Genomic DNA, 56,649 nt, shown 5'->3' on the forward strand with positions numbered 1-56,649 from the left:
CCCTTGCCTGCATTGATGGTTCGCGAGGCCAACGGCGGCATCGAGGTGTTCGCACCGGCGCGCCCCGAGCGGCCGGCCTGAGCGGTGTAACCCGCCGCCATATCTCTGGGCATGGATATCCCCATGCTTCGAAGATGTTTGGCGATCGTGCCGGCCGCGGGTGTGTTGGCATTGGCCGGTTGCTCCCAGTCCCGGCCGGTGGCGAACACCGCGGCGCCCACGGCCGAGGTGTCGATCACCGCGCCGGCGGCTCCCGTGCGCGGCAATGAGGTCACCATCGACGGCTTCGCGTTCCAACCCGCCTCTTTGACCGTCACCGCCGGGACCACCGTCACGTGGACCAACCGCGACGAAGAGCCTCATACGGTGGCCGCAAGCGACGGCTCGTTTCACTCACCCGGCATGGGCACCGGCGCGACCTTCACCCACACCTTCGCCGCCGCAGGGACTTTCGACTACGTCTGCTCGATCCATCCGATGATGCGTGGCACCGTGGTGGTGACGGGATGACCAGCACCGGGGAGAACGGCATGACCCGCCGCCAGCTCATCCGGCACACGGCGTGGTTCGGGGCGGCGGTCGGGTTCGCGGTGGCCGGCGGTGAGGTCATCTCCCATGCCGCCGGCGACGCCAAGGCTGCGCACGCGGCGGGACGGCCCACCCTGCGATTCGCCCAGATCAGCGACAGCCACCTCGGTTTCACCGGAGCACCCAACCCGGATGTCACCTCGACGTTCGGCCACGCGATCGATCAGGTCAACAACCTCGGATACACACCGGATTTCGTCATCCACACCGGCGACCTCACCCACCTGTCCAGCCCGGAACAGTTCGACCAGGTGAAGCAGATGATGAGCGGCCTCAAGACGCCGCACGTGCTGACCGTGCCCGGGGAGCACGACTCGATCGACGACGCGGGGCAGAAGTACCGAAACGCGTTCGGCGCCGGCTCGATCGGCGACGGGTGGTACAGCCTCGACATCGCCGGCGTGCACCTGATCGCGCTGGTCAATACCCTGAACCTGCACAAGCTCGGCCACCTGGGCGCCGATCAGCTGGAGTTCGTCAAGAAGGACGTCGCCCGCCTGTCCAGCGATACCCCCATCATCGTGTTCAGCCACATCCCGCTGTTCGCCATGTACCCGCAATGGGGCTGGGGCACCGACGACGCGACCCAGGCGCTGAGCTACCTGCGCCGCTTCGCGTCCGTCACCTGCCTCAACGGCCATGTCCACCAACTGTTTTCCAAGACCGAAGACAACGTGACCTTCTACAGCGCAACCACCACCGCGTACCCACTGCCGCGACCGGGTGACGGGCCGGCGCCCAAGCCGGTCACGCTGCCCGCCGGCAAGCTGCGCGACGCGCTGGGCATCCGCGAGGTCAGCTACACCAGGGGAGAGACCGCCTTGGCCTTGAAGGAGCGGACGCTGCAATGAGTTTGGCGAACATCCTGGTGCGGCTCGGCCTCGCCGTGTCGCTGGCCGTCGCCGCCGCCAGCCACGCCTATCTCTATGTCCATGGCTACCACCACATTCCGATGATCGGCGCGGCATTCCTGGCGCAGGCCAGCGTGTCGTTCGCGCTCGCGCTGCTGATCCTGATCGGCGGGCCGGCCTGGCTGCGCTGGGCGGGCGCCGCGGTGGCGGGCGGCTCGCTGGTCGCGTTCGTTATGTCGCGCACCGTCGGGCTCTCCGGCTTCTTTGAGCGCGGCTGGGACCCGGCGCCGTACGCGGCCGTCAGCGTGACGGCCGAGGTGATCACGCTGGTGCTGTGGGGGTTTGGCGGCCGCCTTTGGCTTCGAGCGCGCCAGACCACCTCCGTTTGAGGCGGCGTTTGAGGGACAGCGAGCAGACTAGGCGGCGCCCGGGGCCTCCGGGGCCGGCTGGTCGGCCAGGGCGTCGGCCCTGCTGACCGGCCCTGGCTCGTCGGAGCTGGACGTCACCGGGGCCGACCACTTGATCCGGAGCCGGCGCTTGAGGGACATCGAGGGTTTCTCGATGAGGAACCAGCTCGCCGCGGCCAGTGGCAGAGTGGCCGGCACCGCGGCAAGGAAGAACAGCACCGGGTGCAGGCGCGTCGCGAGCCCGGTGACGGCCAGCAATTGCTGGGCCGGGAATGCGTAGATATAGACGCCGTAGGACAGGTCGGTGCGCAGCCTCAACCGTTCGCTCTTGAGCAGGGAGCCGGTGACGACGACGGCGTAGGCCAGCGGAAGCGCGCCGACCACCCGGTAATCGGGCAGGAAGCCGGCCGCGATGACGATGACGACGCACACCGCGACCAGCGACCAGCGGGCGGGGATGACGTCTCGCCACTGATACAGCAGGGCACCGGCGGAGAACATGATGGCCGCGCGCACCGCGAGCTGCGGAATGGTCCACACGCCGGGAAAGGTCAGGGGCGGGACCACCAGCGCCGCCAGTGTCGCCACCACCAGAACAGCGGGGGATATCCACCGGCGATTGGCCAGCCCCGCCACGCCGATGGCGGCAACGAACACGTAGCACAGCAGTTCCCAGATCAGCGACCACATCGAACCGTTCCACGCGGGTCCACCCGGCACGCCGTGCAGCGTTCCGTCGATGGTCGGCTGCAGGTAAGCGATCGCGCTGTTCTTCAGGACGTACTGGAGCGGGGCGGTGGAACCGAGCAGCTTCGCGGCCGAGCCGCCCTGGATCACCATGCTGAGCGGGGCGAAGACGAACGCGGTCACGACCAGGCACACGTAGAAGCCGGGCAGGATCCGCAACGCGCGGGCCGTGAGATAGTCACGCAGTCGGGGGTCGGTCAGCCAACTGCGGGTGATGAGAAAGCCGGAGATCGCGAAAAATCCGTCAACGCCCACCGAGAAGAAAAGCTGCAGCGTTGCCTTCGGGGGCATATGGCCGGTGCATGGCCAGGAGTGGAAGAGCATCACCTCGGCCGCCAACACCAACCGAAGTGCGTTGAGCGCGTTTCTTCGCGGATCGAAAACCTGCCCTAGCTTCATCCAGCCCTCCACCCCCACACACCACTCGCCGTCGGCGCCATCGTACGGGCCGCGGACACTTTGACGCTGACGCTCGCGCTGGCCTCGATCAGGTCGTGGCCCCGCGATTCTTTGCCCGCGGCGCGGCGTCTCGCGTCCTTGAATTGCAACGACGATGGCTAAACGGCACCGGGTACCTCCGGCGGCATCGCCAGGGCCGCTTGCTCGCGGGAGCCGACGGATCTCCGTTTGAGCCGGGCCTTCAGCGACCTCGCCGGCTTTTCGACCAGGAACCAGCTCGCAGCGGCCAGCGGCAGGGTGGCCACGGCCACGGTCAGGCAGAACACGATCGGATTGAGGCTGAGCAACCCGAGGACCGCCAGCAGCTGCTGGGTCGGGTACGCATAGATGTACATGCCGTAGGACAGGTCCGTGCGCAATCGCAATCGCCGGTTGTGCAGCAGGGACCCGGAGACGATGACGGCGTAGGCCAGCGGAACGGCGGCGACCACCCGGTAATCCGGCAGCTGGCCGGCCACCAGCACGATCACCACGCTCACCGCGACCAGCCACCAGCGCGCCGGGATCACGTCCCGCCACTGATAGAGCAGCGCCCCCGCGGCGAACATGATCGCGGCCCGGCACGCCATGAAGACCAGGACGATGCCCACGTTGCCCGTCGGCCGATTGAACACCTCGGGGAAGGTGACGGGCGGCATCATCGACGCCCCGATCGCCGCCACCACCAATATCACCGGCGAAACCCACCTGCGGTTGGCCAGTCCGGCCACGCCGATGGCGGCGACGACCAGATAGCACATGATCTCCCAGAACAGGGACCACAGCGACGCGTTCCAGATGCCCGCACTGGGAATGTCGAGCGGGGTGCCACCGACGTCGGGCTTGAGCCATAAGACCGCGGCGTTTTTCAGCACGTATTCGAACGGCGCGAATGAGAACAGCAGCTTGGCCGGCGAACCGCCCTGGATCGCCACGCTGAGCGGGGCGAACACGAAGGCGGTCACGATCATGCAGACGTAGAAGCCCGGCAGGATGCGCAGGGCCCGGGCGGCGAGGTAGGCGCGCAGCTTGGGGTTGCTCAGCCAGCTCGCGGTGATGAGGAATCCCGAAATCGCGAAGAACCCGTCCACCCCTACGGACAGCAGTAGCTGCAGAACGGCCCGCAGTGACGGCAGATGACCCCGAACCGGGTAGGTGTGCCAAAAGATGACCTCGGCCGCGAGCGCCAACCGCCATGCGTTGAGCGCGTTGCTTCGCGGATCGAAGACCTGCCCGAGCTTCATCGGCGTCGCCCGCCATCCGCGCTGGGCATCATCGGAATCATCGGCGCAATCTTAGCCTCACCCGCCAGCGATGAGGGCCGGTTGACGGTACTCGCCCGATTCGGTGACCGCAACCGCAGCGCTATTAAATATGTGTCCAACAGGCCGGTGACCAGGGCGGCGCCGTTTTGCGCCCGATGAGCGCCAAGAGCGTTGGGGCTCAAGCCCACGGCTGCGCGCGGTCAGCCGCGCAGGCCGTCGACGAACGCCTTCGTCTCTTCCCAGGTGGGCAGCAGCCCCGAGGCGCGCGCCTCTGCGAAGCTGGGCGCCGCGGCGTCACGATCGGACAGGTTGGGCGCCGCCCCGTCCACCAGCGGCCAGTCGATGGCCAACGCCGGATCGGTCGCGCAAATGGTGTGTTCGCGCTGCGGGTTGTATTCCGCCGAGCACAGATACATCACCGTCGAATCGTCTTGCAGGGCCAGGAACCCGTGGCCCAGGCCCTCGGACAGGTAGATCGTCCGGTGATCGGAGTCGTCGAGCAGCACCGAGTCCCACTGCCCGAAGGTCGGCGAGCCCTCCCGGATGTCGACGACCACGTCGAACACCGAACCGCGAACGCAGGTCACATACTTGGCCTGGCTCGGTGGCACCTGGGCGTAGTGCAATCCGCGCAACACACCCGCCGCGGAGACCGAGCAGTTGGCCTGCCGGACGTCCAGCCGATGACCGGCGAAGGAGCTGAATCCCTTGTCGGCGAACCATTCGAAGAAGTGCCCGCGCGAATCGCCGTGCACGGTAGGGGTGATCTCCCAGGCGCCGGGGATCTTCAGTTCGCGAACTTCCACGCTACTGCCCACGCTCTTCGTAGCGGGCTTCCGAAGCGTCTTTCAACGGACGCCACCACGATTCGTTCGCGCGATACCAGTCAATGGTGGCACGCAGACCCTCCTCGAAGTCGGTATGCTTTGGCGCCCAACATAATTCGTCGTACAGCGTCGACGGGTCGATGGCGTAACGCAGATCGTGGCCGACGCGATCGGTGACGTGGTCGAAGTCGTCGGGCTCGCGGCCCATCATCTGCAGCAGCGTGCGCAGCACGGTCAGGTTGTCGCGCTCGCCTTCGGAGCTGATCAGGTAGGTGCGCCCGATCTCGCCGGAGTCCAGGATGCGGCGGACCGCGCTGTTGTGGTCGTCGACGTGGATCCAGTCGCGGACGTTGGCCCCGGTGCCGTACAGCTTGGGCCGCCGGCCGGTGAGGACGTTGGTGATCTGGCGCGGGATGAACTTCTCCACGTGCTGATACGGCCCGTAGTTGTTGGAGCAGTTGGAGATCGTCGCGCGCACGCCGTAGGAGCGCACCCACGCCCGCACCAGCATGTCGGCGGCGGCCTTGGTCGCCGAATACGGGCTGGACGGGTTGTAGGGCGTCGCCTCGGTGAATCGCTGGGGGTCGTCGAGCTCCAGGTCGCCGTAGACCTCGTCGGTCGAGATGTGGTGCAGCCGCACGCCGTAACGCCGCACGGCCTCGAGAATGGTGAAGGTGCCGACGACGTTCGTGTGCAAGAACGGCTCGGGGCCCTCCAGCGCGTTGTCGACGTGGCTCTCCGCGGCGAAGTGCACCACCGCGTCGGATTCGGCGACCAACCGCGACACCAGCTCGGCATCGGTGATGTCGCCGACAACCAGCTCGATGGAGTCCTCGACGTCGGCCAGCGACTCACGCCGACCCGCATAGGTCAGGGCGTCGAGCACCGTGACGGAATCCTCGGGGTGTTCGCGGACCGTGCTGTGCACGAAGTTGGCGCCGATGAATCCAGCGCCGCCGGTGACCAGTAACCGCATGCCCAAACCCTAACCGAGCCGATCGGTCAGTTTGCGCCAGTCAGCCCCAGAGCTCCGGCCAATTCGCTCAGCGCAGGTAGCAGCGCTTCCTCATCGTGGGCGCCGAGCACCTGGATCGCCACGTGGTCGGCGCCGGCCTGCAGGTGTTCGCCCAGCCGCGCCGCGATGTCGTCGGGCGTGCCGTAGGCGACCACCGCGTCGATCAGCCTGTCGCTGCCGGGTTTGCGCACGTCGGCCTCGGTGAACCCCAGCCGCAGCCAGTTGTTCACGTAGTTGCTCAGGCCCAGGTAGAACTCGACCGTCTGGCGCCCGATCGCGCGCGCCCGCTCCGCGTCGGTGGTGAGCACCACCTTGTGTTCGGGCGCCAAATACACTGCCCCGCCGAGCAAGTCGCGCGCCTTCGCCGTGTGTTCGGGCGTCGTCAGGTAGGGATGGGCACCGGCGCTGCGCTGCGCCGCGAGCCGCAGCACCCGCGGGCCCAGCGCGGCGAGCACCCGCCGGCTGGTCGGCACCAGGGCGGCATCGAGTTCGTCGAGGTAGGAGACCAGGGCGTCGTACGGCTTGACGTATTCCTCGGTGTGTTCGGGGTGGCCCACCCCGACGCCCAGCAAAAACCTTCCCGGGTGCGCGCTTTCGATCCGCCGGAAGGACTCCGCGACGGCCCCGGCGGGCGCCGTCCAGATGTTGACGATCCCGGTGGCCAGTTGCAGCGACGTCGTCGCCGCCAGGGCCGGCTCGGCCCAGGACAGCTCGGCGTCCGGTGAGCCACCGATCCAGGCGGCGCCGTACCCCAGCGATTCGATGCCCGCCGCCAAATCCGCGGAGATGGATCGGGTGGGCAGCCACACGCCGAACCGGCCGAGTTCGGGCTTGAGTGAAACTCCCTCGGTCATCTGGGCTCCCCCTACGGTCTCAGGACTGCTTCAACCCCAGTGGCCCCGCCAGTTCGGCCAGCGCCGAGACCAGGTTTTCATCCTTTGTCAGGACCTGCACGGGGACGTGATCGGCGCCGGCGTCGAGGTGCTCGTTCAGCCGCGCCGCGATCTGGTCCACGGTGCCATACGCCACCACCGCGTCCACCAGGCGGTCGCTGCCGGGCCGGGTGACCTCGTCCTCGGTGAAACCCAGCCGCTTCCAGTTGTTTCGGTAGTTGGCGAGGTTGAAATAGATGTCGAGCGCCTTGCGGCCGACGGCCCGCGCCTTCTCGGCGTCGGTGGTCAGCACCACCTTGTGCTCGGGCGCCAGGAAGGCCGACGGCCCGATCAGCTCGCGGGCCCGCGCGGTGTGTTCGGGGGTGGTCAGGTAGGGGTGCGCGCCGGCCGAGCGCTCCGCGGACAGCTTGAGCACGCGTGGGCCCAGCGCCGCCACCACCCGGCGGTGGGCGGGCACGCCGTAGTCGTCGAGCTGCTTGAGGTAGTCGGACAGCGCGTCGTAGGGCTTGCGGTACTCGGTGTGCGCCTCGGGATGCCCGACGCCGATGCCCAGCAGGAACCGGCCGGGGTAGGCGGCCTCGATGCGGTGGAAGGATTCGGCCACGGGCCCCGCGGCCGCGGTCCAGATGTTGACGATGCCGGTGCCCACCTGCAACGTCGTGGTCGCTTCCAGGAGGGGTTCGACCCAGGCCAGCTCGGCGGGGGGTGAACCGCCGACCCACACGGCGCCGTAGCCCAGCGCCTCGATGTCCCTGGCCTGCTCGGGGGTGACGCCGCGTCCGAACGATCCGAACCGGCCGAGATTGGGTTTGCTCGCAGCATCGGTCATGGTTGTTCCCAACCCGCGCCCCGCGAAAGCTATTCCGAAACGGCCAGATCCTCGTCGGCATCGTCGAGATCGGTGGCCGCGACGTCGGCGGCGGGCGCCGTGAGCGGGAGCAGCACGATGAACCGGGTGTCGCCGGGCACCGACTCCACCCGCAGGTCGCCGCGATGCTTCTTCACCACGATGTTGAACGCCAGGTCCAGGCCCAGCCCGGTGCCCTCGCCGAAGGGTTTGGTGGTGAAGAACGGCTCGAAGATGTGTTCGCGGATGTCCTCGGGTATGCCCGGGCCGGTGTCGCAGATTTCGATGCGGGCCAGGTTGTCGCCTTCGGCGCAGGTGCGGATGGTCAGGGTGCCACCGGTGTCGCGCATGGCGGCGATCGCGTTGTCGATGATGTTGGTCCACACCTGATTGAGATCGCCTGGGTAGCAAGGGATTTCGGGAAGGGTCTGGTCGAAGTCCTTGACGACGGTGATCGCCTTCGCGCCCTTGCCGCCGTCCTTGGTCAACCGGTCGGCGAACATCACCAGGGTGCTGCGCAGCAGGTCGTGCACGTTGGTCACCTGGAACGGGGCGCGATCCATCTGCGAATACTGCTTGGCGTCGGCGACCAGCGCCGAAATCCGTTTGCTGGCTTCCAGAATCTGATTCATCAGCAGCTCGCTCTCGATGGTGTAGTTGATCCAACGGATCGCCTGCTCCAGCGATGTCGATGCGAGTTCCTCGGTGACCGCGGAGATCCGCTCCAGCCAATCGGTGTCGATGCCGCCCTCGACGAACGTCGGGGCGATGTCCCAACCGCCGTCGATGCCGTGCTCTTCCAGCCAGTCGCCGACGGCGTCCTCCCGGTCGGAGGTCTCGAGCGCGGTCAAATGCTGCCCCGATCCTGGAGCAGCGGACTTGGCGACCTGCTCGGCGACCCGCTCCTGCAGCCGCACCAGGGCGCTGAGCGCCTCGGGGGTGATGGTCCCGTCGGCCAGCATCGCCAGCTTGTGGCGCATGTTGGCCACCCGTTCGCGCAGATCCGCCGCGGACCTCGAGATCGCCGCCGCGGGGTTGTTCAGCTGGTGCGTCAGCCCGGCCGACAACCGGCCCAGCGCCAGCAGCTTCTCTCGGTTGTCGATGATCCGGCGGGTCCGGTCGGTGCCGACGGCGATGCCGTCGAGCAGATGCACCGCCATCGGGAACTGGTCCCGCATGAACTGGGCGAACACCGGCGCGTCCATCACGAAGAAGCGCGACGGCTTAATCACGTGTACCGAGGCGTCGTAGCTCTTCTGCTTGCCGCCGGTGAACGCCCGCCACGCCCCGCAATACACGCCGCGCTGCGAGGTGCGGTTGGTCTCGATGTCCTGGCCACCGGAGAGCTTGCTCATGGTGAGCTCCCCGTCGATCAAGACGTAGAAGCAGGTCGCCGGCTCGCCCTCGACGCAGATCGGACCGGGTTCGTAGTGCTGAATGTGGCCGTTGGCGCACAGCACCGCGAGCTGCTCGTCGGTGAGCGCCTCGAACAGGAACAGGCTGCGCAGCTCGTCGGGCTGACAGGGCACCTTGGTCGATTCGGAGCCGGTCATACCCCTCCTAGCTCTCGGCCAGGTAGCGGTGGACCAGCATGACGGCCATCGACCCTTCACCGACCGCGGCGGCGACCCGTTTGGCCGAGGTCGAGCGGACGTCGCCGGTGGCGAACACGCCGGGCACGCTGGTTTCCAGGTGATGCGGCGGGCGTTCCAACGTCCAGCCGCACACGTTGCGCAGGTCCGGTCCGGTCAGGATGAAACCGTGGTCGTCGCGGGCCAGCACCCCGTCGAGCCAGTCGGTGCGCGGGGCGGCGCCGATGAAGATGAACATCCGCGCGCAGGTGACGTCCTCGATCTCCCCGGTGCGGTTGTTCACCAGCCTCAGCTGCTCGAGGTGGCCGTCGCCGGTGGCGCGCTGCACCTCGGTGCAGGTCAGCACGTTGATCTTGGGGTTCGCCTCGATCTGCTGGATGAGGTAGTAGGACATCGACGCCTCCAGCGACGGGGCGCGCACCACGATGTTGACGGACTTGGCCGTCCGGGACAGGTACATCGCGGCCTGGCCGGCCGAATTCGCCCCGCCGATCACGTAGACCTCTTCGTCTTCGCACTCCGGGGCGACCGAGATGGCCGCGCCGTAGTACACGCCGCAGCCGGTCAGCTCGGTGCAGCCCTCCGCCTGCAGCTGGCGGTAGGACACCCCGGTGGCCAGGATGACGGCGTGCGCGTCGATCGAGCCGCCGTCGGCGAACCGCACGGTGCGCTTGGATCCGTTCACCTCGAGGGCGACGGCCTTACGCGCGGTGATCAGCTCGGCGCCGAATTTTTCCGCCTGCCGCCGCGCCCGGTCGGCCAGCTGCCCGCCCGAGACCCCGTCGGGGAAGCCCAAATAGTTCTCGATGCGCGAGCTCTGCCCGGCCTGGCCGCCGGTGGCGATGTGCTCGATGAGCACGGTGCGCAGCCCCTCGGAGGCGCCGTACACGGCGGCGGCCAGGCCGGCGGGCCCACCGCCGACCACGATCAGGTCGTAGAACTCCTGCGACGGCGTGGTGGTCAGGCCCAGCGTCTCGGCCAGCTGCGCATCGGTGGGCTCGACCAGGGTGTCGCCGCGCTGGGTGATGACCACCGGCAGTCGCCTGCCGTCCTCGCCGGCCGCGCTGAGCAGTCGCTCGCCGGCGGGCTCGTCGGCCATGAACCAGGTGTAGTAGAGGCCGTTGCGGGCCAGGAAGTCGCGGACCTGCCACGACCGCGCCGACCAGCGGTGGCCGATCACCTTGGTGTGCGGGATGGGGTGCTCGGGCGCGGCGCGCCAGGCGTCCAGCAGCCCGTCGATGACCGGGTAGAACTTCTCCTCCGGGGGATCCCACGGCTTGAGCAGGTAGTGGTCCAGGTCGACGACGTTGATCGCGTCGATGGCGGCGTGGGTGTCGGCGTAGGCGGTCAGCAGCACCCGGCGGGCCGCGGGATACAGGTCCATCGCCTGCTCGAGGAACTCGATGCCGCTCATCTGCGGCATCCGGTAGTCGGCGATGAGCAGCGCGACGGTCTCGCCGCGCAGTTTGAGCTCCTTTAGCGTGCCCAGGGCGTCGGGCCCGGATTCCGCGCGCACGATCCGGTGCTGCTCGCCGTAGTGGCGGCGCAGGTCGCGGGCGACCGCCCGGGACACCGAGGGATCGTCGTCGACGGTCAGCATGACGGGCTTGCGCGGTTGCGCTGCGGCCTCTGGCGGGCCCGAGGGGGCCGAGGGGTTAGTCATCGGCGTTAAGTATGCGCTCGTCAGCGGCCGTGCGGGAGGTCGAGCTGGCGGGCCGCGTTCCGCCGGCAGCGATTTTGGTGGAGGGCAATAACCAGGTATCGTGGAACAACGGTGCGGCATCCGCGCCGACTTTTTGTGTGCCAAGTCCCTAGGAATTTCCTGTCACCGGCTCACGTTCCAAGTCGGTGCACTGTCGCGTCGACTAGGCGCAGACGAGAACGAAACTATACGACGAGGATTCTTAACTAGTTATGGCCAAGAAGGACGGCGCCATCGAGGTGGAAGGCCGGGTGGTCGAGCCGCTGCCCAATGCGATGTTCCGCATTGAGCTGGAGAACGGCCACAAGGTGCTTGCCCACATCAGCGGCAAGATGCGGCAGCACTACATCCGCATCCTGCCGGAGGACCGGGTGGTGGTGGAGTTGTCTCCCTACGACCTGTCCCGCGGCCGCATCGTGTACCGGTACAAGTAACCGCGCCTGAGCTCCAACAACCTACGAATAGACAGAACAGGATCGAACTGCCGTGAAGGTGAACCCGAGCGTCAAGCCAATCTGTGACAAGTGCAGGGTGATCCGTCGGCATGGGCGGGTCATGGTGATCTGCTCCGATCCGCGCCACAAGCAGCGCCAGGGCTGACCTGCCCCAGCACCGTCCGGCGACGATGCAGTCCGTGAACGGACTGAGGAGGAGTCGGACGATCCAACCGAACACAACTGAATGCAGACCTCCCAGCACCACTGAGCTGCCTGGCGCGCCAAGCGCCAAAAAAGACGAATCAGCGTCGCTCATCCACGTCCGGTCGGAGGCCGGGCCCCGGTAACACCCAGGTGGGACCGGGAACGGGCTGGGAACAGACCTCCGCCTAGAAAAAAGAGGAAACGCCCCCCATGGCTCGACTAGTAGGCGTCGACCTTCCGCGCGACAAGCGGATGGAGATCGCCCTGACCTACATTTTCGGCGTCGGCCGCACCCGGTCGAACGAGATCCTGGCAGCCACCGGCATCGACCGGAACCTGCGCACCCGGGACCTGACCGACGACCAGCTGACCCACCTGCGTGACTACATCGAAGCGAACCTGAAGGTCGAGGGTGACCTGCGCCGCGAGGTTCAGGCCGACATCCGGCGCAAGATCGAAATCGGCTGCTACCAGGGCCTGCGGCACCGCCGCGGCCTGCCGGTGCGCGGCCAGCGGACCAAGACCAACGCGCGCACCCGCAAGGGCCCCAAGCGCACCATCGCCGGCAAGAAGAAGGCCAGGTAACCCCCCATGCCACCAGCCAAGAAGGCAGCCTCCGCTCCCAAGAAGGGGCAGAAGACCCGTCGCCGGGAAAAGAAGAACGTCCCGCACGGCGCCGCCCACATCAAGAGCACGTTCAACAACACGATCGTGACCATCACCGATCCGCAGGGCAACGTCATCGCCTGGGCGTCGTCGGGTCACGTCGGGTTCAAGGGCTCGCGGAAGTCGACGCCGTTCGCCGCGCAGCTGGCCGCCGAGAACGCGGCCCGCAAGGCGCAGGAGCACGGCGTGAAGAAGGTCGACGTGTTCGTGAAGGGCCCGGGCTCGGGCCGGGAGACGGCGATCCGGTCGCTGCAGGCCGCCGGTCTGGAGGTCGGCGCGATCTCCGACGTCACCCCCCAGCCGCACAACGGCGTTCGCCCCCCGAAGCGACGCAGGGTCTAGGAGGAAAAGAACCCAATGGCTCGTTACACCGGACCCGTCACCCGCAAGTCGCGCCGGTTGCGCACCGACCTCGTCGGCGGCGACCAGGCGTTCGAGAAGCGCCCCTACCCGCCCGGCCAGCACGGCCGCGCGCGGATCAAGGAAAGCGAATACCTGCTGCAGCTGCAGGAGAAGCAGAAGGCCCGCTTCACCTACGGCGTGATGGAAAAGCAGTTCCGTCGCTACTACGAAGAGGCCGTGCGCCAGCCCGGCAAGACCGGCGAAGAGCTGCTGCGCATCCTGGAAAGCCGGCTGGACAATGTCGTGTACCGCGCCGGCCTGGCTCGCACCCGCCGGATGGCGCGTCAGCTGGTCAGCCACGGACACTTCAGCGTCAATGGCGTGCACGTCAACGTCCCGAGCTACCGGGTGTCGCAGTACGACATCATCGACGTGCGGGACGGCTCGCTGAACAACGTGCCGTTCCAGATCGCGCGGGAGACCGCGGGCGACCGCCCGATCCCGAGCTGGTTGCAGGTGGTGGGGGAGCGTCAGCGCATCCTCGTCCACCAGCTGCCCGAGCGGGCGCAGATCGACGTGCCGCTCGCCGAGCAGCTCATCGTCGAGTTCTACTCGAAGTAAAGACCCCCTGCGCTGAACCGGCGCAGGTCTGCGACGATCGCAAGCGCGGCGAAGCCGGGCGCAGCGGGTCGGAGCGGGCAACACAGCGGCATCAAATAGCGGGTGCCGAGAAGGAGAAGAAGAAACACCATGCTGATCTCTCAGCGACCCACATTGTCGGAGGAAGTCCTCACCGACAGCCGCTCCCAGTTCGTCATCGAGCCGCTGGAGCCGGGATTCGGTTACACCCTGGGCAATTCGTTGCGCCGCACGCTGCTGTCCTCGATTCCGGGTGCGGCCGTCACCAGCATCCGCATCGACGGCGTGCTGCACGAGTTCACCACCGTGCCGGGCGTCAAGGAAGACGTCACCGCGATCATCTTGAACCTCAAGAGCCTGGTGGTGTCCTCCGAGGAGGACGAGCCGGTCACCATGTACCTGCGCAAGCAGGGCCCGGGTGAGGTCACCGCGGGCGACATCGTGCCGCCCGCCGGTGTCACGGTGCACAACCCCGACCTGCACATCGCGACGCTGAACGACAAGGGCAAGCTCGAGGTCGAGCTCGTCGTCGAGCGCGGCCGCGGCTACGTGCCCGCCGTGCAGAACCGCGCCTCCGGTGCCGAAATCGGCCGCATCCCCGTCGATTCCATCTATTCGCCGGTGCTCAAGGTCACCTACAAGGTGGACGCCACCCGTGTCGAGCAGCGCACCGACTTCGACAAGCTGATCCTGGACGTCGAGACCAAGAGCTCGATCAACCCCCGCGACGCGCTGGCGTCGGCGGGCAAGACCCTGGTCGAATTGTTCGGTCTGGCACGCGAACTCAACGTCGAGGCCGAGGGCATCGAGATCGGGCCGTCGCCGGCCGAGGCCGACCACATCGCGTCGTTCGCGCTGCCGATCGACGACCTGGACCTGACGGTGCGCTCCTACAACTGCCTCAAGCGCGAGGGCGTGCACACCGTCGGCGAGCTGGTCAGCCGCACCGAGTCCGACCTGCTCGACATCCGCAACTTCGGTCAGAAGTCCATCGACGAGGTGAAGGTCAAGCTTCACCAGCTGGGCCTGTCGCTCAAGGACAGCCCGCCGAGCTTCGACCCCTCGCAGGTCGCGGGTTACGACGTCGCCACCGGCACCTGGTCTTCCGAGGCGTCCTACGACGACCAGGACTACGCCGAAACCGAACAGCTGTAACGGCCGTCCGGTGACGATGCGGCCGTGCAGCGGCCGCTGAGGAACCGGACACAACAGACGAAAGTCCGTCCCGGCCCTACCTGATACGGGGGCCGGCCACTTCAAGGAGATAGTCGCAATGCCCAAGCCCACCAAGGGACCTCGCCTCGGCGGGTCGTCTTCGCACCAGAAGGCGCTGCTCGCCAACCTGGCCACCTCCCTGTTCGAGCACGGCCGGATCAAGACGACCGAGCCCAAGGCGCGGGCGTTGCGGCCGTACGCGGAGAAGCTGATCACGCACGCGAAAAAGGGTGCGCTGCACAACCGTCGCGAGGTGCTGAAGAAGATCCGCGATAAGGACGTGGTGCACGCGCTGTTCGCGGAGATCGGCCCGTTCTACGCCGACCGCAACGGCGGCTACACCCGCATCATCAAGGTCGAGCCGCGCAAGGGCGACAACGCCCCCATGGCCGTGATCGAGCTGGTGCGGGAGAAGACGGTCACCTCCGAGGCCGATCGGGCGCGACGGGTCAAGGCTTCCAAGAAGTCCGACGCCCCGGTCGCGGCGGCGGCGGCACCTCAGGCGGCGGTCGAGCCCTCCGAAGCCGTCGGCCCCACGGCCGAGGAAGCCACGGCCGAGGAGACCACGGAGGCGCCCGAGGTTTCGCAGGCCACGGAGGCGGAGGCCGCCGCCGAAGAAAAGCACGACGAGGCCATCGAGGCGCGGGCCGAGGCCGAGAAGGCCGAAGAGGCTGACGAGGCTGACGAGAGTTAGCGAGGACGTCCGTCTGCGGCTCGATATCGCCTACGACGGAACAGGTTTCGCGGGCTGGGCCACTCAGGCCGGCCAGCGGACCGTGGCCGGGATTCTCGACGAGGCGCTGACGACGGTCTTCCGCACGCCGGTGCGCCTGCGCGCGGCGGGGCGCACCGACGCCGGCGTTCACGCGACCGGGCAGGTGGCCCACGTCGACGTGCCGGCCGACGCGCTGCCCAACGCCTATCCGCGCGCACCGCACGTCGGTGAGCCGGAGTTCCTGCCTCTGCTGCGCCGGCTGGGCCGATTCCTGCCCACCGACGTCCGGGTCGTCGACATCACCCGCGCGCCAGCGGGTTTCGACGCCCGGTTCTCGGCGCTGCGTCGTCACTACGAGTACCGACTCTCGACGGCGCCCTGGGGGGTGCAGCCCCTGCAGGCCCGCTACGTCACCGCGTGGCCTCGCCCCCTGGACGTCGAGGCCATGGCGACGGCGTCACGAGACCTGTTGGGACTGCACGATTTCGCCGCGTTCTGCCGTCATCGCGAGAACGCCACCACCATCCGCGATCTGCAGCGCCTGGAGTGGACCCGCGACGGCGACCAGATCACCGCGCAGGTCTGCGCCGACGCGTTCTGCTGGTCGATGGTGCGCTCACTGGTCGGGGCGCTGCTGGCCGTCGGCGAACACCGCCGCCCGGTGTCCTATTGCCGCGAATTGCTCAGCGCCACCGAGCGATCCAGCGACTTCGCCGCCGCGCCGGCGCACGGGCTTTCGCTGGTCGCCGTGGACTACCCGCCAGACGACCAGCTGGCCGCGCGCAACCTCATCACCCGCGACATCCGCTCGCGCTAGACCCGGGACGCCACGAAAGTCGCAGCCTTGGTGGTCAATCCGGGCACGTAGCCCAGGTGCGAGCTCCACTGCATGCCCGACGAGCAGATCGGGTCGCCCGGGTTGCACAGGTCGATGGTCTTGCCCTCGAAGTTGGGGGACAGGGCGCTCATCAGTTGACCCGCCCGGCCGGACGGGTTGCCGAACAGCGCGACCGCCGCGACGTGATCGGCGGCCGCGGGCGGCAGCGGCTGGCGGTAGCCGAGGCCGGACACCGGTGCGGCCGTGACGATATCGACGACGGCGGCGCCCTGCGAATACCCGCCCAGCACCAGTTTGGTGCCGGGGCAGTTGGCGGCCATCTGCTGGATGTGGGCGCTGGCGTCATTGGCGCCGTTGGCGGCTGCCAGAAAGTCCTTGCTTGCCGGGTAGTTCACCCCATATGCGCCAACGCTTTTGCGAGTCTGCTCGCGCAACGAGCTGACGAAGGCGCCGCCCACCTTGCCGACACCTGGCGGCTCGTCGGTGCCTCGGGCAAACACCACTTCAACGCCGGGGCACGATGCCGACGCATGCGGAACCAATTGGGGGGCAATCAATAACGCGCCCGTCGCGCCAATTCCGATGCCCAGCCCTAACGGGATAAGCCTCACACAGCGATGTTAAGGGGGCGTTGATAACCCGACGGTAACGATTTAGACGAGAGGTGCTTGCGGTGCGGCCGTGGTCGGGACGACCGGGCCGGTTGCGGGCCCCGGACCCCCGTCGTGAATCGACGGGCCCGAACCGGGGGTCTGCCCGTTAACCGGCGACTGCTGGCCGTAGCCGGGTTGCTGCGGGCCGTAGCCGGGGCCCAGGGGCGGACCGAAGGCGGGTGACTGCTGGCCCAGGCCGGCGGCCGCCAGTTTCTGCGCGACGAACGCCGCAGCCTGGGTGGTGTAGACGGGGACGTAGCCCTCGGTGTGCCCGCTCCACTCGTTGCCCTCGCCCGCGTGACAGATCGGGTCGTTGGGGTTGCAATAGTCGGCGGCCTTGGAGCCCAGCATCGCGCTCTTGGTGGGTAGCGACCCTCCGGCGCGGTCGGCCACGTCACCGAAGGTCACGACGGCGGCGATGTCGTTGGCGTATTGCGCGGGCAGGGTGTTGCCCCAGCTGATGCCGCCGATGGGGACCCCGGCCACGATGTCCATCACGGAGGCGCCCTGGGAGTAGCCGCCCAGCACGATCTTGGTGTTGGGGCACTTCTCCACGCTCTTCTTGACCCGGTCGATGGTGTCGTTGGCGCCGTCGCCGCCGTGCAGCTGCAGCTTGCTGGCGGCGTAGTTCACCCCGTAGGGCAGGATGTTTAGGCCGCCCGTCTGCTGGCGCAGCGAGTCGACCAGCGCGTCGCCGACCCGGCCCAGGCCGGGGGGCTCGTTGGTGCCGCGGGCGAAGATGACCTCGACGTCCGGGCAGTCGTCGGCGGAGGCCGTGGGCGCCGCGGCGGGGGTTGCGAGCAGGCCAGCGGCGATAACCAGGGCAGACGCACCCAGACCGAGCAAGCGGCCTGCTGACCGCGCGGTGCCCGCCCGAAGGGTACGTGTGCGGTGAGTTTTCACCGGGCGATTTTACCCAATTTCTGGTCAACCGAAACGCCCGCGACCTGTGGATAACCGCTCTGACGGTGCGAAACGGCGCCGTAGCGTGGGCGTCGACGGATTCATCGGATGGGGAGATCTCGTGCCGCCTCGGCTGGCCACGTGGGTGCAGGTCAGCGCTCACCGATATTTGCTGCGGCGCGTCGAAGGCGCGCTGTTGGGCGAGGGGGTGGGGGCGGCCTGGCCCGGCTCGCGTGGGCGCCGGGCATCGCTGCTGTGCGGATGTGTAGTCACCGCTGTCGCCTTGGCCGGCTGCGCGCTGCTGGCGGTGCTGCGACCGCACGTGGCGCTCGACCGCGCGCGCATCGTGATGAGCCGTGAATCCGGTGCCCTCTTCGTCCGGGTGGGCGACGTCTGGCATCCGGTGCTCAACCTGGCTTCGGCCCGGCTCATCGCGGCGACGGCCGCCAACCCCCAGCCGGTCACCGATTCCGATTTGAGCGCCACCAAACGCGGTCCGCTGCTGGGCATTCCGGGGGCGCCGGAGTCTCTGGGCAGGCCGCTGTCCCCGGACGATACGGATTGGGCGATATGCGCTAGCACCGACGCCAGCACCGCCACGGCCGTCATCATCGGCCCACGCTCCGAGGCGCCACCGGCGCACCGGGTGACCGGCGGGGAAGCGATCCTGGTGGCGACGGCCGCGGGTTCGCCGGCCTATTTGCTCTACGACGGCCACCGCGCGCTGGTGAACCTCGACGACGCTGCTGTCGTGCGCGCGCTGCGCCTCGAGCGCCGGGCGCCGGTGACCGTCTCGCCAGCGTTGCTGAACGCCGTGCCGGAGGTGCCGCCGATCGCACCGCCGCGGATCCGCGGCAGCGGCACCAGGGCGCCGGGACTGCCCGGGCTTCCGGTCGGCAGTGTGCTTCGCATCACACGCGCCGACGGCGACGAGTATTACGCGGTGCTGGTCGCCGGGGTGCAACGCATCGGCCAGGTTGCCGCCGACCTGCTGCGCTTCAGCAACCCGCAGGGCACGACCAACGCCGTCACCGTCGCCCCCGACGCCATCCGGTCCGCTCCCGTCGTCACCGAGCTGCCGGTCGCCCTCTTTCCCGACCGGCCGCCGACGTTCTCAGATCCCGCCGGCACGTTGTGCGCCAGCTGGGAGGGAAAGAGAACCGGCGTCGCCTTAATGGCGGAGGCCGGGCTGCCCATCCCGGCCGGCCGGACGCCGGTGGCCTTGGCGCAAGCCGACGGTGACGGCCCCGCGCTGGACGCCGCGTACGTTCCGGCCGGGCGAAGCGCCTACGTGCGGGCGGGCGACGGCGCCGGCACCCGCTACCTGATCACCGACACCGGCGTCCGGTTCGCCGTTCACGACGACGACGCCGCGCGCGACCTCGGTCTCACCGACGCGGCGCCGGCGCCGTGGCCGCTGCTCACGCTGTTGCCGGCCGGCCCGGAGCTGAGCCGGCGGAACGCCTCAATCGCCCGCGATGCGGTCGCGGGCTCGCCGTAGGCGGCCTCGGGCGGCCCCGGCGGCCACCGCGATCGTCAGCACAACCAGGCAGATCGCGGCCCCACGCAGGGCAGTGTCCCGGGCGCGGGAATCGCGCGGCCCGACCGGCGCCGGCGCTGCGATCGGCGCGGGCGCCGGCGATGGGGCGGGCCTGTCGGCCGGTGCGCCGGTGCCGGCGCTGACCGCGGCGAGCGGGTCGATGGTGCCGTTGCCGACGAGGGGATCCCACCCCGCGGGTGGATGACGCGCCGTCGCCTTGATGCGCTGCATCACCTGGCGGGCGGTCAGCGCCGGGAAGCGAGCGCGGATCAGCGCGGCCAGCCCGCTGACCATCGGGGCGGCATAGCTGGTGCCGGACACCGGGTCCGGCGCGAGTGACGTCACCGCCTCACCCGGCGCGGCGACATCCACCCAGGGACCGGCCAGGGTGAACGGCGAGGGCGTCCCGTCGGCTTTGACCGACCCGACGGTCAGCACGTAGTCGTCGTACCAGGCGGGACTGACGGTCACCGTGAGGGTCTGCCAGGTGGCATCGCCACGTTGGGGCGGGCACTGTCCGGCGCCGCCGGTGTTGCCCGCCGCGGCCACGACGACGGCATTCTTGACGTCGACGGCGTAAGCCAGTGCGGCACCCAACGCACGGTCATCGGGCGCCTGGGCCGCCGGTGTGCACGCCACCGAGGAAATGTTGATCACCGAGGCCCCCAGGTCGGCGGCCGTCCGGACGGCCTTCGCCATGGTGTCGACATCGCCGACCCCGATCCGGGATCGGTCGCCGGTCGGGGTGAATTTGGCACTGGACTGGCGAATGCTGATCAAGGTGGCCTCCGGTGCCACCCCGCTGAAACCGTCGGACTTGGACTCCGTTGTGGCCGCGAGGATTCCGGCCACCAGAGTGCCGTGCGCATCGCAATCCTGCGTGCCGTCGCCGGTGGATACGTAGTCACCCCCGGGCACCACATCGGGCAGTCGCCGATGTCGCGAGATGCCGGTGTCGATGACCGCGACCCGCTGTCCGGTGCCGCGGCTGAGTTGCCACACCGCCGACAGGTCGCCGAGATTCGCCGGTCGGTTGCGGCCCGGTCCCGAGTCGGCAGTCAGCGTGGCGCAGACCTCGCGTTGTGTGGTCGGCCACGGGGGCGCCGGCCGCGCCGGTATGGGCAACCACCTGTCGTCGACGTCCGGGGGCGAAACAGCCTGCGCCGTCGGGCTTCCGAGCGCGGCCGCCAGCGTCAGCGCCGACACCGTCAGCAGGCGACCGGCGCGCGGGCTCATCATCGGAGGCTCACACCGCGGACCGCGCCGTAGAGTCCACATATCCAGCAGGTCAGGGGAACCATCGCGGCCAGCGCCAGCCATTCCAGTTGTCCGACACCGCGGCGCACGACGGCCGAGGCGGGCCGCGCCGGGGCGACGAACCCGAAATACATGGCCACGACGACCGACACCGTGGTTGCGGCCGCGACCCAGGGTACGTGCACCGCCGCGCGCGCGGCGGTCACGCCGAATGTCGTTGCGGCGATGACGATTCCGCTGATCGCGAACACCAGCGTTCGTCTGATGTCGGCGGACGGGGAGCGCAGCAGCAACAGCGCGGCGGTGAGGGTGCCGAACGCGGTGCACGACAGGCGCGGCGCTCCGGCGAGCACGGTGGCGATCGCTCCCAGGGCGGCCGATACCGACAATCCCGCCAGCAGACCCGTCAACCAGCTGTCGGCGCGCACCGCTTGGCGGCACACGGCCGCGTCGCCCGGGTCGGTCTTGGGCACCCCGGATGTTCCCAGCCGGGGCGCCAACCCCGCCAGCGTGATCGATGCGCGCGGCGCCACTGAGAGCAGGCCCAGCGACACCACCCCCGCCGCCGAGGCGATGGCGCACAATGGCGCCCCGCCGATCATACCCGCCAACGCCGCCAGCGCGATCACCACCGTGCAGCACGAGACGGCCGTTAAAGTGACTGAGCTGCAGCTTGTTACGCGCATCGCCACCACCGAGGTGACCCCGGCCGCCGCTGCGGCCAGCAAGACGTGGGGAACGCCGGGCGCACCCGGCACCGCCACGAATCCGGCGAGCCCGGCGAACGCCGTCGCGATCGCACTCAGCGCAAGCCCGGCGGTCCGGTCCCCATGGCCGCGGTGCGCGATGGTCGCCAGCCCAAGGGTGAGGACAGCGGACGAGAGCAATACGGCGGTCGTGGCAGCATCACGGCGCCCATTGCCGCCCAACGCATTACGCAGGATCACCAGCCCTCCGGCCGCACCCAACAGCATCGCCGCCGCCGCGCCGATCAGGCGGACCGCGTGCCGGTGCAAGGATTCGTGGTGCGGCTCGGTGGCCGGGTCGAGTGCGGCCGCGACGGCGTCCGCCACATCGAAGTAACGGGGGCCGGGCAACGGTGTGGTGCTTCTGCTCAGCAGCAGGGTCGCACCGTCAGCGATGCCGTGCTGGGCCAGCGTCATCGACGGATCCAAGCCGGCCGCGGCCGGCGGCGACAGGCGGTAGCGCACGGCGTCGCCGTCGGGGCAGTCGACACCGAGGAGGTCGACGATCGACGGAAGCAACACGGCGACAGGGATTTCGGCGGGCAGGGCGACATCGACGGCTGCGGTCTGCCAATGCACGCAGACGCGTCGCAGCCCGGTATCGATTGCAGGCAACGGCGAACCCTTCGGTCGGACTGAGGCACAACATAACCGGGTTCGAGCGTTGCGGTGTCCGGCTGTCCACAGGTGACTTGTCGCCGATGTCGGTGCTACTTACCGTCATCGCACCGGGAAGGGGATGAGGTGACCCAGAGTTTGCCGGCGGTGTCGGGGATGCCGGCCGCGGAGATCGTTGTTGACGCACCGCCGGGCCTCCCGCCCGCGGCAGCATCGGGCTTGTTGCCGCGGCTACTTCCCGTGGTGCTGTCCCTGGTGTGCATGGGCCTGATGGCCGCCGTGCTCAGTGCCGGGAACGGTCCGGCCCGCACTCCCATGTTTCTGGCATTTCCCGCCATGATGCTGGTCTCGGCCGTGCTGACCGCGCTGACCGGTGGCACCCGCCGTCGCGGCGGTGGCATCGACGCCGACCGCGACCAATACCTCGACTACCTGAGCGGGCTGAGCCGGTCCGTGTCCGAAATCGCCGCGGCACAGCATTACTCGTCGATCCGGGACCATCCCGATCCCGACACGCTGTGGACCTTGATCGGCGGTCCGCGGATGTGGGAGCGGCGACCGGACGGTGCCGAATGCGGTCTCGTGCGCGTGGGCGTTGGCCCCCAGCCACTCGCTCGCCGATTGGTCGCGCCGTCGCTTCCTGCGCCGCAGCATCGCGATCCGGTCACCGCGCTGGCGCTACTGCGCTTCCTGGAGGCGCACGCGACGATCCGCGCTCCGGTCGTGATCGACCTTCGGGGCGGGGCAGTGGTGCGGGTCGACGGCGACCCGGCCGAGGCGCGCGGGTTACTGCGGGCGATTGTCTGCCAGCTCGCGGTGCTGCACGCACCCGATCAAGTCCTCATCGCCGCCGCCATCGACGGTGAGAACCGCGAGCGCTGGGACTGGTTGAAATGGCTGCCGCACAACCAACATCCGACCGATGCCGACGCGGTGGGCCCGGTGCGGATGGTCTATTCGGGTGGTGCGCAGGCGCGGCGCGCGCTCGCCGCGGTGCAAGGAGCCCACGTGGTGGTGGTCACCGATCTGGCCGACGGAACCGGCCCCATCGTCGGCGCGACCATCCTCGGCGTGGGCAACGCCCGCGAGGGCGCACCGCTGAGCATCGCGGCGCCGGACCCACCGGCGCCGGGATGGTGCCCCGACCAGATGTCGCCCATCGACGCGCTGGTTTGCGCCCGCCGGCTGGCCGGGTACCATCCGCACGCGGACAGCTCGAGGGGTGCGGGCCCCAATTGGCCGGAGCTGGCGGGGCTTTCCGATCCCGACCGGTTCGACCCGGCCACGCTGTGGCGCGGTCAACGCCACCGCGACCGCCTTCGCGTACCGATCGGAATCACCGCGCAGGGTGCGCCCATCGAGCTGGACATCAAGGAGCCGGCCGAAGGAGGGATGGGCCCACATGGGCTGTGCATCGGCGCCACCGGGTCGGGCAAGTCGGAGCTGCTGCGGACCATCGCGCTGGGCATGATGGCCCACAATTCGCCGGAGGCGCTGAACCTGCTGCTCGTCGACTTCAAGGGCGGCGCAACGTTTCTCGACTATGCGAGCGCCCCGCATGTGGCGGCGGTGATCACCAACCTGGCCGACGACGCGCCGCTGGTGGCCCGGATGCGCGAGGCCCTGGCCGGTGAGATGAACCGCCGCCAGCAAGTGCTGCGGACGGCGGGCTGCGTCAGCGTCACCGCATACGAGCGCGTGCGGGCGGCCGGTGCGGCGTTGCCCCCGCTGCCCACGCTGTTCGTCATCGTCGACGAGTTCTCCGAATTGCTCAGCCAGCAACCCGATTTCGCTGACACGTTCGTCGCCGTCGGCCGTCTGGGCCGGTCGCTGGGCGTGCACCTGCTGCTGGCCAGCCAGCGCCTCGATGAGGGCCGGCTACGTGGGCTGGACGCCCACCTCTCGTATCGACTCTGCCTGAAGACGCTGTCGGCCGCCGAATCCCAAACCCTGCTGGGCAACCTCGACGCCTACCGATTGCCGAGCGCCCCCGGTTGCGGCTTCCTGCGAGTGAGCGGCGGCGAACCGATTCGCTTCCAGGCCGCCTCCGTTTCGGTGCCGCTGCCCACGTACACGCCGGCTCGTGTCCCCGTCGCGACGGCCGGTGGCGTGCGGGTGTTCAGCACCGGGGTCACCGGTGCCGTCGCCCGGGCCGTCACGGCGAGGGGGAAGCCCGAAAGGAACATCTCGCACGCCGTCCTGGACCGGTTGTCCGGCCAAGGCCCGCCCGCGCACCGGGTTTGGCTGCCCCCACTCGGGCCGGCACCGGCGCTGCCGACCCTACTGGCTGACGCCGACCGCATGCCGGGACGCCTGACGGTGCCCATCGGCAGCGTCGACCGCCCCTTCGATCAGTGCCGGACACCGCTGATCGTCGATTTGTCCGGGGCCGCAGGCCATGTGGCCGTGGTCGGCGCGCCCCAAGCGGGAAAGTCGACGGCGCTGCGCACGCTTATCACCGCCCTGGCCGCCACGCACGATCCCGGGCAGGTGCAGTTCTACTGCCTGGATTTCGGTGGCGGGGCCCTGTCGACGGTGCGCGCGCTGCCCCATGTCGGCGCGGTCGCCGGACGCGCGGATCCCCGGCTGGCCGGCCGGATAGTCGCCGAATGCGAGTCGGTCATTCGTCGCCGCGAAGCGCTGTTTCGGGAGCAGGGCATCGCCTCGATCGCCCAATACCGCCAGGGGCGCATGAGCGACGATCGGTTCGGCGACGTGTTCCTCGTCATCGACGGCTGGGCGAGCGTGCGCCAAGAATTCGAATCACTGGAGGAGCCGATCATCGCGCTGGCGGCCCACGGGCTTTCGTTCGGCGTGCACCTGGTGTTGTCGGCCACGCGGTGGGCTGAGGTCCGGCCTTCGCTACGGGACCAGATCGGCAGCCGCATCGAGTTACGGCTGGGCGACCCCGCCGATTCCGAAATCGACCGCCGGGCCGCGCAGCATGTGCCGCGCGACAGACCGGGCCGAGGTCTTTCCCCCGAGGGCCTGCAGATGGTGATCGCCGCGCCCATCGCCGAGGTCCCCGCCGGTGCGTCGGTCGCCCCGCCGATACCGCTACTGCCCCTGCGGGTGGATCGCGAGGATATCGTTCGCGGATCGAACCCGGATCCGGGCGCGCCGATGGTGCTGGGTCTGCGGGAGCGGGAATTAGATTTGGTGGCAATCGATTTCGCACGAGTGCCGCATCTGCTCGTGCTGGGCGACAACGAGTGCGGCAAGACCGCCACGCTGCGGACGTTGTGCCGAGAGATCGTGCGGACGAGGACGCCCACGCAGGCCCGGCTGTTGCTCGTCGACTTTCGCCGCACCCTGCTCGGTGTCGTCGAATCGGACCATCTCGACGGCTACGCGATGTCACCCGCCGCCCTGGCCGTATCGCTGCAAAACCTGCTCGAGTCGCTGCGGACGCGGATGCCGCCGCCCGACGCCAGCCAGGCCCAATTGCGCAGCGGCACCTGGTGGTCCGGACCGCAGCTCTACGTCATCGTCGATGACTACGACCTGGTCGCCACCCCGGCGGGCAACCTCCTGGGGCCGATCGTCGAATTCTTGCCGTACGCGGCGGATCTGGGATTGCATTTGGTCATTGCCCGGCGCAGCGGCGGCCTCGAGCGCGCGATGTTCGAGCCACTGCTGGCGAGCCTGCGCGACCTCGGTTGCACGACGCTGACGATGAGCGGATGCCCGGGCGACGGCGGGTCGTTCGGTTCCACTCAGTCGCTGAGATTGCCGCCGGGCCGCGGCGTGCTGACCACTCGCGGCGGTGGCGAAGAACTCGTCCAGGTCGCCTGGAGCCCGCCATGAACGAGCATCCCGCGATCGTCGAAGCCGGCCCGGGCACCATCCGCCGATTATGTTGCGCCACAGGCACTGTCGTTGATGCCGAGTCGCTCGACACCGTGCGGGCCGCGCTGGATGCGATAGACGACCGGGTGGCGCTGGTGGGGGAGCGCCCGGTGGCCGTTGACGCGCTGTGGGAAACCGCGCTGCGATCGGCAATCCGCGGGCACTGCGAGGCGCTGGTGGTCGTGCATCCGTCGTGGTGGTCGGCCGCGCGGGTGGGCGTGGTGCACGCGGCCGGTGCCGCCGTGGCGGGCGAGGTCCGGACGCGTACGCGGTCGTCGCTGCTGATGCAGGCGTCCGGCGCCGCGCCGGACGCGACCGTGGTGGTCGAAATCGCCGAGCGACTGGTGGCGATCACCACCAGTGAGGTCACCGCCGTACCGCGCAATGCCGAACCGCAGTCCGTCGCCCACGACGTCGCGGACATCGTCGCCGGGATGGCCCCCGCGGCCGTGCTGATCGACACGCCGAACACCGTCACCGGTGCGTCGGCGCTGGCGACGTTGATCGCCGACGCGGTGCGCGGAACCGGACCGGAAAGCCCGAACACTCACCAGATCAACGACATCCGGCTGGTCCGGCTCGCACGGCCCGCCCGCCCCGCGCGGGCTGCCGGCCCATCCGCCGGCGCCGTCCGATGGCGCGGTCGCACGCTGAGCGCGCTCGGGGGGGCCCTGATCGTCGTCGCCGCGGCGGCGCCGACGGCGCTGACCACGGGCCGGCCCGGCGCCGCGGCGCCCAAACCGGTGGCAACCGCGCCCACAACCTTTCTGGTGGAAGGCCGGGTGGCGCTGTCGGTCCCGACGACCTGGTCGACGCAACGGGTGCTCAGCGGGCCGGGCTCGGCGCGCGTACAGGTCACGTCCCCGACGGATCCCGACGTCGCCTTGCACATCACCCAGTCCCCGGTAGCGGGCGAGACACTGAACGGCACCGCGGACCGGTTGAAGCGCGCGATCGACGCCGAGCCCCCCGGCGTATTCGTCGACTTCGACCCGTCCGCAACCAGCGCCGGCCGACCGGCGGTGACGTACCGCGAGGTGCGCGCCGGCCATCAGGTGCGCTGGACCGTGCTGCTGGACGGCCCGGTCCGGATCAGCATCGGCTGCCAGAGCCGGCCCGGCGACGAAAACACCGTGCGCGATGCCTGCGAACAGGCGGTGCGATCGGCCCACGCGATCGGCTGAAAACTCGGTGGAACCAAAGGGCCACGGCGCAGGTCGAAATTGGTATGTCCGGAAATGCACTGAGCGCCGACTTCGACCTGATGCGGTCGGTCGCGGGTACCACCGACGTCCGCAACGAGGAAATCCGGGCGATGCTGCAGGCATTCGTCGGCCGCATGAACGGCGTGCCGCACTCGGCGTGGGGCGGGCTGGCGGCCGCGCGCTTCAAGGACGTGATGGACCGCTGGAACGCCGAGTCGCTGAGGCTCTACCACGCGCTGAGCACGATCGCCGACACCATTCGGCACAACGCCGCCACCCTGCAGGAGGCCGGCCATAACCACGCACACCACATCGCCGCCGCCGGCGGAAACCTGTGAGGAGAGAGGATCCCCGTGGACCCGGTGCTTTCCTATAACTTCGGCGAAATCGAACACTCGGTGCGCCAGGACATCCACGCCACGTCTGCCCGGTTCAACGCCGCGCTCGACGAGCTGAGCTCGCAGATCGCACCGCTGCGGCAACTCTGGACCAGCGAAGCGGCCACCGCCTACCAGGCCGAACAGCTGAAATGGCATCAGTCGGCGACGGCGCTCAACGAGATATTGGCCGAGCTGGGAAACGCGGTACGCGACGGCGCCGAAGAGGTGGCCAACGCCGACCGCCGGGCCGCCGGCAGCTGGGCGCGGTAGCGGCCGAAGGGACACCGCGCGGTTCGAGCCGCGCCGTGAGACTGTGTGGTCCTGACGGGGGAGAGCCATCACATCCGTCTAGAATGGTTCACGTGAAAGCCGCCGTTTACCTGCGCCAATCCGTGGACAAGCTGGCCGACGAACGGGCCATTGACCGCCAGCGGAAAGACTGTCTCGCCCTCTGCGCAAAACGAGGCTGGACACCAGTCGAGTACGTCGATAACGACACCAGCGCCAGTAGCCGCAAACCTCGACCCGCCTATCAACAGATGCTCGCCGATATTGAGTCGGGTGACATCGGTGCGGTGGTGGTGTGGCATTTGGACCGACTGCATCGCAAGCCCGCCGAACTTGAGCACTTCGTTGACCTTGCTGATCGACACCACCTGGCACTGGCCACCGTGACCGGCGACGTAGACTTGAGCACCGCACAGGGCAGGCTGCACGCCCGCATCATGGGGGCGGTTGCCCGCAACGAAGTGGAACAGAAGTCGGCTCGCCAGATTGCGGCCATGCGGCAACTCGCAGAGTCAAGCAGGCCGAACAAGACCGCCCGCCCGTTCGGCTACACCAAAGACCGCCAACAACTAGTAGAAGCCGAAGCCGTTGCGGTGCGCGAAGGCTACGCAATGGTTCTAGCCGGGGTTGCGCTGTACTCGATCGCGCGGCAGTGGAATGACGCAGGAGTCAAAAGCACATACGGCAACCCGTGGAGCGGCCGCACCGTGCGCGAAGCCTTGCTCAACCCGCGCTATGCCGCCCTGCGTTCTTACAAAGGTGAAGTGCTGGAAGGGGTTAGCGCAACCTGGCCGGCTGTTGTGTCCGAAGATGTTTGGCGTTCAGCGGTAGCTATCCTGACCGACCCGAATAGGCCGGGCGGAGCCAGGCCGCGGCGGCATCTGCTGAGCGGTCTCGCGGTATGCGGCAAGTGCAGAGGACTGCTCAGTTCCGGTGTCAAGGGGCGCGGCGATGGCGGCGTCTACGTTTGTAAACACTGTTTCGGCGTCTACCGCAAGGCCGACCTGATTGATCCGCTGGTGGTCGATTTGGTGGTGGGTTTTCTGGCGTCCCCCGGCGCTGCGGAACTGCTGATCGACCGTAAGCGCGCCGATCTAAACGACTTGCGGCAACAGGAACGTGCGCTACTACAGCAGCTCGATCAGCTCGCGGTCGATTACGACGAGGGCAACCTGACCGGCCGCCAAGTCAAGATCGCGACCGAACGCAAACAGCAGCGCCTAGAAGCCGTGCGCGCGGAGATGCGGGATGCGAACAAGTCACGGGTATTTGACGGCCTGATCGGTGTCGCGAACGTGCGAAAGGTCTGGGATAACCTCAGCCTTGATCGGCAGCGAGCCGTTGTCTCCACCCTGATGGAGGTCACTATTAAGCCCATTGGCAGCGGGCGGTATCACTTCGACCCGGACAAGCACGTCGGTATCCGCTGGCTGACCGGCGACGAGTAGCGCGAGCCGGTTACGCCGAGACGGGGATAGTGGCGGCGCTTTCGCTAATTGTTCAGCGATCCATTGTGGATAATCGGGCATCGGCCGCGCAGTCTAGCGGTGCGCAGCCGTGAATGGCGCGAGGACGTTACGCCAAAAGCGAAACGTTTGTGCACTACTACGACCATTGTGGATTTTACGATAATTAGCTGAGCTACTCTCGCTCGCTCGCGTCGCCGAAGGCGGGATCACTTAGGGTTTCTTCTATATATCCCTGCCCCCGTTATGGGCTGGGACGGGCACTTGGGTTACCACTCTTGCGAGCGCTCCGGTTCCAGCTTGGACGCTCCGGTAATCACCAATCGGATAAGGCTTCCCGAGAGAATCAGGCGTGTACGTCGGGCCATCTCGGGCGTGCGGAATTGTCCCCGTCTAACGGATGTCTCATCCCCGAGTGTTAGTCGTGGGCTATTCGGTTGTCTTTCTACCTTTATTTTAATGCGAATAAGTTGGGTTCATTGGGTCGGAACTAAATTTCTCTGCTCCGATATTTTTACCCCGATGCACGTTATGATTAATACGAAAGCCAAAGTAGTTTCGGAAAGCGGGAAAGCCAGTGGCGGCAACGAGATGCCCCGAGTGCGGGCAGGAAGTGAGTCCGCTTACGACGCGCGTGCTCGAATATGTGCGGGCTCATGCTGGGGGTACGGTCACGCCCAAAGAGATTGCCGCCCACTGCGGCGTTACGCCCGTTCGCGTAGCGCAAAGGCTAGTACAGCTTGCCGAACGTGGTGTGATCGCGCGAGTCGGCTACGGGGTTTACAGCAACGATTTTGAGCTGAGACGCCAGGCGTTGCTTGACGAGCTACAAAAGCTGGCCCCGGCGTGAACGGCTTCTGCATCGAATGCGGGGCAACCGTCGCATGGCTGGCCACCCTCTGCCCACGCTGCCGGGCCTTCGAAGAACGAACCGTAATGCGGGAGTGCATCAATGACAACGGCTGATCCGGTAACCCTTCTCCGCCCCTACCCCGAGAGTGTTGGAGTCCAAGTCCACCCGCATGTCGATGGCGATGTGGTGTCCGAGGTGTTCGTTGACGCGGCTACCGGCGGCCGGTACATCATTCTGCGTCAACCATCTGCGGCGCTCCAATTGGGTGAGGATCTATTAGAGGCCACAACGGACCCCGGCATTGCCGCCCAGGCTGATGCGGTACGTGAACACCAGCAACGCGGCCTCGATTAATGACACTCGCGGCATGATGGCCCGCTTTGCCGCCCATACCCAACGCTGGCGGGCTTTGGGCGCGGCCGAGGATAAAGGCAACGACCCGTATATTCCGTTGGCTTACAGAGGTTCTCAGCGATGAACATCACCGGCGGCCTAACTGTCGCCGTCTACCGCTCAAGCAAAGATAGGTTCGGCGATAAGAACATCGACACACCAATCGGCACCATCACCGGCTGTGTGTTCCAGCCCAGCACCGGCCTATCCAACCTCCGCTACGAATCCGGCAGCGGGTTTGAAGAAACCACAACCATCACCACAACGCTGTGGGCACCACGCAACGCCGCCGTCAAACTGCAAGACAAAGACAGAATCACGTTCGACGGCCGAACGTTCCGAGTTGTCGGTGATAAGGCCTGGGATTCGCCACATCCCGTCACCGGTACGGCGTTCAGTCACTATGCGGTGGAAATCGAAGGCGTGCAATAATTCTCGCCAAACCATGCCTAGCATCCGGCTGCGGCTACCTCACCAAAAACACATCGTATTGTTACGAGCACCAGCGCGGCCGGCGCAGAGCCTACACATCAAACGGTTGGCGACAGCAAAGCGTTAGATCCCGTGCGGCACAACCATTCTGCATTTCGTGCGGATCAGCCGAGGATCTTCAGCTCCACCATGAACGCGGTGCACACGATCGCCAACGCCGAGGGCTCCGGCTTCGGCCCGGCGTTGACATCAACGTCCTGTGCGGTTCATGCAATCGAACTGCGGGCGCGTCACGATAAGGCCAAGCAGCACAACGCCGTCAAGGGTGGTGGGGAGAGTGCCGTCGCGCGCGGCGTGGGACGACGCTTCGCGGCGCGGGGCCGATTACTCTTCGACCAGGTCGATGGTATCGGCGACGGGCAGTTCGACGGTCTCCCCGTTGTCCAGGTGGAGAACCACGTACTCTTCCGGTTGGGTGCCGCCCGCAGGCGTGATCGACGGAGTCCCATACACATTCGGCTTACCGGCGCGGCCACGCTGCTTATGGGTGCGGCCGGTGTCGATCACCGTCACCGGCGTTTTGGTGCGCTCAAGGCGGACGTGGTCCCCTTTGACGACCGTGCGAGGGTCGACAGGCTTGGTTTGCTGGCTGTTGTTGTTCATGGCCATAATCGTACGCTCGGGCGCCGCGAAATGCCAAACGATAAGGGCGCTTATCACGGCAAACCGCGCCCTTCAGACTGAGATAGCACAAGATCTTGAGGTTTGCTGTAGATAGTGTGGACGGAGATTTGACGTGGTGTTGAGAAACTGGGGACGTCTCACCCGTCCGTACCTTGCCGCATGAGGGCCGGGCCGAAGCGCGGTGTTGACGAGTCAGAGCTTTCGGTACCGGGTGACCATTGCCTTTCTACGCAGTTCACGCGCTTCGCGGCGGAATACATCCGGGTGACCTCAGGCACCGGCGCCCAGGCGCCGCGCTGGTGCGCGATTGGCAACGCGGCCTGGTGGCATCAGTCTGGGACGGCAACCCGATGCCCCGAACAGCGGCGTGGGCGTTGCCGCGCGGTAACGGCAAGTCGTCTCTCTGCGCCGCCATCGGGCTGTGGGAACTGATGCTCGGCGGCGAGGCCGCCACGGTGGTGGTGGTCGCGGTGGATGAGCGCCAGGCCGGAATCGTGTTCGGCATCGCCGCCCGGATGGTGGAGTTACACCCGGAGTTATCCGCGCGGGTGCACGTGTACCGGGACCGGCTGCTGGTGCCCACCCGTGGTGCGTCGCTCATGTGCCTACCGGCGTCACCGGCAGCCTTGGAGGGCCTCAATTACTCGCTGTGCATCGCCGACGAGGTTGGCCGAATTGACCGCGAGGTCTGGGAAGTCGTTGCTCTGGCCCAGGGAAAGCGGGAGCGGTCGGTATTGCTCGGCATCGGGACCCCTGGCCCGTCACCGGACAATGTGCTGGCGGGCGTGAGGGCCTATTCGGTTGGTAACCCCGAGGACACCAGCCAGGTTTATCGGGAGTTTTCGGCGGCAGGATTTGAGAGCCACCCGACCGACTGCGAGCACTGCTGGGAGTTGGCCAACCCGGCGCTGGACGACTTTCTGCACCGGGATGCCATGCGGGCTTTGCAGCCGCCGAAGATGGCCGAGTCCAATTTTCGGCGGGCCCGGCTGTGCCAGTTCGTCACCGGCAACGATGAGCCGGTGTTGCCGCCAGGGCTGTGGGTAAGCCTGGCCACCGGCCAGCCGATATCCGATGGCTCTGATGTGGTGCTGGCGTTTGACGGCTCGTATTCGGGCACTGACTGCACCGTCCTGTTGGCGGCCGAGGTGGCGAAGCGACCACACGTTGATGTGCTTGGCGTGTGGAGTAGGCCGCCGGGCGCGGGTGATGAGTGGCGGGTGCCGGTGCTTGAGGTTGAGCAGGCGATCAGGGATGCATGTCGCCGCTACCGAGTGCGTGAGGTCTGCTGCGACCCGTACCGCTGGCAACGCTCGCTTGAGGTGCTAGCGGCAGAGGGTTTCCCGATGGCCGAGTTTCCGCAAACCATCTCCCGCATGGGCGCGGCCACCGCCGAGTTTTTGACCGCCTGCACCAACAAACAGATCACCCATAGCGGCCACCCGGTACTAGCCGACCACCTGGCGAACGCGGTGCTGTCAGAAGACGGTCGCGGCGGCCGACTGACTAAAGCGTCTCGCTCTCGGCATGCGGGCCGCATCGATGCCGCCGTCTGTGCGGTTATGGCGCATTCCCGCGCCACGCATTACGCCAACAAACCCCGCAAGAGATACGCAAGCTTTTAAGGCTCAAATGGACACCGACCTACTCATCGAGCTACTGCACACACTCGACGCTCCGCAATGGAGATATAAGCAGCTTGAATCGTATTATGCGGGCGCGCAGCCACTTTCGTTTCTTTCGCCGGAGGCCAGGGCGGCGCTGGGTGACCGCTTCGCCCGCATGGTAAGCAACCTACCCCGCCTGGCTGTGACGAGTCTTGCGGAGCGGCTGCGCCTTAACGGTTTCGCCGGCCCCAATGTTTGGGATGACTGGTTGCGCCTCGACCTCGATCAACTGTCGGCGGTAGCCATGAGGGAAGCGCTTTTGTTCGGCCAGTCGTTCGTGATCGTGTGGGCCGATACGGTTGGTAGACCGCTGGCCACGGTGGAGTCACCGAAACAGGTTGCGGTCATCACCGACCCCGGTACGCGGGTAGTTACGTCGGCGGTGAAACGGTGGCGCACCCAAACCACCACAGAAGCCGTTGTATATCTGCCTGATCAGATAATCCGTTTACGTGCCAACACGCCGGGCGCGGCGACGTCAGGATTTGAAACCGTCGAAGTAGTGGACAATGTCTTAGGCGTTGTTCCCGTTGTGCCCGTGCGCAATACCGACCTGATCTCTGTGTACTACCCGAACGTGAACGGCGTCACCGATGTCGGACACAGCGAAGTCGCCGACCTGATGCCATTAGTCGATGGGTTGGCGAAGTTGTTGACCGACATGATGGTGACCTCCGAATACGTTGGTAGACCGCGCCGCTGGGCAACTGGTGTTGAACTGGTGGAGCGGCCAGTCATTGATTCAGACGGCAACCCGGTGTTGGACGAGGACAATAACCCTGTTGTGGAGGCGGTTTCGCCTTTCCCCGAAGGGGACCGGTTGATGACCGCTGAGAGCGAGTTGGCGAAGTTTGGCCAGCTTGAGGCGGCCAGCCTTGACGGCTATCAGAACGCGGTTGCGGTCATCATGCAACAAATCTCGGCGGTATCCGCGCTTCCGGCGCACATGTTGGGTATCACCACGGCGCTACCGCCTTCCGCTGATGCGATCCGCGCCGCCGAGGCTGCGTTGACCGCCAGGGCAGAACAACGACAGCAGACGTTCGGGCGGGCGTGGGAAGCCGTCGCGCGGCTGATAGTTGCCGTCCGTGACGGTGTTGACCCGGCCGCCGTCCGGGTGCAAGCGCAGTGGTCACCGGCCGACACCAGCAGTGTGGCGGCCGAAGCCGATGCCACCGTCAAGTTGTTTCAAGCTGGGTTGCTGCCCCCCTCGTATGCCCTGCAAAAGCTGGGCTACTCCGCCGACGAGATTGCGGCGATCAGGGCCGCCAGGGCGGCCGACGCGGCTTCCCCAACCAATCAACCAACCCACCCATAGACGTGGCTCAGAACACAAATCAGGGCCAAGAATCTGAGAACTGATGGACGACGAGACACCCGAAGCAGTTACCGATGAGACCGCCCAAGACCGAACTACCGAGGACATGGCCGACCAAGCGGCCGAGCAAACCGGCGAGGATACGGCCGACGCCCGCACCGAGACCGACAGAACGATCCGCAAGCTCCGCAAAGAAGCCGCAACTTTGCGGGAACGCGCCAAGGCCGCCGAGAGCCGCGCCGCCCGCACCGACAGCCTGGCTGCACGCCTACACACCGAACTAGTCCGGGCCAGCGGCAAGCTTGCCGACCCGGCTGACTTCCCGTATAACCCTGATGCTGACTTGTTGGATGACCCCGAAGCGTTCAACCAGGCTATTGACGAATTCGTGGAAGCTAAGCCACATCTGCGGTCGCGCACCCCGAAAGGCGATGTTGGGCAGGGCAATCGCGGCAAGGCCGAGGAGCCGGTGAGCTTGCTGAACATTCTCAAGTCGTATGTTTAGATTGCCTAAGTAGTCTGGTAGAATCAGAAGTAGGTAGAGCGCCGGGCGCGCTCCGTTTCATTCTTTTGACGCTCGTCCTGGTTGGCGAACTGTCCTTCTCCACTTAATATTTCGCATTCTTCAGGACGTATCCCCGTATGACTATCGCGGTCCCAAGTGGCAATTCTGCGCTACTTCAGTCGCAGATTGCCCAGCTTCTCGTCCAGCCGCTAGAGCAAGCGAGCACGTTTCTAGCTGCTGGCCCCACTATTTTGGACTCTGCCAGCCCGGTACGGATTCCCCGAATCTCTTCCGGTGCGACCGCCAACTTTGTCGCGGCCGGCGCTCAAATCAGTGACGGCTCAGTGTCGTTCGATGAGGTTGGCCTCATGCCGTCCACCCTTCAGGCTCTAAAGGTTTTGGTGAAGGTCAGCAATGAGCTGATCCGTCAGTCCGTTGTAGGGCTGGACGCGGTGCTACAGCAGCGTTTGGTTACCGACGTGGCCAACGCTTTGGACGCGGCCCTGTGGAAGGGCTCGGGCAGCGCCAACACCGTTAAGGGCATTCTCAACCAAACCGAGATCGCCACGGGTGCTTTGGACGTCACCGACGTGGACTCGCTGATTGACGGCGTTGCCACTGCGATGGCCAACAAGGTCACCCCGACGCATTGGGCGATGACGTCCGCCAGCTTTAACGCATTCCGTAAGATCAAGGTGGGTACGTCGGACGCGCGTTATGTGTTTGACCCTTCGACTGTGCAGAGCGGCACCGCTTTTCAGCTTCTCGGCCTACCCGTCATCATCACCGACAACGTTCCCGATGCTGCCGCTAACCGGCCACAGGTCGCTTTGGTGGACTTCTCCAAGGTTGTGGTGGTGCGCGACGTGGACGCATCGGTAGCCATTCTCGACCAGACTTGGGGCGATTATGATTCGGTCGGTATCCGCGTCGTGACCCGCTACGATGTCGCGCTTTTGCAGCCGCACGCGGTGACCCTGCTGACCACACCGGCAGCCTAATGACCGCGCCAACAGTCCAGAACGTGTTGGACCTGTTGAGCACATCACCGGCCCCTACTGAAGCACAAGTGTCACAGGCGTTGTCGGCGGTTACCAACATTGCGAAGGCTTACGTGCGTTCGGTTGGCTTCGATGACGACGAGCCTAACGACGAGATTGCTTCGGTGATCGTCTTGGCCACCGCAAGATTGCTACGCAACCCCGGCCAGTTGCCGATTCGGGAACAGTACGGGGCCATTGTTGTGGACTACCGGGGCGGTTTCGTGGGTTGGTCGTTGACTGAGCGCGAGACTTTGAATCGGTTTCGCGTGCAAGCGGTTTAACTGAAACAGACTTCCCCGGTCTGGTTTCTTCAACTTGATTGTTGGCGGCCAGGCCGGGGGAACCGCCCCTTATCTGTCAGGGGCAAAACGTGTGAGCAACACGTGTACGGGTGCCTGGCCCCGCAGTCGATTCTGCGGGGCCAGGTCTTTTTCTTATGCGCCCAGTTGTTCATCAAGTTCAACAACTTCGGCAAGCCGGTCGTGAAGTGCTTGTATCGCGGCTCGGGTGGGTTGCCTGGCCGTTTAGCACGGCGCGGGGTATCCACGACGTTTCGTCTTGCAGGTGATCGGCCAGGTATGCGAGGGCGGCGAGTTCCATGCGTGCATGGTGGGCGCCGAAAAATCCGGTGTCAAGAACAACATTGTGCACTATTACACTGCGGGGCAAAGTGATTCGCCTGGGTCAGTGAATATGGTGAACGATGAAGGTAATCAAGGCAATGATCCCCGTGCCGCCAAGTGTCGCAACGAGTCCGCCGACGACTTGGACGGCAAGGGGCTGATTTGTGATCCAATGCCAACGCCCGCGCGGTGACGCTTCCAACGCGGCGTCCGGTGCCGACTGTTCTGCGGGTGGTGCCGGTACAGTCTGCCGGAGCTCCTTAAGCGGGGCGGCGGGCGGTGGTGGCAAAGCCGGGGACACGTCTGGCTCTCGCTTGAATTCACCAGTGTCCGTTTCTTTCAGCTGAGCGACTGCGCGGTCGACTCGGAGTTTGGTCTGTTCCGATAACCCCGATGTTTGAAGTCCCATAGGGCCACTAACGGTCACCTCAACATCGACTTCCCAGCTGCTTTTCCTCTCAAAGCCGAAGAGCCATACCCCGATGCGGTAGTGGGGCGAATCCAGGTCTGAGGTCACAAAGTCGACGGAGAGCGCTCTCAGGTTGCCCGGCAAATGTTCTAAGCCTTCCTGCAAGTTGCTCACGGTCACCGTTCCGCCTTGGTCGCTCGACAAGTGGTAGGGCGTGGTTGCCATCGGGGGAGCCAACTTTGCGCAAGCATTTAAGATTGGCTCCAGTCGTCCCCATACTGCGGCCACGTCGCCGCTGATCTCCCGCCACTTGTGCTGATACGTTGCCTCTTGCACGGGAGTTAGCTTACGTCGATAGATCGGAACCTCGGGCATTGTCCTCCGCAGCAGACACCGGTCGGGTGGGAGCTCTGCGGACTTGATGTGACTTCGGGCGGGTGTTTAGGCCTGCGCCCATTCCCGCTCGCACATTACGCAATGCCTGACAAGCGTGGCCCAACTCGGCTCACCCTCACTGGGTTGGTGGATCAGTTGCGCGTCGACGTGCCCACAGCCGGGGCATGTCGAGTACGTCCAGAATGGCTCCCGAGGCTGGCGTGCCATAAGCATCCGATTTTCAGCTGGGCTGTACGGCTGGATCTGTAGCGGTTGCGGTGTGGGTACGGCTGGGTCAATCCACCAGATACGGGCGCAGTAAGCGGACATCGCTGCCAACAGAACGGCCAACACGGATACCAACGGCGCAAGCCACGCAGCGGAGATCCCGGCGGCGACCGCCAGCACCGCCAAGCCAACAGTGAGCCGACCAGCGAGCCGGTGCCCGCCGCCGTCCATAGCCCGACAGTGCGCAATTTCCCGGTCCCGCTGCGCGATGTCCGCCAAGGTCGGGTGCTCGGGGAAACCGATCCAGAATGCGGCGGCCACCTCAAAAGCATAGATTGCGCCCGACACGAGTCGCTGAAAATTTGGGGCTGCCCAAAACGGCGTGCACTATTAGACCGTGGTAACGCCCGACCGGACACCCGACGACCAGGACCAGGTTCACTTTGCCAAGGATAGCCTGGGGCGCGCCACCACCGCGTTCAGGAAGTTGCTCGTTCCCCAGTCCATTGAAGCTTCTGACAACTTAGGTGCGTTGTTTAATCAATTCGATGAGACGACGCTCAATGCATTGATTGAGCTTTGCTACTCGCTTAATCGAGCGTTATTTGACGAGCCGACCACTATCGTGGATCAAAATGGAGCTGCAAGACGCCGGTATATGTTTGAATTTATCGATGATGGCCGCATCGTCGAGTTAGGCAACTTCATCGAAAGCATTTTCAGTTCCGACAGGCAATCATTCCCCGGCCGACAGACCGTTATCGAGTTTTTCCGCGAATGGCTGCGGGGTGCTGAGGTATCGGTCAAGGTGAGTGTCGCTTCAGGTACGGACGTTTTTTCACAGAACTCGTCGGAGAAAGTCGCCCGTAACCTGTGGGCAAATAAACTTGAAGATCTTTCGCATCAGTTTGATATTAATCTCTTCGCCGGGTCCGCTGCTCAAGACGCAGAGAAGTCCGCTCAGCGTGCTGCGGCAGCGGAGGCGGCGGCAGAACGTGCAGCAGGCCGCACAGGCGCCCTGAGCATCGGCAATCACTTCCGCGATATTTCGAAGCAAGAAGGATGGAAAGCATTGGCATGGACCGCCGCAGCTTTTGGCGGGATCGCCGCCACCCTTTGGATTAGCTATTCCATCGTCCATAACTCTATCTATTCGAAGTGGGTCGAAGCATTCCTACACCTGATTGTCGTGTTGCCAATAATTGGTGCGGCCACGTATGCAGCGTCTCTAGCGCGGCATCATCGGGTAATCGCGCGATGGGCAAAAACGGCAGCGGTTCAAGTCGATTCAGTCGAAGCGTTTTCGAAACAACTCGCGTCCCAACAAAAGCGCGACGAAGTCATTCTCAATTTAGGACGCGATGTGTTTTCGACACCGAACTACCGCGACGACATCAAAGGTGAAAGTCTTTCGGCAATACCACCCGATCTTCTGGAAGCGTTGAAAGATGCTCTGAAAGAAGTTGCCAAAAAATTGCCTCCGCGAGGCGACTAGGGCCATGATTGCTGGCGCTAGGCGCGGAGTGCGTTAACTATCCCAGCGCGATGGACAGGAGCCGTCGGGACCACACAGTCATTTTGACCTGCGGGGACGCCGGTCGGTAAGCTGCTCCGTTGGCGTGCGGTACGCCGGGGCCTCGGGTCAATGTCGGTCGCCGAGACCAAGCCCTTACCGCGAACGCCTGACCGGCCCCCGGCTCATACCGGGATCCACCTCGAGAAAAGAAGGTAAGCGCTGTGCCTACGTACACGCCAAAGGCGGGTGACACCACGAGGTCGTGGCACGTCATCGACGCCACGGACGTGGTGCTTGGCCGCCTTGCCGTCGCGGCAGCCACCCTGCTGCGCGGCAAGCACAAGCCGACGTTCACCCCTAATGTCGACTGCGGTGACTACGTCATCGTCATCAACGCCGACAAGGTCGCGTTCAGCGGCCAGAAGCTGGACAAGAAGCTGGCTTACCGCCACTCGGGGTATCCCGGCGGTCTGAGCAGCCGGACGATCCGCGAGCTGATGGACAAGCACCCCGACCGGGTCGTGGAGGACGCGATCGTCGGCATGCTGCCCAAGAACAAGCTGGCCCGCCAGATCGCGCGCAAGCTGCACGTCTACGCCGGCCCGACGCACCCCCACGCCGCACAACAGCCCGTCCCGTACGAGATCAAGCAGGTGGCCCAGTGACCGAAACGACCGAGGCCTTGGAAAACCCCGAAAACCCGGACACCCCAGAAGTCGCAGAAGAAACAGTGGTCGCCGAGGTGACCGAGGCCCCGGTGGAGGCCTCCGAGACCGCCGAAGTCGCCGCGCCCGCCGAGTCCTTCGTCTTCGACCGGCCCATCCAGACCGTCGGCCGCCGCAAGGAGGCCGTGGTGCGGGTGCGCCTGGTGCCCGGCACCGGCAAGTTCAACCTGAACGGCCGGACCCTGGAGGGCTACTTCCCGAACAAGGTGCACCAGCAGCTCATCAAGGCCCCGCTGGTCACCGTCGACCGGGTGGACAGCTTCGACATCTACGCGCTGCTGCACGGCGGCGGTCCGTCGGGGCAGGCCGGCGCGCTGCGGCTGGGCATCGCGCGGGCGCTGATCCTGGCGCAGCCCGAGGACCGGCCCCCGCTGAAGAAGGCCGGCTTCCTCACCCGTGACCCGCGTGCCACCGAGCGCAAGAAGTACGGCCTGAAGAAGGCCCGCAAGGCGCCTCAGTACAGCAAGCGCTGATCGAGCGATCGCTATCCGGCCACAACTTGGCATCGCGGTGCACAAGTTGTGGCCGGTTGCGGCGTGTCTGCGCCCCGGCATGGCCGGTTTCATTCACAAAGGAACGGGCACGTTAGGTGCTAGCCCGACAACTGTGAGAGGTTTGTTCGCATGGGTCGACTATTCGGCACCGACGGTGTCCGTGGGGTCGCCAATCGCGAGTTGACCGCGGAGCTGGCGCTGGCGCTGGGTTCGGCGGCGGCGCGGCACCTGGCGAGCGCGCCGGCACCGGGGCGGCGGGTCGCGGTGATCGGCCGCGATCCGCGGGCCAGCGGCGAAATGCTGGAGGCCGCGGTGATCGCCGGGTTGACCAGTCAGGGCGTCGACGCGCTGCGAGTCGGGGTGCTGCCAACCCCCGCGGTCGCCTACCTGACCGGCGCTTACGATGCCGACTTCGGGGTGATGATCTCCGCGTCGCACAACCCGATGCCCGACAACGGCATCAAGATCTTCGGCCCCGGCGGCCACAAGCTCGACGACGGCACCGAGAATGACATTGAAGCGTTGCTGGCTGATGTCCCTGTCGATCCCGGGCTGCGCCCGGTCGGCGCCGGGATCGGGCGGGTGATCGACGCCGAGGACGCGGCCGACCGCTACCTGCGCCACCTGAGCAAGGCCAGCACCCTGCGCCTGGACGGCTTGACCGTGGTGGTGGACTGCGCCCACGGCGCGGCCTCCGCGGTGGCCCCGCGGGCCTACCGCGCGGCCGGCGCCCGGGTGATCGCCATCAACGCCGACCCCAACGGCCTGAACATCAACGACAACTGCGGGTCGACGCACTTGGATTCGCTGCGCGCGGCGGTCGTCGCGCACCGCGCCGACCTGGGCCTGGCGCACGACGGCGACGCCGACCGGTGCCTGGCCATCGACGCAGGAGGCAACCTGGTCGACGGCGACCACATCATGGTGGTGCTCGCGACGGCGATGCACGAGGCCGGCGAGCTGGCGTCCAAGACGCTGGTCACCACCGTGATGAGCAACCTGGGCCTGCACCTGGCCATGCGCTCGGCGGGAATCACGGTGCGCACCACCGGCGTTGGCGACCGTTACGTCGTGGAGGAGTTGCGGGCCGGCGACTACAGCCTGGGCGGCGAGCAGTCCGGGCACATCGTGATGCCCGCGCTGGGTTCGACCGGTGACGGCATCGTCACCGGCCTGCGGCTGATGAACCGCATGGTGCAGACCGGCTCGTCGCTGGCCGAGCTGGCCTCGGCCATGCAGACGTTGCCACAGGTACTGATCAACGTCACCGTCGCCGACAAGGACACCGCCGCCAGCGCGCCCGCGGTTCAGACCGCCCTCGGGCAGGCCGAGGCCGAGCTGGGCGACACCGGCCGAATCCTGTTGCGCCCCTCAGGAACCGAACCGATGATCCGCGTCATGGTGGAAGCGCCGGAAAAGGACACCGCCGCGCGGATCGCCACCCGGGTCGCCGAAGCGGTCAGCGACGCGCTGTAGATCTCCTAACCCAGCGGAACCCCGCCGCGTCGGCGGGCGTCGGATAAGGCATGAAATCCGTTGGGGGAACACGACCCTTTGCCGTCACCCAGTTCGACGCGCCGGCCACACAGCGGGTCGCCAATCAATTCGCCATGGCGGCCGACTTCATCGACCGCGCGGTGAGCGATCACCTGGCCAGGCTGGCGTTCGGCGAGGCCGCCGCGGGGCGGGCGCACACCGCGCGCGGTGACGCCCTGCGCGTCGAAGTCGAGCGGCTGGTGGCGCAGGTGTCGCAGTGGGGGCGCGCGTCGGGGGAGATCGCCGTCGCGCTGCGGTCCAGCGCCGAACGCTACGCCGACGCCGACCTGTATGCCGCGGCGCGGATCGCCTAGCCGATGGCCGACCGGTTGGACGTGGCCGCCCGGCTCGCCGAGGGCCGGGATTTTGTCGAGCACACCCAGGCCTATGTGCAGGCCTGTCATGCGTTGGGCTACGAAAACGCTGATCTGACAACGCATCCCGCCCGCGTCCGGGAGTGGTATGCGGGCGAGGACGGCCTGGACCTGCGCGCGCTGGACCGCGACTGTGCGGAGCTGCGGGCGGCGGGCGTGGTGGCGGCCGAAGCGTTGCGCATGCAGCGCGCCCAGGTGGCCGAGCTGGCCGCGGCGTGGACGGGCCCGGGCGGGGACGCCGCGGTGCAGCTGTTGCAACGGCACTGCGACGCCGCGGACGCCGTTGCCAGCGAACTGCGCGCGGCGGCCCAACGGTACGAGTCACTCCGCGACAACCTGTGGTACCTGGTCGATTCGGAGGTGGCGACCGTCATCACCGTCGACGACCGGGTGCGTGCCCACCGGCCGGCATGGCTCGCCGCCGCTGCCGCCGTCATGGCCGGGGATCGAGACGGCCCGGCGGACGTGATCCGCCAGCAGGTAATGCCCTACGTGGACAACGACATTCGCAACGACTGGTTGACCGCGGTGCGGTCGGCGTCGGACGGGGTCGACACGTCCTACGCCATGGTCATCGACAAGATGGCCGTCGTCCCGACGGCGCGCTTCGAACTTCCCGGTGATCTCGGAACCGGTGTTGCGCCGGTGCCGCTCGCCCCGCCGGCGCAACCCGCACCGACGTTGGCCGCCGCCGCGCCGCTCACCGCCGCGCCCGTACCGGTCACCGCCGCACCGGATTCGGTGAGTCCGGCGCCGGCGCCCGTCGCTGCCGCGCCGCCGCCTCCCGCGGACTGGGGCGCCGGGATCCGCGATGCCCTGGGCATGCCGGCGGACGGCCTGGGCGGACTCGGTGACCTGAGCGGCGGACTCGGTGGTGGCGATCTGGGCGGAGGGCTCGGCGGCGGTGGTCTCGGCGGTGGGGGCGGGCTGCTCGGGCTGGCCGGCCAACTCATCGATGCGGTGGGCGGGCTGATTGGATCGGCGGGTGACGGGCCGGACGGCGCGGACCCCTTCACCGACGGTGGCGAGGATGGCTTGGACGAAACCCCGTTCCACCCAGAAGATCTCGAGGACGCCGACGCCAAGGCGCCCGCCGACGACGCGCCCGCCGGCCAGGCCGCCGAGGATGGGCAGGCCCAGCCCGTCGACGAAGCCGCGCCGCCGCCACCCGACGAGTCCATCCAACCGGTCGAGGCCCCGGCCGACCCGTCCCCGGCCGACGCACCGCCACCCGGGGAGCCCCCCGTGCCTGCCGCCGCCGACCCCGCCGCCGAGCCGGCGCCGCAGGCCGACCAGGCGAAAACGCCGTGCGAGATTGCCGCCGACCAGCTTCCGCAGGCGGGGCAATGACCGCTCAGACGGGCCGCAGCCGCAAAGCCTCCTCGACGAAGCGCATGGATTCGGCCCGGTCGGTGGACAGCGGGTTCACCAACAGCGTGGTCACCCCCGCCTCGGCAAAGGCGGCCATGCGTTCGGCGACGTATCCGCGCGGGCCGATCAGCGACATGCCGCGCACCAACTCGTCGGGCACCGCGTCGATGGCCTCCTGTTTGCGGCCGGACAGGTACAGCTCCTGGATCCGGTCGGCGACCTCGCCGAACCCGTAGCGCGTCGCCAGATTGTGGTAGAAATTGCGGCCTTTGGCGCCCATCCCGCCGATGTAGAGGCCCAGCTGCGGCTTGACCCAGGCCAGCCGCTCGTCGAGGTTCTTGCCGATGGCCAGCGACGCGTGCACCATCACATCGAGCGGCCCCAGCGCGGGATCGCGTTTGGCGGCACCGGCCGCCAGCGACTCGCCCCAGATCGAGTCGGCCTTGTCCGGCAGATAGAAGACGGGCTGCCAGCCCTCGGCGATCTCGGCGGTGAGCTCGACGTTCTTGGGCCCCAGCGCGGCGATGCTGACCGGAATGCGTTCGCGCACCGGGTGATTGATGAGCTGCAGCGGCTTGCCCAATCCCGTGCCGCGGTCCGCGGGCAGCGGCAGCTGATAGTGCTTGCCGTCGTACTGCACGCGTTCGCGCCGCCACACCTTGCGGCAGATCTCCACGATCTCGCGGGTGCGCCCGATCGGGGCGTCGAACGGGACGCCGTGGAACCCCTCGATCACCTGCGGCCCGGAGGTGCCGATGCCGAGGCGGAAACGCCCGTCCGACACGTAATCCAGCCCCGCGGCGGTCATCGCCAGCAGCGACGGGGTGCGGATGTAGATGGGCAACACCCCGGAGGCCAGCTCGACCGAGTTGGTCTTGGCGGCCAGGTATCCCAGCTGGCTGATGGCGTCGAAGGCATACGCCTCGGCCACCACCGCGACCTCGATGCCGGACTTCTCGAGTTCGACCACGCGATCCACGGCCTCGTGAAAGCCGCCCGAATAGTTCAGAGCGATCCCGATTCTCATCACTGACACTTACCACGCTGCTGCGCGGCCCAAGGCCGTCAGCCCGCCGAAGTGCCCGTCCAGTACTCCGCGAACCGCTGACCGTCGGCGGCGAGGCGCAGGATGTCGTTGCCGGTGAACGAGACCGGTCCGTCCGGGCCCAGGCCGGTGCCCACCCAGCGGCCCGCGACCAGGTCACCGTCACACAGCGGGCCGAGCTCGATGGCAAAACTCAAGTCCGAGAACATGTTTCGGGTCTGCTCGACCATCTGTGCGAGCTCCTGGGGTCCGCAGACCTCCCGGCCGGGCCAATGACCCACGAAGTCGTCGGTGACGATCTCGGGCGCGATGGGCGCGCCGTTCCACAGCTCGATGATCCAGCGGTCGTAGAGCGCTTGCACGGTCGACATACCGGGGCAATTACCCCGTCGGCTGCGCCTTCTCACTTCAGCAGGGCGACGATCTTGTCTTCTGTGGGAATCGCTTCGGCCTCGGGGTCGATCGCGTCGGTGCGCGGCAGGTGCACGTCGGGGTCGGCGAAATCACGGTACTTCTTGTCGCCGGCCAGCGCATACAGCAGGTAGCCGGTCAGCAGCGCCCGAACCGACCGCTGCGTGCGCCGGTGCGGTCCGGCCAGACCCACCACCTTGGTCAGCCGTCGTCCCTCGACCAGGCCATCGGGTTCGGCCTTGCTGACGATGCGCAGCGTCGCCGCGTCCCACACGTCGGCGAGCGGCCACGCATGCGAGTTCAGGGCTTTCGGATCGCCCGGCGCGGCGAAGATCACCCCGGGAACCTGCTGCAGCGTCGCGGCCGGCTGCTGGGCCGGCGGACTGGTGACGCTCGGAAAGATCGCCGCCACCGCCGCGGGCTTGGCCGGCATGCCGGCCGCGGCGAACACCGCCGCCGAGCCGCCGAAACCGTGACCGGCCACGCCGAGCTTGGCCGGATGCACGCTGATCTTGCCGGGGCCCAAGCGCACGCCCGAGACGATGTCCAGGGCGGTGCCCAGATCGAAGGCGAAGTTGAGCACCGACGGCGCCAGGCCGCGCTGGGTGTCGGGCGCGCCGGCCACGATGCCCCACGACGCGAGGTGCTCGAGCAGGTTCGAATACCGGGCCGCACCGGCGAGCCAATCGTGGCCGAACGCCACCCCGGGCAGATTCAGCCCCTCCTCGGGGGTGTACACCACCCCCGGCAGCCCGGCAAAGGCCAGGTCACCACGCAAAACCCGATGCGGACCACGGCGGCTGAGAGCTGCGACGAGCTTGCGGATGCGGGCCACGCGTTGACGTTAGCGCATCCTTCGGCTAGGCCCTGACCTCGAGGACACCCACCCGCCACAGCGCCGCGTAGAGCTGATGCAGCGGGATGGACAGCAAGCGGGTGGTCATGGCCATCAAGGGGTCCGTGGGACCGGCCGCGGGCTGCCGGCGCGGCGAGGCCGGTTGCGTGGCTGCCGACGCCGTCGCGGCGGGCACCACGTCGTCGTAGCGAACTGCGGTCATGATTGCCTCCCATGGCGCCCGGCGGGCGGTCGGAGAAAGTTACGCATCTCAATACGACCCGTTGCACAATTCCCGGTTAACAACCACTGACAACAAAAATTCATTGCTCGGCTAAAAGCGTGGTCCCAGGTAGCCAGATCATCTGACTGATACCGGATGAAATCCCTACTGCAAACGGATGACCGCGGCTGCGTGGCCGACAAGCTGTGCGATCGTGATCGGTCTGGCTTCAAGCAGCTCGTCCTTCCGCGGCTTTCCGGTTATTTCCATCCTTTGCTGACATTTCAAATATTAGGGCGATGTGTCCCGCGGACGTTGGTCCGACACGAAACCGTCACAAATACACCGGGTGAAAAATGTTCCCGCCGTTTATGACGGTTGAGTGAATGGCGGAGGTGCCCAGGGCGCCGGGCTCATGCGCGGCGGAACCAGAACCGGCGGTAGGGCAAGGTCACAGCCGGCCCTTTGCGCAGGTGGGCGGCCCAACCCCGGCCGCGGAGTGCGGGGTCGGTGCCGCGCCTGCACTACCCTGTTCAGAATGTGCGGAATCGTCGGCTATGTCGGGCAGCAGCCCGCCTGCGAGGTCGTCATGGCCGCGCTGCGCCGGATGGAGTACCGCGGCTACGACTCGTCTGGCGTCGCCCTGGCCAACGGTGACGGCACGCTGACGATCAGCCGTCGCGCCGGCCGGCTGGCCAACCTGGAAGAGGCGGTCGCCCAGATGCCGCCGTCGTCGCTGACCGGGACCACCGGCCTGGGCCACACCCGGTGGGCCACCCACGGTCGTCCGACCGACCGCAACGCGCACCCGCACCGCGACGCCGCCGGCAAGATCGCCGTGGTCCACAACGGCATCATCGAGAACTACGCCAACCTGCGCCACGAACTGGAGGCCCAGGGCGTCGAGTTCGCCAGCGACACCGACACCGAGGTCGCGGTGCATCTGGTGGCGCAGGCGTATCGGCACGGCGACACCGCGGGCGATTTCGCCGCGTCGGTGCTCGCGGTGCTGCGCCGCCTGGACGGCCACTTCACGCTGGTGTTCGCCAACGCCGACGAACCCGGCACCATCGTCGCCGCCCGCCGCTCCACCCCGCTGGTCATCGGCATCGGCGAGGGCGAGATGTTCGTCGGCTCCGACGTGGCGGCGTTCATCCCGCACACCCGCAACGCCATCGAACTCGGCCAAGACCAGGCCGTGGTGATCACCGCGGACGGTTACCGGATCACCGACTTCGACGGCAACGAGGATTTGGGGCCCGGGGCATACCGCGAGTTCCACATCGATTGGGACCTGGCCGCCGCCGAGAAGGGCGGCTACGAGTACTTCATGCTCAAGGAGATCGCCGAGCAGCCCGCCGCGGTGGCCGACACCCTGCTGGGACACTTCGTCGACGGCCGGATCGTCCTCGACGAACAGCGCCTGTCCGATCAGGAGCTCCGCGAGATCGACAAGGTGTTCGTGGTCGCCTGCGGCACCGCCTATCACTCCGGGCTGCTGGCCAAGTACGCGATCGAGCACTGGACGCGGCTGCCGGTCGAGGTCGAGCTGGCCAGCGAATTCCGGTATCGCGACCCGGTTTTGGACCGCAGCACCCTGGTGGTCGCCATCTCGCAGTCCGGCGAGACCGCGGACACGCTCGAGGCGGTCCGGCACGCCAAGGAGCAGAAGGCCAAGGTGTTGGCCATCTGCAACACCAACGGCTCGCAGATCCCGCGCGAGTGCGACGCCGTGCTGTACACCCGGGCCGGCCCGGAGATCGGGGTGGCCTCCACCAAGACGTTCCTGGCGCAGATCACCGCCAACTATCTGGTGGGGCTGGCGCTGGCGCAGGCCCGGGGCACCAAGTACCCCGACGAGGTGCAGCGCGAATACCACGAGCTGGAAGCGATGCCGGACCTCGTCGCGCGGGTGATCGCGACCATCAAGCCGGTGGCCGCGCTGGCCTACCAGTTCGCCCAGTCCCCGACGGTGCTGTTTCTGGGCCGCCACGTCGGCTACCCGGTGGCGCTCGAAGGTGCGCTGAAACTCAAGGAATTGGCCTACATGCACGCCGAGGGGTTCGCCGCCGGTGAGCTCAAGCACGGCCCGATCGCGCTGATCGAGGACGATCTGCCGGTCATCGTCATCATGCCGTCCCCCAAGGGGTCGGCCGTGCTGCACGCCAAGCTGCTGTCCAACATCCGCGAGATCCAGGCGCGCGGCGCGATCACCATCGTGATCGCCGAGGAAGGCGACGACACCGTGCGCCCCTACGCCGATCACCTGATCGAAATCCCGTCGGTGTCAACGCTTTTGCAGCCGCTGCTGTCGACCATCCCGCTGCAGGTGTTCGCCGCGTCGGTGGCGCAGGCCCGCGGCTACGACGTGGACAAGCCGCGAAACCTGGCCAAGTCCGTCACCGTCGAATAGGCGCGAAGCAGCTCGCGCCGCTTCCTCCGTATCACCGGCGAATACGCAGCCGATCCATTACATTGCCCTGGGAAAGCTTTTGCGGCAGGTGGGTTGGGCTACGTCCGTACGGGAGGAAGTATGCGATCGGCCGGCACGAAGTACGGCGTCGTAGGTCTTGTCGTCCTCATCCTCGCGGCATACGTGATAGCCGTCGCGATGTACGCGCAGAGCGGTACCGGACGACGTCTGGACGTCGCCGCTCCGGCCGTCGACGGCGACAAGCCGTCGGCGACCATCAACGTCGAAGACATCCAGTCCAACAACAGCGTGCTCGCCGTCAACCTGGCATTCAATCCCGGATCGGCGTTGCTGGACCCGAAAACCCACCACCTCAAGGACGATCTGAGCCTGCGCGTGCGATCCTCGGCGATGCCGTCCCGGCACACCTGGACCAAGGGCATGCTGCCCGGCCTGATGGCGGTCCCGCTGACCATCGCGGGCCAGATCGAGCGGTGGCCCTTCGACCAATATCGCTCGGGGCCGATCGAAGTCGAAATCTTCTACGGCCCGGACACCGACCGGGCGCCCGACCATGTGCCGGTGACCTTCGTCGACCACCTGTCCGGGTGGCGGCTGTCCGCCACCAGGTCCCAGGCGGACGGTCCCTACCGGCTGAACGTGCGGCGCTCGCTGAGCACCGCGGCGTTCGCCATCGTCATCCTCGGCGTGCTGATCACGATCGCCAGCCTGGCCCTCGTCGTGGCGATTCAGACGGCGCGCGACCGGCGGCCGTTTCAGCCGCCGATGACGACCTGGTACGCGGCGATGCTGTTCGCGGTGGTGCCGCTGCGCAACGCGCTACCCGGCTCGCCGCCGTTCGGCAGCTGGGTCGACATCACCGTCGTCATCTGGGTGCTGGTCGCGCTGGCGGTCTCGATGATTCTCTACATCGGCTGCTGGTGGCGGCATTTGAAGCCGCCGCCCGCCGCCGCACCGGCGGTATCGGCGCCCGTACCGGCGGAACCGGCACCGGTCAAGTAGCCGGACGCCGGCGGCGTGTTTGCCGCCGAAGCTGTCCGGCGCCGCGTCCCGCGTGCGAAGGTTGAGTCGTGGCGCATCCATCGGTTCGCAGGCGAGTGCGCAGCATGACGCTGGCGGTCTGGCACTACGTCACAAGCGCGCCGCTGACCTATGGCTGGTTGTTGGTGTTGATGATCACCACGATCATCCAGACCCATCTCACCGGCAGGGAGCTGCACTCGGTACTGCTGCACCGCTCCACCAACATTCACGAACTGGGCAGGGATCCGCTCGATGTCCTGTTCTCCAGCCTGCTGTGGATCGACGGCAAGAACTTCGAGCCCTACCTGCTGCTGTTCACCCTGTTTCTCGCGCCGGCCGAACACTGGCTCGGCCAGCTGCGCTGGCTCACAGTGGGATTGAGCTCGCATATCCTGGCCACCTACATCAGCGAAGGCATCCTCTACTTCGCGATCGAGGACCATGACGCCCCGCAACGGCTGGTGCACGCCCGCGACATCGGGGTCAGCTATTTTCTGGTCGGCGTGATGGCCGTGCTGACCTACCACATCGCCCGGCCATGGTGCTGGGGCTATCTCGGGGTGCTGTTCGTCATCTTCGGTTTCCCGCTGATCACCATGGGTAACGAACTGAACTTCACCGCCATCGGGCACTTCACCTCGATTCTGATCGGCCTGTGCTTCTACCCGATGACGCGCACGCGTTCCAAGGGCAGCCGGCAGCTCGGTCCGGCGCGCCTGCGGGGCATCGTGCGCCGCCGCGTGCCGCCGGCCACCCCGAGCTGATGCCGGCGCCCGCGCGCAACCGAAAAACCGTGGGCGCCAAGCCCCCGCGACGGTGCCACGTAATCTGACTCTGATGCGGCATTACTACTCGGTAGACGCGATCCGCCAGGCCGAAGCGCCACTGCTGGCCAGCCTGCCCGACGGCGCTTTGATGCGACGCGCGGCCTACGGGCTGGCCACCGAGATCATCGGCGAGTTAGCGGCGCGCACCGGCGGGGTAACCGGGCGACGTGTGTGCGCGGTCGTCGGCTCCGGAGACAACGGCGGAGACGCGTTGTGGGCGGCCACCTTCCTGTGCCGTCGCGGCGCGGCCGCCGACGCGATCCTGCTCAACCCGGAGCGCACCCACCGCAAAGGCCTGGCGGCGTTCCGAAAGGCCGGCGGTCGCGTCGTCGAAAGCGTCTCGCCGACAACCGATCTCGTCATCGACGGCGTGGTGGGCATCTCCGGCTCCGGAGCGCTGCGGCCCGCCGCGGCCGAGGTGTTCGCCGCCGTCAACGATGCCCGAATCCCGGTGATCGCCGTCGACATCCCCAGCGGCATCGACGCGGCGACCGGCGCGATCACCGGCCCCGCCGTGCGCGCCGTGCTGACCGTCACCTTCGGCGGCCTCAAACCCGTGCACGCGCTGGCTGATTGCGGGCGGGTCCGGCTGATCGACATCGGGCTGAGCCTGCCCGAGACCGACGTGCTGGGGTTCGAGGCCCCCGACGTGGCCGCCCGCTGGCCGGTGCCCGGGCCCCACGACGACAAGTACTCGCAGGGCGTCACCGGCGTGATGGCCGGCTCGTCGACCTATCCGGGCGCCGCCGTGCTGTGCACCGGCGCCGCCGTCGCCGCCACCTCCGGCATGGTCCGCTACGCCGGCAGCGCGCACCGCGAGGTGCTCGCGCACTGGCCGGAGGTGATCGCCTCGCCCACCCCCGCCTCGGCCGGCCGGGTGCAGTCCTGGGTCGTCGGCCCGGGACTGGGCACCGACGACGTCGGGGCCGCGGCGCTGTGGTTCGCGCTGGAAACCGACCTGCCGGTGATCGTGGATGCCGACGGGCTGACCATCCTGGCCGCGCACCCCGAGTTGGTGGCCAACCGCACCGCGCCGACGGTGCTGACCCCGCACGCGGGTGAATTCGCCCGGCTGGCGGGTAACCCGCCGGGGGATGACCGGGTGGGCGCGTGCCGCAAGCTGGCCGACGCGTTCGGCGCCACGGTGCTGCTCAAGGGCAACGTCACCGTCATCGCCGACCCGGGCGGCCCGGTCTACCTCAATCCGGCGGGGCAGTCCTGGGCGTCCACCGCCGGCTCCGGTGACGTGTTGTCCGGCATGATCGGCGCGCTGCTGGCCGCGGGCCTGCCGGCGGTCGAGGCGGCCGCCGCCGCGGCCTTCGTGCACGCGCGCGCGGCAGCGTGCTCGGCCGCCGACCCCGGCCCCGGCGAGGCCCCCACCTCGGCCTCGCGCATCGTGCCGCACATCCGAGCCGCCCTGGCCGCCCTATAGAGAGGATCTCGTCGTGCCCCAACACCCGTCCATGCCCGCCCACTCGATCGCGCCCGCCTACACCGGCCGCCTGTTCACCGCGCCGGTGCCGGCGCTGCGGATGCCCGACGAGTCGATGGATCCCGAGGCTGCCTACCGCTTCATCCACGACGAGCTGATGCTCGACGGCAGCTCCCGGCTGAATCTGGCCACCTTCGTGACGACCTGGATGGATCCCGAGGCCGGCAAGCTGATGGCCGAGACGTTCGACAAGAACATGATCGACAAGGACGAATACCCGGCGACCGCGGCCATCGAGCAGCGCTGCGTGTGCATGGTGGCCGACCTGTTCCACGCCGACGGGCTGCGCGACGACGACCCGTCCAGCGCCACCGGGGTGTCGACGATCGGTTCCAGCGAGGCCGTGATGCTCGGCGGTCTGGCGATGAAGTGGCGGTGGCGCGAGAAGGTGGGCCGGAAAAAAGGGGGGGACTGGAAGGGCCGCACCCCGAACCTGGTGATGGGCTCCAACGTCCAGGTGGTCTGGGAGAAGTTCTGCCGCTACTTCGACGTCGAACCGCGCTACCTGCCGATGGAGGAGGGGCGCTACGTCATCACCCCCGAGCAGGTCGTCGACGCCGTTGACGAGGACACCATCGGGGTGGTGGCGATCCTGGGCACCACCTACACCGGGGAGCTGGAACCCATCGCCGAGATCTGCGCGGCCCTGGACAAGCTGGCCGCCGGCGGGGGAGTCGACGTCCCCGTGCATGTCGACGCGGCCAGCGGCGGATTCGTCGTGCCGTTCCTGCACCCCGAGCTCAAGTGGGACTTCCGGCTGCCGCGGGTGGTGTCGATCAACGTCAGCGGCCACAAGTACGGGCTGACCTATCCCGGCGTCGGGTTCGTGGTGTGGCGCAGCAAGGACTACCTGCCCGAGGACCTGGTGTTCCACGTCAACTACCTGGGCGGCGACATGCCGACCTTCACGCTGAACTTCTCCCGGCCCGGCAACCAGGTCGTCGGCCAGTACTACAACTTCCTGCGGCTGGGACGCGAGGGCTACACGCAGGTGATGCAGACGCTGTCATCGACCGCACGCTGGCTGGGCGAGCAGCTGCGCACCGGCGAGCACTGTGAGCTGATCTCCGACGGTTCGGCGATCCCGGTGGTCAGCTTCCGGCTCGCCCGCGGGCTGGGCTACACCGAGTTCGACGTCTCCCACGAGCTGCGGGGTTACGGCTGGCAGGTGCCGGCCTACACCATGCCCGACAACGCCACCGACATCTCGGTGCTGCGCATCGTGGTGCGCGAGGGCCTGTCCGCCGACCTGGCCCGGGCCCTGCACGACGACGCCCGCACCGCGCTGGCCAGCCTCGACAAGCTCAAGCCGGGCGGGCACTACCGCGCCGAGCACTTCGCGCACTGACGGTTGGTCCGGAGGCGCCGAGCGCTCTGGGACAATGGCTGCCGTGTCCGCAACGCCGATATCCCTGACCCCGGGCGTCCTCGCCGAGGCCCTGGTGGACCTGGGCGCGATTGAGCACAACGTGCGGCTGCTGTGCGAGCAGGCCGGCGGCGCGCAGGTGATGGCCGTGGTCAAGGCCGACGGCTACGGCCACGGGGCCGCCCAGACGGCGCGCGCCGCACTGGCCGCGGGGGCGGCCGAATTGGGCGTCGCCACCATCACCGAGGCCCTGGCGCTGCGCGCGGACGGCATCACCGCGCCCGTGCTGGCCTGGTTGCACCCGCCCGGCATCGACTTCGGCCCCGCGCTGCTGGCCGACGTGCAGATCGCCGTGTCCTCGGAGCGCCAGCTCGACGACCTGGTGGACGCGGCGCGCCGCACCGGACGGACCGCGACCGTCACCGTCAAGGTGGACACCGGACTGAACCGCAATGGGGTGCCGCCCGCGCAATACCCCGCGCTGCTGACCGCGCTGCGCCGGGCCGTCGCCGAGGAGGCCGTCGTGCTGCGGGGCCTGATGTCGCACATGGTCTACGCCGATGAGCCCGCCAACCCCGTGAACAACCTTCAGGCCCAACGTTTCGCCGCCTTGCTGGCCCAGGCGCGCGATCAGGGCGTGCGGTTCGACGTGGCGCACCTGTCGAACTCGTCGGCCACCATGTCTCGTCCCGACCTGGCCTTCGACATGGTGCGCCCCGGCATCGCGATCTACGGGCTGAGCCCGGTGCCCGAGCGTGGCGACATGGGTCTGGTGCCGGCGATGACGGTGAAATGCTCTGTGGCGCTGGTGAAGTCGATTCGCGCCGGGGAGAGCGTGTCCTACGGCCACACCTGGACCGCCCAGCGCGACACCAACCTCGCGCTGCTGCCGGTCGGTTACGCCGACGGCATCTTCCGGTCGCTGGGCGGCCGGCTCGAGGTGTTGATCAACGGCAGCCGGCGCCCGGGCGTCGGGCGGATCTGCATGGACCAGTTCGTCGTCGACCTCGGCCCGGGGCGCGTCGACGTGGCCGAAGGCGACGAGGCGATCCTGTTCGGGTCCGGCGCGAGCGGCGAGCCCACCGCGCAGGACTGGGCCGACCTGCTCGGCACCATCCACTACGAAGTCGTGACCAGCCCCCGCGGGCGGATCACCAGGACCTACCGCGAGGCGCGAACCGTTGAGTCCTGAGGAACCCCGCAGGCGCCGCAAGGGCAGGGCCTGGCTTGCGGGAGGCGCGGGGGTGACCGCCGTCGCCACCATCATCGGCGCCTCGGCCCGCCGGTCGATGACCCAGCGCGCCACGGTCGAAGACCCCTATGCGAACGAGGATTTCAACCGGCTCGAGGACGACGCCGGCCTGGTGGTGACCACGCCCGACGGGATTCCGCTGGCGGTGCGCGATACCGGCCCGGCCGATGCGCCGCTGACGCTGGTCTTCGTCCATGGGTTCTGCCTGCAGATGGGCGCGTTTCATTTTCAGCGCACCCGGTTGCCCGAGCAGTTGGGCCCCGACGTCCGGATGGTGTTCTACGACCAGCGCGGCCATGGCAGGTCCGGCGAGGCCGACCCCGAGACCTACACGCTGACCCAACTCGGCAGGGACCTGCAAACCGTGCTGAACGTGGTGGCACCGCGCGGAATGATCGTGCTGGTGGGCCACTCGATGGGCGGCATGACGGTGTTGTCCCACGCCCGCCAGTTCCCCGAGCAATACGGACGCCGCATCGTGGGCGCCGCGCTGATTTCGTCCGCGGCCGAAGGGGTGTCCAGGTCACCGCTGGGCGAGATCCTGAAAAACCCTGCGCTGGAAGCGGTTCGGGTCGCCGCGCGGTCCGCGCCGAAGCTGATGCACCGGGGGCGCAACGTATCCCGGTCGTTGATCGGCCCGGTGCTGCGGGCCGCCTCCTACAGCGACCTGCAGGTCAGCCGCAGCCTGGACGCGTTCTCGCAGCGGATGATGAACAGCACCCCGATCCCCACCATGGTCGGCTTTCTGGACGCGCTGGAAAAGCACGACGAGACCGCCGGGCTGTGGACGCTGCTGCGGGTCCCGACGCTGATCGCGTGCGGCGACCACGACCTGCTCACCCCCGATGAATATTCGCGCAAGATGGCCGCCAGCCTGCCGCAGGCCGAGCTGGTCATCGTCGTCGGCGCGAGCCACCTGGCGCTGCTGGACAAGCCCGACGCCATCAACGGCGGGCTGGTCCGACTGGTTCGGCGGGCCACCCCGGGCAAGGCGGCGCTGCGCATGCGGCGGATGCGAGAAAGGTTGCGGCGCCGTGGCTGAACTCGACGGCGGCACCGCGACCTGTGACCGGGTCGAGGACACCATGGCGCTGGGCTCGCGGCTGGCGCAACACCTGCGGGCGGGGGACGTGGTGGTGCTCTCGGGTCCGCTCGGGGCGGGAAAGACCGTGTTGGCCAAGGGGATTGCGGCGGCGATGGATGTCGACGGGCCGGTGACCTCGCCGTCCTACGTGCTGGCACGCGTGCATCCGCCGCGGCGCGCGGGCGCCCCGGCCATGATTCACGTCGACATGTACCGGCTGCTCGACCACACCGACAACCAGGGCGCCGATCTGCTCGCCGAGCTCGATTCGCTGGACTTGGACAGCGATCTCGACGACGCTGTCGTGGTGGTGGAATGGGGCGAGGGCCTGGTCGAGCGGCTCGCCGAGCGGCATCTGGACATCCGGCTCGAGCGCGTCACCGGATCCGACGTGCGGATCGCGACCTGGCGGTGGGCCGACAACGCCGACAACGGGGGCGAGTCATGACGATCGTCCTTGCCCTCGACACCTCGACCCCGGCGGTGACGGCCGGCCTGGTGCGGCGTGACGACCTGTGCGTGTTCGCCGAGCGGGTCACCGTCGACGCCCGGGCCCACGCCGAACGCCTCACCCCGAATGTCCTTGCTGCCCTGGCCGATTCGGGGCTGACGATGGCCGACCTGGGCGCCGTCGTGGTGGGCTGCGGACCGGGCCCGTTCACCGGCCTGCGCGCGGGCATGGCCACCGCCGCCGCCTACGGGCACGCACTCGGCATCCCCGTGCGCGGCGTGTGCAGCCTGGACGCGATCGGCGTGCGGACCAGCGGGGACGCCTTGGTGGTGACCGACGCCCGCCGCCGCGAGGTCTATTGGGCCCGCTACCGCGACGGCGTGCGCACCCACGGCCCGGCCGTCAACGCGCCGGCCGACGTCGACCCGGGTGCCGCGGCGGCCGTCGCCGGCTCACCCGAACACGCCGCCCTGTTCGGCTTGCCGGTGGGTGAACCGAGCTGCCCGACACCGGCCGGACTGGTTGCG

At 67.5% G+C, this 56,649-nt stretch carries 59 protein-coding genes (1 of these 59 only partly in view); 40 read left to right on the forward strand and 19 right to left on the reverse strand.

Annotation, left to right across the window (positions count from 1 at the left end; genetic code table 11):
* The coding region (locus A5624_RS29025; RefSeq protein ID WP_232002249.1) for a hypothetical protein at positions 1-335 on the reverse strand (335 nt) is incomplete at its 3' end.
* On the opposite strand from A5624_RS29025, the gene A5624_RS11700 reads away from it, so the two are divergent.
* Genes A5624_RS11700 through A5624_RS28175 form a run of 3 tightly spaced genes read left to right on the forward strand, consistent with a single transcriptional unit; the run spans position 229 to position 1,828 of the window.
* Positions 229-510 (forward strand): cupredoxin family copper-binding protein, encoded by a 282-nt coding sequence (locus tag A5624_RS11700; protein ID WP_369827473.1) that lies wholly within the window; start codon positions 229-231, stop codon positions 508-510. The genes A5624_RS29025 and A5624_RS11700 overlap by 107 nt on opposite strands.
* Positions 507-1,439: a metallophosphoesterase gene (locus tag A5624_RS11705; RefSeq protein ID WP_066866249.1), complete on the forward strand. Its 933-nt coding sequence runs from the start codon at positions 507-509 to the stop codon at positions 1,437-1,439. Before A5624_RS11700 ends, A5624_RS11705 begins: the two co-directional genes overlap by 4 nt.
* Complete coding sequence (locus A5624_RS28175; RefSeq protein WP_066866251.1) at positions 1,436-1,828, forward strand: hypothetical protein; 393 nt, start codon at positions 1,436-1,438, stop codon at positions 1,826-1,828. Before A5624_RS11705 ends, A5624_RS28175 begins: the two co-directional genes overlap by 4 nt.
* A 27-nt stretch (positions 1,829-1,855) precedes the next feature.
* Here A5624_RS28175 and A5624_RS11715 read toward each other — a convergent pair whose 3' ends face one another.
* The 8 genes from A5624_RS11715 to A5624_RS11750 form a co-directional block, all read right to left on the reverse strand.
* Positions 1,856-2,992 carry an acyltransferase gene (locus A5624_RS11715; protein WP_066866348.1) on the reverse strand — a complete coding sequence of 379 codons (1,137 nt, stop codon included), beginning with the start codon at positions 2,990-2,992 and terminating at the stop codon, positions 1,856-1,858.
* Positions 2,993-3,150: 158 nt separating this feature from the next.
* Positions 3,151-4,275: an acyltransferase gene (locus tag A5624_RS11720; protein ID WP_066866253.1), complete on the reverse strand. Its 1,125-nt coding sequence runs from the start codon at positions 4,273-4,275 to the stop codon at positions 3,151-3,153.
* Positions 4,276-4,496: 221 nt separating this feature from the next.
* The gene (gene rfbC, locus A5624_RS11725) at positions 4,497-5,102 is read right to left on the reverse strand and encodes a dTDP-4-dehydrorhamnose 3,5-epimerase (protein ID WP_066866255.1); all 606 of its coding nucleotides are present in this window, start codon (positions 5,100-5,102) and stop codon (positions 4,497-4,499) included.
* A 1-nt stretch (position 5,103) separates the two neighbouring features.
* On the reverse strand, positions 5,104-6,099 hold the full coding sequence (gene rfbB, locus A5624_RS11730; RefSeq protein ID WP_066866257.1) for a dTDP-glucose 4,6-dehydratase: 996 nt from the start codon (positions 6,097-6,099) through the stop codon (positions 5,104-5,106).
* A 26-nt stretch (positions 6,100-6,125) separates the two neighbouring features.
* On the reverse strand, positions 6,126-6,992 hold the full coding sequence (locus A5624_RS11735; protein WP_066866259.1) for an LLM class F420-dependent oxidoreductase: 867 nt from the start codon (positions 6,990-6,992) through the stop codon (positions 6,126-6,128).
* Positions 6,993-7,011: 19 nt separating this feature from the next.
* On the reverse strand, positions 7,012-7,860 hold the full coding sequence (locus A5624_RS11740) for an LLM class F420-dependent oxidoreductase (protein WP_066866261.1): 849 nt from the start codon (positions 7,858-7,860) through the stop codon (positions 7,012-7,014).
* 29 nt (positions 7,861-7,889) lie between these two features.
* Positions 7,890-9,431, reverse strand: a complete 1,542-nt coding sequence (locus A5624_RS11745) for an ATP-binding protein (protein ID WP_066866263.1) — start codon at positions 9,429-9,431, stop codon at positions 7,890-7,892.
* Positions 9,432-9,438: 7 nt separating this feature from the next.
* A complete protein-coding gene (locus A5624_RS11750; RefSeq protein WP_066866265.1) occupies positions 9,439-11,133 on the reverse strand; it encodes an FAD-dependent oxidoreductase in 1,695 nt (564 codons plus the stop codon).
* Between the two features lie 251 nt (positions 11,134-11,384).
* On the opposite strand from A5624_RS11750, the gene infA reads away from it, so the two are divergent.
* The 8 genes from infA to truA all read left to right on the forward strand — a co-directional run bounded on the left by infA (position 11,385) and on the right by truA (position 16,207).
* Positions 11,385-11,606, forward strand: coding sequence for a translation initiation factor IF-1 (gene infA, locus A5624_RS11755; RefSeq protein WP_003418601.1), 222 nt, complete (start codon positions 11,385-11,387; stop codon positions 11,604-11,606).
* Between the two features lie 52 nt (positions 11,607-11,658).
* Entirely contained in the window at positions 11,659-11,772 is a 114-nt protein-coding gene (rpmJ, locus tag A5624_RS27370) for a 50S ribosomal protein L36 (RefSeq protein WP_003879483.1), read from the forward strand.
* A gap of 251 nt (positions 11,773-12,023) precedes the next feature.
* Entirely contained in the window at positions 12,024-12,398 is a 375-nt protein-coding gene (gene rpsM / locus A5624_RS11760) for a 30S ribosomal protein S13 (protein WP_007773477.1), read from the forward strand.
* Between the two features lie 6 nt (positions 12,399-12,404).
* Positions 12,405-12,821, forward strand: coding sequence for a 30S ribosomal protein S11 (rpsK, locus tag A5624_RS11765; protein WP_008260256.1), 417 nt, complete (start codon positions 12,405-12,407; stop codon positions 12,819-12,821).
* A gap of 15 nt (positions 12,822-12,836) precedes the next feature.
* Entirely contained in the window at positions 12,837-13,442 is a 606-nt protein-coding gene (gene rpsD / locus A5624_RS11770) for a 30S ribosomal protein S4 (RefSeq protein WP_066866267.1), read from the forward strand.
* Between the two features lie 129 nt (positions 13,443-13,571).
* Complete coding sequence (locus tag A5624_RS11775) at positions 13,572-14,615, forward strand: DNA-directed RNA polymerase subunit alpha (protein WP_007773471.1); 1,044 nt, start codon at positions 13,572-13,574, stop codon at positions 14,613-14,615.
* Positions 14,616-14,733: 118 nt separating this feature from the next.
* Positions 14,734-15,369 (forward strand): 50S ribosomal protein L17, encoded by a 636-nt coding sequence (rplQ, locus tag A5624_RS11780; RefSeq protein WP_066866270.1) that lies wholly within the window; start codon positions 14,734-14,736, stop codon positions 15,367-15,369.
* Positions 15,347-16,207: a tRNA pseudouridine(38-40) synthase TruA gene (gene truA, locus A5624_RS11785; RefSeq protein ID WP_082990545.1), complete on the forward strand. Its 861-nt coding sequence runs from the start codon at positions 15,347-15,349 to the stop codon at positions 16,205-16,207. The genes rplQ and truA overlap by 23 nt, the downstream gene beginning before the upstream one ends.
* On the opposite strand, the gene A5624_RS11790 is transcribed toward truA, so the two are convergent.
* Positions 16,204-16,839 (reverse strand): cutinase family protein, encoded by a 636-nt coding sequence (locus A5624_RS11790; RefSeq protein WP_066866274.1) that lies wholly within the window; start codon positions 16,837-16,839, stop codon positions 16,204-16,206. The two genes, truA and A5624_RS11790, sit on opposite strands and share 4 nt — an antisense overlap.
* Positions 16,840-16,881: 42 nt before the next feature.
* Positions 16,882-17,784, reverse strand: coding sequence for a cutinase family protein (locus A5624_RS11795; protein ID WP_197497996.1), 903 nt, complete (start codon positions 17,782-17,784; stop codon positions 16,882-16,884).
* A gap of 121 nt (positions 17,785-17,905) precedes the next feature.
* Between A5624_RS11795 and eccB the strand changes: the two genes are divergently transcribed.
* A complete protein-coding gene (gene eccB / locus A5624_RS11800) occupies positions 17,906-19,285 on the forward strand; it encodes a type VII secretion protein EccB (protein ID WP_066866350.1) in 1,380 nt (459 codons plus the stop codon).
* On the opposite strand, the gene mycP is transcribed toward eccB, so the two are convergent.
* Positions 19,250-20,563 carry a type VII secretion-associated serine protease mycosin gene (mycP, locus tag A5624_RS11805; RefSeq protein ID WP_066866277.1) on the reverse strand — a complete coding sequence of 438 codons (1,314 nt, stop codon included), beginning with the start codon at positions 20,561-20,563 and terminating at the stop codon, positions 19,250-19,252. The two genes, eccB and mycP, sit on opposite strands and share 36 nt — an antisense overlap.
* Positions 20,560-21,942, reverse strand: coding sequence for a type VII secretion integral membrane protein EccD (eccD, locus tag A5624_RS11810; protein WP_066866279.1), 1,383 nt, complete (start codon positions 21,940-21,942; stop codon positions 20,560-20,562). The genes mycP and eccD overlap by 4 nt, the downstream gene beginning before the upstream one ends.
* A 159-nt stretch (positions 21,943-22,101) precedes the next feature.
* On the opposite strand from eccD, the gene eccCa reads away from it, so the two are divergent.
* The 8 genes from eccCa to A5624_RS11840 all read left to right on the forward strand — a co-directional run bounded on the left by eccCa (position 22,102) and on the right by A5624_RS11840 (position 30,811).
* Positions 22,102-25,752: a type VII secretion protein EccCa gene (gene eccCa / locus A5624_RS11815; protein WP_066866352.1), complete on the forward strand. Its 3,651-nt coding sequence runs from the start codon at positions 22,102-22,104 to the stop codon at positions 25,750-25,752.
* Positions 25,749-26,978 (forward strand): type VII secretion-associated protein, encoded by a 1,230-nt coding sequence (locus tag A5624_RS11820; RefSeq protein WP_066866281.1) that lies wholly within the window; start codon positions 25,749-25,751, stop codon positions 26,976-26,978. Before eccCa ends, A5624_RS11820 begins: the two co-directional genes overlap by 4 nt.
* Positions 26,979-27,022: 44 nt before the next feature.
* Positions 27,023-27,337 (forward strand): WXG100 family type VII secretion target, encoded by a 315-nt coding sequence (locus A5624_RS11825; protein WP_066866283.1) that lies wholly within the window; start codon positions 27,023-27,025, stop codon positions 27,335-27,337.
* A gap of 9 nt (positions 27,338-27,346) precedes the next feature.
* Positions 27,347-27,649 (forward strand): WXG100 family type VII secretion target, encoded by a 303-nt coding sequence (locus A5624_RS11830; protein ID WP_156748984.1) that lies wholly within the window; start codon positions 27,347-27,349, stop codon positions 27,647-27,649.
* Positions 27,650-27,741: 92 nt separating this feature from the next.
* The gene (locus tag A5624_RS11835) at positions 27,742-29,115 is read left to right on the forward strand and encodes a recombinase family protein (RefSeq protein WP_082990546.1); all 1,374 of its coding nucleotides are present in this window, start codon (positions 27,742-27,744) and stop codon (positions 29,113-29,115) included.
* 631 nt (positions 29,116-29,746) lie between these two features.
* The gene (locus A5624_RS29485; RefSeq protein ID WP_369827472.1) at positions 29,747-29,983 is read left to right on the forward strand and encodes a MarR family transcriptional regulator; all 237 of its coding nucleotides are present in this window, start codon (positions 29,747-29,749) and stop codon (positions 29,981-29,983) included.
* A gap of 102 nt (positions 29,984-30,085) precedes the next feature.
* The gene (locus tag A5624_RS28180) at positions 30,086-30,340 is read left to right on the forward strand and encodes a hypothetical protein (RefSeq protein WP_156748986.1); all 255 of its coding nucleotides are present in this window, start codon (positions 30,086-30,088) and stop codon (positions 30,338-30,340) included.
* Positions 30,341-30,460: 120 nt separating this feature from the next.
* Positions 30,461-30,811 (forward strand): hypothetical protein, encoded by a 351-nt coding sequence (locus A5624_RS11840; protein WP_066866289.1) that lies wholly within the window; start codon positions 30,461-30,463, stop codon positions 30,809-30,811.
* A 384-nt stretch (positions 30,812-31,195) separates the two neighbouring features.
* Here the strand turns inward: A5624_RS11840 and A5624_RS11845 are convergent, their stop codons facing one another.
* A complete protein-coding gene (locus A5624_RS11845; RefSeq protein ID WP_156748987.1) occupies positions 31,196-31,474 on the reverse strand; it encodes a hypothetical protein in 279 nt (92 codons plus the stop codon).
* Between the two features lie 371 nt (positions 31,475-31,845).
* Here A5624_RS11845 and A5624_RS11850 point away from each other — a divergent pair, with 371 nt between their 5' ends.
* From A5624_RS11850 to A5624_RS11870, 5 genes are all read left to right on the forward strand, one after another.
* Positions 31,846-33,120: a terminase TerL endonuclease subunit gene (locus A5624_RS11850; protein ID WP_232002248.1), complete on the forward strand. Its 1,275-nt coding sequence runs from the start codon at positions 31,846-31,848 to the stop codon at positions 33,118-33,120.
* Positions 33,121-33,127: 7 nt separating this feature from the next.
* Positions 33,128-34,480 carry a phage portal protein gene (locus A5624_RS11855; protein WP_066866293.1) on the forward strand — a complete coding sequence of 451 codons (1,353 nt, stop codon included), beginning with the start codon at positions 33,128-33,130 and terminating at the stop codon, positions 34,478-34,480.
* A 43-nt stretch (positions 34,481-34,523) separates the two neighbouring features.
* Positions 34,524-34,985: a hypothetical protein gene (locus tag A5624_RS11860; protein ID WP_066866295.1), complete on the forward strand. Its 462-nt coding sequence runs from the start codon at positions 34,524-34,526 to the stop codon at positions 34,983-34,985.
* Between the two features lie 137 nt (positions 34,986-35,122).
* Positions 35,123-35,986, forward strand: a complete 864-nt coding sequence (locus A5624_RS11865; RefSeq protein WP_066866297.1) for a phage major capsid protein — start codon at positions 35,123-35,125, stop codon at positions 35,984-35,986.
* 23 nt (positions 35,987-36,009) lie between these two features.
* Positions 36,010-36,309: a hypothetical protein gene (locus A5624_RS11870; RefSeq protein WP_156748988.1), complete on the forward strand. Its 300-nt coding sequence runs from the start codon at positions 36,010-36,012 to the stop codon at positions 36,307-36,309.
* 403 nt (positions 36,310-36,712) lie between these two features.
* Here A5624_RS11870 and A5624_RS28185 read toward each other — a convergent pair whose 3' ends face one another.
* The gene (locus tag A5624_RS28185; protein WP_156748989.1) at positions 36,713-37,240 is read right to left on the reverse strand and encodes a hypothetical protein; all 528 of its coding nucleotides are present in this window, start codon (positions 37,238-37,240) and stop codon (positions 36,713-36,715) included.
* An 820-nt stretch (positions 37,241-38,060) separates the two neighbouring features.
* Between A5624_RS28185 and A5624_RS28190 the strand changes: the two genes are divergently transcribed.
* The 6 genes from A5624_RS28190 (at position 38,061) to A5624_RS11900 (ending at position 43,658) form a co-directional block, all read left to right on the forward strand.
* The gene (locus tag A5624_RS28190) at positions 38,061-39,158 is read left to right on the forward strand and encodes a hypothetical protein (RefSeq protein WP_156748990.1); all 1,098 of its coding nucleotides are present in this window, start codon (positions 38,061-38,063) and stop codon (positions 39,156-39,158) included.
* Between the two features lie 242 nt (positions 39,159-39,400).
* Positions 39,401-39,844: a 50S ribosomal protein L13 gene (rplM, locus tag A5624_RS11880; RefSeq protein WP_066866303.1), complete on the forward strand. Its 444-nt coding sequence runs from the start codon at positions 39,401-39,403 to the stop codon at positions 39,842-39,844.
* A 77-nt stretch (positions 39,845-39,921) separates the two neighbouring features.
* Positions 39,922-40,377: a 30S ribosomal protein S9 gene (rpsI, locus tag A5624_RS11885; RefSeq protein WP_197497998.1), complete on the forward strand. Its 456-nt coding sequence runs from the start codon at positions 39,922-39,924 to the stop codon at positions 40,375-40,377.
* A gap of 150 nt (positions 40,378-40,527) precedes the next feature.
* The gene (glmM, locus tag A5624_RS11890) at positions 40,528-41,874 is read left to right on the forward strand and encodes a phosphoglucosamine mutase (protein WP_066866308.1); all 1,347 of its coding nucleotides are present in this window, start codon (positions 40,528-40,530) and stop codon (positions 41,872-41,874) included.
* 50 nt (positions 41,875-41,924) lie between these two features.
* Positions 41,925-42,248, forward strand: a complete 324-nt coding sequence (locus A5624_RS11895) for a hypothetical protein (RefSeq protein ID WP_066866310.1) — start codon at positions 41,925-41,927, stop codon at positions 42,246-42,248.
* 3 nt (positions 42,249-42,251) lie between these two features.
* Positions 42,252-43,658 carry a hypothetical protein gene (locus tag A5624_RS11900; RefSeq protein ID WP_066866312.1) on the forward strand — a complete coding sequence of 469 codons (1,407 nt, stop codon included), beginning with the start codon at positions 42,252-42,254 and terminating at the stop codon, positions 43,656-43,658.
* Between the two features lie 4 nt (positions 43,659-43,662).
* Here the strand turns inward: A5624_RS11900 and A5624_RS11905 are convergent, their stop codons facing one another.
* The 4 genes from A5624_RS11905 to A5624_RS11920 are packed head-to-tail and all read right to left on the reverse strand — an operon-like array spanning position 43,663 to position 46,193.
* Positions 43,663-44,706: an LLM class F420-dependent oxidoreductase gene (locus A5624_RS11905; protein ID WP_066866314.1), complete on the reverse strand. Its 1,044-nt coding sequence runs from the start codon at positions 44,704-44,706 to the stop codon at positions 43,663-43,665.
* A 38-nt stretch (positions 44,707-44,744) separates the two neighbouring features.
* Positions 44,745-45,095, reverse strand: coding sequence for an ester cyclase (locus tag A5624_RS11910; RefSeq protein ID WP_066866316.1), 351 nt, complete (start codon positions 45,093-45,095; stop codon positions 44,745-44,747).
* A gap of 32 nt (positions 45,096-45,127) precedes the next feature.
* Positions 45,128-45,970: a dienelactone hydrolase family protein gene (locus A5624_RS11915; protein WP_066866318.1), complete on the reverse strand. Its 843-nt coding sequence runs from the start codon at positions 45,968-45,970 to the stop codon at positions 45,128-45,130.
* A 25-nt stretch (positions 45,971-45,995) separates the two neighbouring features.
* Positions 45,996-46,193, reverse strand: coding sequence for an Rv1535 family protein (locus A5624_RS11920; RefSeq protein ID WP_066866320.1), 198 nt, complete (start codon positions 46,191-46,193; stop codon positions 45,996-45,998).
* Positions 46,194-46,731: 538 nt separating this feature from the next.
* Between A5624_RS11920 and glmS the strand changes: the two genes are divergently transcribed.
* From glmS to tsaB, 9 genes are all read left to right on the forward strand, one after another.
* Positions 46,732-48,606, forward strand: coding sequence for a glutamine--fructose-6-phosphate transaminase (isomerizing) (gene glmS / locus A5624_RS11925; protein WP_066866322.1), 1,875 nt, complete (start codon positions 46,732-46,734; stop codon positions 48,604-48,606).
* Positions 48,607-48,726: 120 nt separating this feature from the next.
* Complete coding sequence (locus A5624_RS11930; RefSeq protein ID WP_066866324.1) at positions 48,727-49,629, forward strand: DUF4436 domain-containing protein; 903 nt, start codon at positions 48,727-48,729, stop codon at positions 49,627-49,629.
* 104 nt (positions 49,630-49,733) lie between these two features.
* Positions 49,734-50,414 carry a rhomboid-like protein gene (locus A5624_RS11935; RefSeq protein ID WP_066866354.1) on the forward strand — a complete coding sequence of 227 codons (681 nt, stop codon included), beginning with the start codon at positions 49,734-49,736 and terminating at the stop codon, positions 50,412-50,414.
* Positions 50,415-50,487: 73 nt separating this feature from the next.
* Positions 50,488-51,909: a bifunctional ADP-dependent NAD(P)H-hydrate dehydratase/NAD(P)H-hydrate epimerase gene (locus tag A5624_RS11940; RefSeq protein ID WP_066866326.1), complete on the forward strand. Its 1,422-nt coding sequence runs from the start codon at positions 50,488-50,490 to the stop codon at positions 51,907-51,909.
* Positions 51,910-51,940: 31 nt separating this feature from the next.
* A complete protein-coding gene (locus A5624_RS11945) occupies positions 51,941-53,317 on the forward strand; it encodes a glutamate decarboxylase (protein ID WP_156748995.1) in 1,377 nt (458 codons plus the stop codon).
* 43 nt (positions 53,318-53,360) lie between these two features.
* Positions 53,361-54,527: an alanine racemase gene (gene alr / locus A5624_RS11950; RefSeq protein ID WP_066866356.1), complete on the forward strand. Its 1,167-nt coding sequence runs from the start codon at positions 53,361-53,363 to the stop codon at positions 54,525-54,527.
* Positions 54,528-54,579: 52 nt separating this feature from the next.
* Complete coding sequence (locus A5624_RS11955) at positions 54,580-55,629, forward strand: alpha/beta fold hydrolase (RefSeq protein ID WP_197518951.1); 1,050 nt, start codon at positions 54,580-54,582, stop codon at positions 55,627-55,629.
* Positions 55,622-56,119: a tRNA (adenosine(37)-N6)-threonylcarbamoyltransferase complex ATPase subunit type 1 TsaE gene (gene tsaE / locus A5624_RS11960; protein ID WP_156748991.1), complete on the forward strand. Its 498-nt coding sequence runs from the start codon at positions 55,622-55,624 to the stop codon at positions 56,117-56,119. The genes A5624_RS11955 and tsaE overlap by 8 nt, the downstream gene beginning before the upstream one ends.
* Positions 56,116-56,649: the 5' portion of a tRNA (adenosine(37)-N6)-threonylcarbamoyltransferase complex dimerization subunit type 1 TsaB gene (gene tsaB / locus A5624_RS11965; RefSeq protein ID WP_066866331.1), read on the forward strand. Its footprint extends 90 nt past the window's final position; 534 of the gene's 624 nt are visible here — the first part of the coding sequence; its start codon is at positions 56,116-56,118; the stop codon falls past the right edge of the window. The genes tsaE and tsaB overlap by 4 nt, the downstream gene beginning before the upstream one ends.

The organism is Mycobacterium sp. 1482292.6 (assembly GCF_001672995.1).
Lineage (GTDB): Bacteria > Actinomycetota > Actinomycetes > Mycobacteriales > Mycobacteriaceae > Mycobacterium > Mycobacterium europaeum_A.

Excerpts from the sequence above, each read along its gene's own strand:
- A5624_RS11705 (WP_066866249.1), top strand. The coding sequence starts at position 507 with ATGACCAGCACCGGGGAGAACGGCATGACCCGCCGCCAGCTCATCCGG.
- A5624_RS28175 (WP_066866251.1), top strand. The coding sequence starts at position 1,436 with ATGAGTTTGGCGAACATCCTGGTGCGGCTCGGCCTCGCCGTGTCGCTG.
- A5624_RS11715 (WP_066866348.1), bottom strand. The coding sequence starts at position 2,992 with ATGAAGCTAGGGCAGGTTTTCGATCCGCGAAGAAACGCGCTCAACGCA.
- A5624_RS11720 (WP_066866253.1), bottom strand. The coding sequence starts at position 4,275 with ATGAAGCTCGGGCAGGTCTTCGATCCGCGAAGCAACGCGCTCAACGCA.
- rfbB (WP_066866257.1), bottom strand. The coding sequence starts at position 6,099 with ATGCGGTTACTGGTCACCGGCGGCGCTGGATTCATCGGCGCCAACTTC.
- A5624_RS11735 (WP_066866259.1), bottom strand. The coding sequence starts at position 6,992 with ATGACCGAGGGAGTTTCACTCAAGCCCGAACTCGGCCGGTTCGGCGTG.
- A5624_RS11740 (WP_066866261.1), bottom strand. The coding sequence starts at position 7,860 with ATGACCGATGCTGCGAGCAAACCCAATCTCGGCCGGTTCGGATCGTTC.
- A5624_RS11745 (WP_066866263.1), bottom strand. The coding sequence starts at position 9,431 with ATGACCGGCTCCGAATCGACCAAGGTGCCCTGTCAGCCCGACGAGCTG.
- A5624_RS11750 (WP_066866265.1), bottom strand. The coding sequence starts at position 11,133 with ATGACTAACCCCTCGGCCCCCTCGGGCCCGCCAGAGGCCGCAGCGCAA.
- infA (WP_003418601.1), top strand. The coding sequence starts at position 11,385 with ATGGCCAAGAAGGACGGCGCCATCGAGGTGGAAGGCCGGGTGGTCGAG.
- rpsM (WP_007773477.1), top strand. The coding sequence starts at position 12,024 with ATGGCTCGACTAGTAGGCGTCGACCTTCCGCGCGACAAGCGGATGGAG.
- rpsK (WP_008260256.1), top strand. The coding sequence starts at position 12,405 with ATGCCACCAGCCAAGAAGGCAGCCTCCGCTCCCAAGAAGGGGCAGAAG.
- rpsD (WP_066866267.1), top strand. The coding sequence starts at position 12,837 with ATGGCTCGTTACACCGGACCCGTCACCCGCAAGTCGCGCCGGTTGCGC.
- A5624_RS11775 (WP_007773471.1), top strand. The coding sequence starts at position 13,572 with ATGCTGATCTCTCAGCGACCCACATTGTCGGAGGAAGTCCTCACCGAC.
- rplQ (WP_066866270.1), top strand. The coding sequence starts at position 14,734 with ATGCCCAAGCCCACCAAGGGACCTCGCCTCGGCGGGTCGTCTTCGCAC.
- mycP (WP_066866277.1), bottom strand. The coding sequence starts at position 20,563 with ATGATGAGCCCGCGCGCCGGTCGCCTGCTGACGGTGTCGGCGCTGACG.
- eccCa (WP_066866352.1), top strand. The coding sequence starts at position 22,102 with ATGCCGGCCGCGGAGATCGTTGTTGACGCACCGCCGGGCCTCCCGCCC.
- A5624_RS11820 (WP_066866281.1), top strand. The coding sequence starts at position 25,749 with ATGAACGAGCATCCCGCGATCGTCGAAGCCGGCCCGGGCACCATCCGC.
- A5624_RS11825 (WP_066866283.1), top strand. The coding sequence starts at position 27,023 with ATGTCCGGAAATGCACTGAGCGCCGACTTCGACCTGATGCGGTCGGTC.
- A5624_RS28180 (WP_156748986.1), top strand. The coding sequence starts at position 30,086 with ATGACAACGGCTGATCCGGTAACCCTTCTCCGCCCCTACCCCGAGAGT.
- A5624_RS11840 (WP_066866289.1), top strand. The coding sequence starts at position 30,461 with ATGAACATCACCGGCGGCCTAACTGTCGCCGTCTACCGCTCAAGCAAA.
- A5624_RS11845 (WP_156748987.1), bottom strand. The coding sequence starts at position 31,474 with ATGAACAACAACAGCCAGCAAACCAAGCCTGTCGACCCTCGCACGGTC.
- A5624_RS11850 (WP_232002248.1), top strand. The coding sequence starts at position 31,846 with ATGCCCCGAACAGCGGCGTGGGCGTTGCCGCGCGGTAACGGCAAGTCG.
- A5624_RS11855 (WP_066866293.1), top strand. The coding sequence starts at position 33,128 with ATGGACACCGACCTACTCATCGAGCTACTGCACACACTCGACGCTCCG.
- A5624_RS11860 (WP_066866295.1), top strand. The coding sequence starts at position 34,524 with ATGGACGACGAGACACCCGAAGCAGTTACCGATGAGACCGCCCAAGAC.
- A5624_RS11865 (WP_066866297.1), top strand. The coding sequence starts at position 35,123 with ATGACTATCGCGGTCCCAAGTGGCAATTCTGCGCTACTTCAGTCGCAG.
- glmM (WP_066866308.1), top strand. The coding sequence starts at position 40,528 with ATGGGTCGACTATTCGGCACCGACGGTGTCCGTGGGGTCGCCAATCGC.
- A5624_RS11895 (WP_066866310.1), top strand. The coding sequence starts at position 41,925 with ATGAAATCCGTTGGGGGAACACGACCCTTTGCCGTCACCCAGTTCGAC.
- A5624_RS11900 (WP_066866312.1), top strand. The coding sequence starts at position 42,252 with ATGGCCGACCGGTTGGACGTGGCCGCCCGGCTCGCCGAGGGCCGGGAT.
- A5624_RS11905 (WP_066866314.1), bottom strand. The coding sequence starts at position 44,706 with ATGAGAATCGGGATCGCTCTGAACTATTCGGGCGGCTTTCACGAGGCC.
- A5624_RS11910 (WP_066866316.1), bottom strand. The coding sequence starts at position 45,095 with ATGTCGACCGTGCAAGCGCTCTACGACCGCTGGATCATCGAGCTGTGG.
- A5624_RS11920 (WP_066866320.1), bottom strand. The coding sequence starts at position 46,193 with ATGACCGCAGTTCGCTACGACGACGTGGTGCCCGCCGCGACGGCGTCG.
- glmS (WP_066866322.1), top strand. The coding sequence starts at position 46,732 with ATGTGCGGAATCGTCGGCTATGTCGGGCAGCAGCCCGCCTGCGAGGTC.
- A5624_RS11930 (WP_066866324.1), top strand. The coding sequence starts at position 48,727 with ATGCGATCGGCCGGCACGAAGTACGGCGTCGTAGGTCTTGTCGTCCTC.
- A5624_RS11935 (WP_066866354.1), top strand. The coding sequence starts at position 49,734 with ATGACGCTGGCGGTCTGGCACTACGTCACAAGCGCGCCGCTGACCTAT.
- A5624_RS11940 (WP_066866326.1), top strand. The coding sequence starts at position 50,488 with ATGCGGCATTACTACTCGGTAGACGCGATCCGCCAGGCCGAAGCGCCA.
- A5624_RS11945 (WP_156748995.1), top strand. The coding sequence starts at position 51,941 with ATGCCCGCCCACTCGATCGCGCCCGCCTACACCGGCCGCCTGTTCACC.